Consider the following 57,671-nt stretch of genomic DNA (forward strand, 5'->3'; position numbering starts at 1 on the left):
AAAACTTTAGGAAATCCAATTATTTCCTAAAGTTATCATTTGTAATCTTATTATTTTGTTGGTTTTAATACAATCTCATCTTCATATACAAATCCAAATTTTTCCTTTGCCACATCTTCTACATAAGCGTCTGTGCCAACATACTCTTTGTACTTCTCAATTTCTTTTGTCCTGTCTTTTTCTTCTTTGATCTGTGTCTCCAGCTCTGCCTGTTGCTTTTTATATGCTTCATTCTTCGCCCGTAATGAGACCCCTCCGACAGACACAAGCACGATCAGCAACATGATTACGGAACTAATCAGCACCATACTTCTTCTATGTGCCCGCATTCTCTGCCGCTGTTGTCTTGTACGACTTTTTTCTTTGATATGCTTCATTACTGTTACCCACCTTTGTATGTGTGTATTTCCAGACTACTCTAAAGCCATTCTAATGGGTTTCCCTCTTTTTTTCAATACTTTTCTTGATTTTTTTATAGATTTTCCGCATCTGTGAAAATATCGCTGCAAACAGACTAATCCCTGCCAGTGTCCCTGTCACAAAGAACCACCGGATGCTTCCATCACTCGTAAGATAAATCTTTACAGACAGATACAGGCTGATTCCGATCCAATAAAACAGATCTTCCAGTGTCACCGCTGTCAGATTGTGGGGCAGAATCCTTCTAAAAATGCGGATCATATCATAAATTCCCATGACAACAAACCCTGATAAAACTGCCTGAATAAAAATATTTGCTTCCTCCCCGATTCCAGACATAGGATCACCTATTTAAACAGTTTGGAAAAGAAGTTTTCTCCCTGCTTTGCAGCACTCTGGCTGATATCCGAATAAGCGATGCTGTCGATATGTCCCGCCAGATCCACTTCTCCTTTTTCCACACTCAGCCGGTTCACATGGAGATCTTTTCCCTTCACCATAAGCATTCCTTGTTCTGTCTCAAGCAGTATCTCATTTAAATCAAAGGAAAGTACATCCAGTACACCTGTCACCGCACTTGTCTTTCGGTTATTGATAACTAATTTATGAGGTTTTTGTACCTGTCTTTCTTCCACTATACCCACAACCTTTCTATCTATGATCAGTACGTCTTCTTTCTCTCAATTATATGAAAGGTTGTTCATATTTATGATGATTTACAGATACCTCATTACAGATACCGGAATAAATCTTTTGCTTCTTCTTTCTTTGTCGTATCTTGAATTGCAAGCACTTCTACCTTCACGGTCTTTGTCCCGAACTGGATTTCAATGACATCCCCCGGTTTTACCTTTACAGAAGCTTTTGCCACAGTTCCGTTTACAAGGACACGCCCTGCATCACACGCCTCATTAGCAACCGTCCTTCTCTTGATCAATCTGGAAACTTTTAAAAATTTATCTAATCTCATTTTCTTTCCCTCATGTAACAAAGAACTGCCGCAATTCTCGCAGCAGTTCTTGTCTTCTATTTCTTATTGGATTGTCTATCTGAATTATGCATTTACAGCATCTTTTAATGCTTTACCAGCTTTGAATTTCGGAGCCTTGCATGCAGCGATCATCATTGTTTCTTTTGTATGAGGATTTCTTCCTTCTCTTGCTGCTCTTTCTGTCACTTCAAAAGTACCAAATCCTACTAACTGTACTTTCTCGCCTTTTTTCAATTCTTCTGTTACAACGTCTACAAAAGCTTTTAATACTTTCTCAGAGTCTTTCTTAGATACTTCTGCTGCTTCAGCAACTGCTGCGATTAATTCTGTTTTGTTCATGAATATGTTCCTCCTCTAATTTAGCTATAGAATATATGAAATATATAGATTCTATCCGTTTTGAAGGGCCGTTCCCTCCGCATTTGCAGGCTGTTTACCCTTATTGTACTGTTATAGTTATAACTGTTTCCCTATTGTTTGTCAAGGAATTTTTCGTGTTTTCCACGTCCCGGAACATGTTTCAGACACCCTCCGGTTCTTTTCCCTGAATACTTGTTGATAATTCGCCTTAACTATAACATTTTTTCAATCATTTCCAGCACAGATGCACCCATTTTTGCAGAAATCTCGTCCGCATTTTCCAGAGAATTTCCCTTAATTCCATAATAGAATTTCACTTTTGGCTCTGTACCGGAAGGACGTACACATACCCATGCATCATTTTCCAATTCATAATAAAGTACATTGGAAGCCGGAAGTCCTGTATCGCTTGTCTCTCCTGTCCGCAAGTCTTTGATCGTACCTGCCTTGTAATCTCTCGCTCTTTGTACGCCATATCCCCCGATCTCTGCCGGCGGCTCCTTGCGCAGCGTCTCAAGAATATTCTGGATCTTCTCAAGTCCTTCGATACCTTTAAGTGTGATAGACTGGATATCATCTTTGTAATATCCGTATTTCTCATACATGTCGATCATCGCATCCCAGAGCGTCTTTCCAAGCGTCTTATAGTATGCCGCCGCTTCACACAACGCCATTGTTGCAACGATTGCATCCTTGTCTCTCGCATAAGTACCAATCAGACATCCATAGCTTTCTTCAAATCCGAAGAGATACGTTCCTATTCCAGTCTTTTCAAATTCGAGGATCTGCTGTCCGATAAACTTAAATCCAGTCAGAACATCGATCAACTTCACTCCATAGCTCTCTGCGATCGCTTTTGCCATGTTGGATGTCACAATGGATTTGATCAGGCAACCGTCCTTTGGAAGACCTTTTACTGCCTTTGTCTGGCTGATCTCATAGTCTGCAAGAAGACATCCTGACATATTTCCTGTCAGAACTTTGTACTCTCCTGACTTTGTATCCTTTACATAAACTCCCAGACGGTCTGCATCTGGATCTGTTGCAAGAACAAGATCGGCATCTACATCTTTTGCAAGCTTTAAGCCAAGCTCAAAAGCTTCTTTTGCCTCCGGGTTCGGATAAGATACTGTTGGGAAGTTTCCATCTGGCAATTCTTGCTCTTTGACTACATAGACGTTCTCAAATCCAAGTTCTTTTAAAATGCGCCTTACCGGAATATTCCCCGTTCCGTGAAGCGGGCTGTATACGATCTTTAAATCTTTGTTCATCTGGTCGATGGCATCCTGGTGGATGACTTGCTTTTTGAGTTCCTCCATGTAGGCGTCATCAACAGCTTCTCCGATCACCTCATAAAGTCCCGCTTCTTTTGCCGCTTCAAGGCTCATCGTCTTGACTGTAGCATAATCTGTCACTGCCTCAACTTCTGCCATGATCCCGGTATCATGCGGCGGTGTGATCTGTGCGCCGTCTTCCCAGTATACCTTATATCCGTTATATTCCGGTGGATTGTGGCTTGCTGTAATATTGATTCCGGCAATGCAGTTTAACTTTCTTACTGCAAAAGAAAGTTCCGGTGTCGGGCGGAGTGACTCAAATACATATGCCTTGATCCCATTTGCTGCAAGGCAAAGCGCCGACTCGTCCGCAAATTCCGGTGACATTCGTCTGGAATCGTATGCAATCGCAACTCCTCTGCCTTCTGCCCCATTCTTCAGAATATAATTTGCCAATCCCTGTGTTGCTTTTCTGACTGTATAAATATTCATCCGGTTTGTACCTGCTCCGATTACTCCCCGAAGTCCTGCAGTTCCAAATTCCAGATCTTTATAAAATCGTTCTTTGATCTCATTATCGTTCTCTTTGATCGCTGTGAGTTCGGCTTTTGTGTCTGCATCAAAATAATCGTTCTCCAGCCATTCTCTGTATCTTTTCTGATAATCCATCCTGGTACCTCCTAATCTCACTTTTTATCTATTATACAACACGTTACTATAAATGAAAAGAAAATAAATCTTTCAAAAACTGATTCTTCTTTTCTGTCTGTGCAATAGATATCTGTAATTTTTCTACACTTTTTTCCGGGATCCACGCCTTGTTTGAGTGATAGTAACTATTCGCAACTTTCCAGAATTTCTCCGGATAAGCAAGCCGTACTGCCAGGTAATCCAGCTCCTCTCTGCTGATTGTCTTTCCCTTATCATATGTCTCTAAAAGCATGTTTCCAATCCGTTCATTCCATTGGCATTTCTCCATGACTTTTCTCAGAAAATAATAGAAATCTGCCATCTGTATATCCTCCCGGAAATGTTCAAAATTTGTCGTTGCCACTCCCCGATATGTCATGAGCACATTATGGTAATTATAATCCCCATGGATCCACGTGTGTTCTGTCTTACTTTTTTGTCTGAGCGTTTCATAATGATCTGTCTCCAGTTTTCTGACAACCGCTTCACCGAGTGCATGCTGCTCTTCAAATTCTTTTAAGTACAACAGCTCAAATTCACCTTTTCCGACTTTGTTTCGGATAAAGGTCCGAACCTTCCGCAGTTCCCTGTTATGTCTCTGATACTCCTCTTTCAGATCATGCTCTCTTACAACCGTTCCTTCCTCCAGAACATCCGCTCCAGCCATCAGGTTGTGAAGATATGCTAAATTAGCAGTAGCACTGCAAAGTTCCTCCTCATTTCTGACATCACACTCTCTGCCCCCATACCAGCGTTTCAATATATATTTTGTCTGGTCCGGAGCGCTTGTCACATATTCTCCCTCTTTGTTTGGAACAATCGTATCCACCAGTCCATGCCCTTTTTCCTCGAGCTGGTGACACAGTTTATATAAAAGAGGCACTCGTTTCTCTGAGAAAGTAAGTTCTTTCAGTAAGAGCATGCCTCTGTCTGTATCGCATAAAATGGCACCTCTTGTCTTTCGGGTGCCTTTTACTTCTATATGATACTGTTCCAATACATCTGTTTCAAAATCCTTCATAACTGCCCCCTATAATCATTTTTCCGCCACTGCCTTTTGCAGTAACTTTGATTTTCTCTCTAGCCTATGATTTTTTGGACAGAAGTATGATTCTTTTTCTGAAATTTATGCAACAAATTTTGTGATCGTTTCAATGGCCTCTCTCACCTTGAAAACAGAAACCTCCGCTAAATATCAAATCGATTTTGCACAAACCGAAGCAGATGCTCTTTATTATTGAACTCCGGATATTCAAGTACAATCCGCAGAAGCTCATTTAACACTTCTCCAATCTGCTTTCCCGGTTTCATACCGATTCCGATCAAGTCCGTTCCGGTCACTGCAAGCTGTTTTAAACTGACACACTCATGGTCTGCCACAATTTCCTCATAACATTTCTGAAGACCACTTAAATTTTCCAGTTCTTCTTCCCGTCGGTACATGCTGTGCGCCAAAATATCTGCTCTTTTTACGAGAAGATACATAGGAAACAGTTCCGCACTGATCTTGCTCATTGCCTTTCTGACATTCTTTTTCTCTGCCGGCATCCGGTAATCATGCCAGCGGACAAGTTTTGTCACCTTATGGATCGTATCATTGTCAAATTTTAACCGGCGAAGGATTTCTTTCGCTTTCTGCTCTCCCCTGATGTCATGTCCTTTAAAATGAGCCGTTCCATCTGCATCCACGGTCTTCATCTCTGGCTTTGCGACATCATGGAGCAGCATCGTAAGACGCAGCACCTTGTCCGGCGGCACATTGCAGACTGCCTGAACCGTATGCTCACCCACATCGTACCTGTGGTATTTTGTCTCCTGACCGGTCCGCATCATCTCATCAAACTCCGGCAAGATGACTGCGGTGACCCCCAGATGATATGCTTCCCTGATCAACTCCGGCGAATCTGACACAAGAAGTTTTACCAGCTCTGTCTGAATCCGCTCAGCGCTGATCTTCTCCAACGTCGGGGCAAGTTCTGTCATTGCCTCCTTCGTCTCTTTTTCCAGAGAAAATCCAAGCTGCGCAGCAAAACGCACTCCGCGCATAATGCGGAGCGCATCTTCTCCAAACCGTTCTCTGGCATTTCCCACACAGCGGATTATCTTTCGCTTCAAATCATCCATTCCGCCAAAAATATCGACGATCCCTTCTGTATCATTGTATGCCATTGCATTGATCGTGAAGTCCCTGCGGAGCAAATCTTCCCTTAAATTTCTTGTGAAGATCACTTCCGTCGGGTGTCTGCTGTCTTCATATTTCCCGTCAATCCGGTATGTCGTCACCTCAAATCCTTCTTTTCCGAGAAGGACAGTCACTGTCCCGTGCTCAATCCCGGTATCGACAGTTCTTGCAAATAGTTTCTTTGTCTCATCCGGGGATGCTGAAGTTGTGATATCCCAGTCTCCCGGCTCTCTTCCAAGCAGCGAATCTCTGACACATCCACCTACCGCATATGCCTCATATCCATGCTCCTGCAATGTCTGTATGATCGTATTTACTTTTTCCGGCAACTGTATCTTCATGATCTATCCCCCTGACTTCCCATGTACGGTCTAAAGTATTTATCTTCCATACATCGGTACAGTAAAAATTAGTATGCTTTTCCCCAGTAAACCATATGCTTTGCAGGTTTGCCGCAGTGTACACAGGTTCCGGTGATCTCTTCCTGCTCAAATGGGATACAGCGTGAAGTCACCCCTGCCTCTTCCTTCAGAGCATCCTCACATTCCTGACATCCACACCACATTGCTTTAATAAATCCCGGCTTCTCATCTGCCAGTTTCTTAAACTCTTCCATGCTGGAAGCAGTATATGTGTGTGCATCTCTATGCTCTCTTGCTCTCTCAAGCATCTCTTTCTGCATAGTATCCAGTACTTCTGCTACCTTCGTTTCTAACTCTTCGAATGGAACTATGATCTTCTCTCTTGTATCTCTTCTTACAACTACTGCATGTCCTGCCTCAATATCCTTTGGTCCTAATTCAATCCGAACCGGAATTCCTCGCATCTCCTGCTCAGAAAATTTCCATCCCGGACTCTTGTCGGAATCATCCACTTTGACACTCAGTCCTGCTTTTTTCAGCACTTCTTTCACTTCATATGCCTTGTCAAGCACACCGTCCTTTTTCTGTTGGATCGGGATGACCATCACCTGAACCGGTGCGATTCTTGGAGGAAGTACAAGACCACTGTTGTCTCCGTGCACCATGATGATAGCTCCGATCATACGAGTTGTCATTCCCCAGGATGTCTGGTGTACATACTGTAATTTATTTTCTTTATCTGTATATTGAATTCCGAATGCCTTTGCAAATCCATCTCCGAAGTTGTGACTTGTTCCTGACTGAAGTGCCTTTCCATCGTGCATCAAAGACTCGATCGTGTAAGTTGCCTCTGCCCCTGCAAATTTCTCCTTGTCTGTCTTTCTTCCCTTGATCACCGGGATCGCAAGTACTTCTTCACAGAAATCCGCATAGACATTTAACATCATAATTGTTCTTTCTTCTGCCTCTTCTGCTGTCGCGTGTGCTGTGTGACCTTCCTGCCATAAGAATTCTCTGGAACGAAGGAATGGTCTTGTTGTCTTCTCCCAACGCACAACCGAACACCATTGATTGTACACTTTCGGAAGATCTCTGTGTGACTGGATATCCTTTGCATAAAAATCACAGAATAATGTTTCTGAAGTCGGTCTCACACAAAGTCTTTCCTGAAGCGGCTCAAGTCCTCCGTGTGTCACCCACGCAACTTCCGGTGCAAACCCTTCCACATGATCCTTTTCTTTCTGCAGAAGACTCTCCGGAATAAACATCGGAAGGTATACATTCTCTACACCTGTCTCCTTAAATCTGCGGTCCAATTCATGCTGGATATTCTCCCAGATTGCATATCCTGCAGGTTTGATCACCATACACCCTTTTACACTTGTGTAATCGATCAGCTCCGCTTTCTTTACCACATCCGTGTACCATTGTGCAAAATCATCTTCCATGGAAGTGATCGCTTCTACGAGTTTTTTGTCTTTCGCCATACTTTTCTTCTCCTTTTCTTTGTTCCATGCAAAGCACATCCCACTAATAGACTGCGCTCTTTTTTCGTGCATGGATCTTTGCTTTTCTATATATTTGATCGGGAATGAAAAAAAGAGCCTTTCAATCCCTCTGCAAGGGACCGAAATGCTCGGCGGTACCACCCTTATTAATCATAACCGGCTCCGGCTACTGCCATCTCCAGCTAAAATTCTCTCTGTCCTCTTTAACGCAGATGTACGCTGTGCTTTCACACAGAAGCTCCAAGGCAGGTTCAATACATCTTCTGCAAGAATCTCTCACCATCCGATTCTCTCTCTGTGGCATATCCTATATTTACTAATCCTCTTCCTCGCTCTTGTTTCGTAAGCTCATTTTAAGAGAATTTCCTCCCTTTGTCAAGAAGTCCCTTCTCCTTTTTGCAGTAGCTCCCGGACGATCTCTTTCCCCGCAAGATATCCGAAAGGACCTGTGATCACACCACTTACACCAAACAGACGAATTCCCACATAGACCGTGACAAGTACCATAATCGCAGGGAGTCCCAAATGCTCCCCAATCAGCTTCGGCTCTAAAAATTCTCTCGTCAGATTGCAGATCACAGACAATCCCGCATAAACTGCTGCAAACAAAAAGCGTCCTTGAAATGCCTGCACAATTGCAAGTGGATATAATACAACTGCCGTTCCAAGTACCGGCAGCGCGTCAAGAAACCCGATCAATACTCCTAACAGCAATGCATACGGATTTTTCAAAAGCAGAAACGTCACCGTACAGAGTGCCGCGATCACAGACATAATGATCAGCTGTGCTTTCAGAAACATTCCTCCCATATGAAAAATCCGTTTCAAAATCTTCACAAAATGTCTGTACCCAATACTATGTGATGCTTTCTCTTTCAGCTTGTCAAAATCATTGACGAGCAGAATGATCGACACAAAAATAATAATCCCAACCCCTGCCACTTCGATGATCGTTCTGACATACCCCCATGAATTTGCCATCAGTTTCGGTACAAACTGCCTTTCGATATTTTCTGCAATGGTTGCCATCCGTGTCACAAAAAGTGACTCCAGTTCTCCCGCCTCCATTCCGAAAACTCCGCTCATGCTCCGACAACATTGATCTAAAAACAGCTCCATCTTTCCGGCATAAAATCCATAGTGTTCAATAAAGTAACAGAACTGCTGTACGAGTGTGCTCCCAAGAAACCACAATGCTGTGCCTACCACACCTAAGATGATCAAAAGCAGACCCCCGGCAACAGCTCCCTGATTCAGCTTTGTATGTGCATGGATGTTCCTGACAAGCGGTCTTAACAGATATGCTACCAGAAATGCACAGAAAAAGGGGAGCACAAGTGGCAGTATATACTTGATTCCAATATACATGCCCCCTGTGACTCCCACAACAACTATCACTGTCTTCCACTGTTCTCTCTGCATTCCCATCACCAGCCCCGTCTTTTCCACGCATGTCCTGAACAGTCAGCGACACACGGTAGTGATGTTAGTATTGCCGTCCCATCGTCCTTTATACAACTTTTTTAAATTTTTGAAGCAAAAAACAAATCAAACCCCGCTACTTGCGGCTGTATCTCAAACTGCATCTGCTTTTTTGTCTTTGGATGCACAAAAGTAAGACTGCTTGCACACAGAGCAATCTGCCCTCTTGCTTTTTCCTCTCCTCCGTATTTTACATCTCCGAGAATCGGACATCCCATCCCCGACATCTGCACACGGATCTGATGATGTCTTCCTGTGTCCAGATGAATGTTTGCCAGTGCCTTTCCCTCTGCCTCCCCTTGTATTTTATAGGAAAGCCTTGCTTCTTTCGCCCCGGCATCCGACTTTCTGCAAATTTTTGACAGATTTGTCCTGCCATCCTTGACAAGGTAATCTGTCAGCTGTCCTTGCGCCTTCTCTGGAACCTTGCACAGTACTGCCTGATAATATTTTCCAAAACCACCTGCCTGAAGCTGACGGTTCAGCTCTTTTGCAGCCTGCGGCGTCTTCGCAAATACGACAATCCCCTCCACCGGCTGATCCAGACGATGAATCACCCCAAGATATGGTTCTTCTTTTCCCCCTTCCTGTTGGTATCTATAGTTTTTCAGCAGACTGACCATATCTTTTGTCTGAATCTGCTTCGTCTGTACCGGAACACCTGCCGGCTTTCTGCACACAATAAGATCTCTGTCTTCATATAAAATATAACTCTGAATTTCCACGTTTTTCTGCCTTTCTTGATCTATAGCCTTACAGCTTTGCTGTTTTTTATCCCTGCTCTTGTCAAAGAGCCAAAGTTATTTTACCCCATTCCTTGACAAAGAGTCAAAAAAACCGCCGCAAAAATGTCATCTCAATCCATCTCTGCGGCGATCTCAATGCTTTTAATTCATCGCGTTCTCTACGCTTCCTCTACATCTCCCTCAAGAAGTGCCTGTTCATAGCGCTCCAAAATCGTTCTCTGAATCCTCTCTCTCGTATTTGAGTTGATCGGATGTGCGATATCACGGTATTCTCCATCAATTGCTTTCTTACTTGGCATTGCGATGAAGAGTCCCTTCTCTCCTTCGATTACCTTAATATCATGTACTACGAATTCGTCGTCCATTGTAATTGATACTACTGCCTTTAATTTTCCTTCTTTTGCTACTTTACGCACTCGTACATCTGTAATCTGCATACTTTTGTCCCCTTTCACCGCTTCTACATCGCGTATCTCTCATTTTTCTCTACAACTACTTTTATTCCATCTTCTCCTACATGGCGAGTGTTCGCACGAATTGTATCTCTACTCTCTACGATACAATTTTCAATATAGGTATTATCTCCTAAATAAACATCATTCAAGATGATGGAATTCTTAATTACACAATTATTCCCTACAAATACTTTCTTAAATAATACTGAATTTTCCACAGTACCATTGACGATACATCCACTTGCAATCAAACTGTTCTTTACGCATGCACCCGGATTATATTTTGCCGGTGGAAGATCGCTCACTTTTGAATAAACATTCGGATATTCCTTAAAGAAATATTTTCTCACTTCTTGCTTCAGGAAATCCATATTTGTTCTGTAATAATCATTAACTGTAGCAATATTACTCCAGTAATTGCTAATCTTATATCCATAAATTTTCTTTACATTCTTATACCGGATCAGAATGTCCTGCACAAAGTCAAATCTTCCCTCTTCTGCACATCGCTCAATCAGATCGATCAGCTGTCTTCTTCTGATGACATAAATTCCTGTTGAGATGATATTAGATCTGCTCAGTACCGGCTTCTCCTCAAACTCCTCAATCCTGCAGGAATCATTCATCTTAACCGTTCCGTAACGGCTGACATCTGCATCCTCATCCATCTCTTTGCAGACAACGGTAATATCTGCTTTTTTGGCAATATGATATTCGAGCACTTTATTATAATCCAGCTTGTACACTGCATCTCCAGATGTAATGATCACATATGGCTCATGGCATTTCTTAAGAAAGTCAAGATTCTGATAAATCGCATCCGCAGTTCCTCTGTACCAGTATCCATTCTCCATTGTAATCGTCGGTGTAAATACATACAGACCACCTTGTTTTCTTCCAAAGTCCCACCATTTGGAAGAATTCAGATGTTCATTCAATGATCTGGCATTGTACTGTGTCAGCACCGCGACTTTCTGAATATGTGAGTTTGACATATTGCTAAGTGCAAAGTCAATGCTCCTGTAACTTCCTGCTACCGGCATCGCTGCCACTGCACGTCTATGTGTCAGTTCCCGCATCCTGCTGCTATTTCCACCCGCTAAAATAATTCCTACTGCTTTCATCCCTATTCACCTACCTTAATTAATGTTTCACCACTTGCAAGCTCTCCGTTTATGTAATCCTCTTTTGATGTAACACCACTAATGGCGGTATTCTTGCCGATCTGTACATCGGATGGGATCACAGAATCTTCCCCAATGGTCACAAGTCCAAATCCATAGATATCCGGTCTCATCTTATTCGGTGTATCGCTTCCCGTTCCAAGTGTGACGTTATCTCCAATCTGTACATTCTCCGCAATGATCGCTTTGTCAATCACACAGTGATCTCCGATCACAGCATCCTTCATGATAATGGAGTCTCTCACAACGCTTCCTTTTCCAATCGTTACACCAGAACTAATGACAGAACTGTGGACTTCTCCATAGATATCACAACCATTTCCAATAATGCTCTTCTCCACAGCAGACTGATCTGAAATATAATGCGGCGGTAAAATACCACTGTTTGTATAAATTTTCCAATATTCCTCATATAAATTAAATTCCGGAATAATATCTATTAATTCCATATTTGCTTCCCAGTAAGATCCCAGTGTTCCGACATCTTTCCAGTAGCCATTGTACTCATATGCAAATAATCTTTGTTTCTTTTCATGACAATAAGGAATAATATGCTTTCCAAAATCACATGCCGGCTGTTCCGATAAAGCCTTGAGTGCTTCCTTTAATACCGGCCAGCTAAATATGTAGATACCCATAGAAGCCAGATTACTTCTCGGCTGTGCCGGCTTCTCTTCAAACTCCTGGATCCGGTTCTCTTCATCTGTAATGACAATACCAAACCTACTTGCCTCCTCCAGAGGTACCGGCATCGTAGCAATCGTGACGTCTGCATGATTCTCTTTATGGAAATCCAGCATCACTTCATAATCCATCTTATAAATATGATCCCCGGAAAGAATCAGTACATAATCCGGATTATACATCTCCATATAGTTCATATTCTGATAAATAGCGTTCGCCGTACCGGTATACCACTCACTGCTTGTGCTTTTCTCATACGGCGGAAGCACTGTAACTCCTCCAACATTACGGTCCAAATCCCACGGAATCCCGATTCCAATATGTGTATTCAGGCGTAATGGCTGATACTGCGTCAATACACCGACAGTATCGATTCCTGAATTAATACAGTTACTTAATGGAAAGTCTATGATTCTGTATTTCCCCCCGAATGCAACTGCCGGTTTTGCTACTTTTGATGTAAGAACACCTAATCTGCTGCCTTGTCCACCTGCCAACAACATTGCAATCATTTCTTTTTTTATCATGTCGTCACTCCTTCTAAGTAATTTAATAGTTGTATTATAGCATAAAAAGGTAATAAAATGAATGTTTTTTACATAAATAATTGTTTTTTTTAAAACTTTTTATGTATATTTTACAAAAAATTATAGTTTGGCTTTTTTTCCATATACCGTTATAATATAATGAAAGTGCGTAAAATATTACTATTAATTTAAATTTTTCTATGAACAGGGAGTGTATTTATGTATAAAATAGATTTTCAATGTCCGGTCCATGTCCATTTTATCGGTATCGGCGGTATCAGCATGAGTGGCCTTGCCGAAATTCTCTTAAAAGAACATTTCACAGTAACGGGATCGGATTCCAAAGAATCGCCCCTTACAAGACATTTAACAGATCTGGGAGCTGTCATCCATTACGGACAGAAAGCTGAAAATATAACTGATGATATTGATGTTGTCGTCTACACCGCTGCCGTGCACGCAGATAATCCTGAATTTATTGCAGCAAAAGAACATCAGCTTCCGATGCTTACCCGTGCAGAACTGCTCGGACAGCTGATGACGAACTATAAGACACCGATCGCAGTATCCGGAACTCACGGCAAGACAACAACGACTTCCATGATTTCCCATATCCTTCTTGCAGGAGATACGGATCCGACCATCTCTGTCGGAGGTATTTTAAAGATCATCGGCGGAAATATCCGCGTCGGTCACTCAGATGTTTTCATTACAGAAGCCTGTGAATATACGAACAGCTTCTTAGATTTTCTTCCAAAGATTGGAATCATCTTAAATGTAGAAGAAGATCATATGGATTTCTTCAAAGATCTTGATGATATCCGCCATTCTTTCCATCGGTTCGCCGCACTGCTTCCGAAAGATGGCACACTGATCATTAACAGTGAGATTTCACAGTACGAGCAGATTATTGCCGGCCTGAACTGCAATGTCATCACATATGGCATTCATCACGATGCAGATTACACTGCACAAAATATTCAATACGATAACATGGGGAATGTTTCGTTCGACCTGATCGATCACGGAACAAAGAAAGATCGTATTTTCCTCTCTGTCAACGGAGAACACAATGTATCCAATGCACTTTCCGCAATCATTACCGGAACACTGCTCGGCATCGACCTTGAGAAGATCAAAAAGGGACTCTTGTCCTTTACCGGTACTGACCGCCGCTTTGAATACAAAGGAACACTCGACGGTGTCACGATCATCGATGATTACGCACACCATCCGACAGAGATCGAGGCAACTCTTTCTGCCGCACAGCACTACCCGCACAGAGAAATCTGGTGCATTTTTCAACCTCACACATACACAAGGACAAAAGCTTTCTTTCACGAATTTGCGCAGGCGCTGACACTTGCAGATCATGTGATCCTCGCAGACATCTATGCTGCCAGAGAAACAGATACGCTTGGCATGTCCTCAGAGGCTCTTTCAGATGCAATTCGTGAACTAGGCGGAGATTCCTACTATTTTTCATCCTTTGATGAAATTAAAAATTTTGTAAAAGAAAAATGTATCCACGGTGATATGTTGATAACTATGGGAGCTGGAGACGTTGTAAACATAGGAGAATCATTGTTATCCATATAGTTATCCACATTATCCACATTATCCACATTGTTTCTTATCCACAAAGAATGATGATTTATCCAATAAAAAGTCCTTTTTAGAACTTCTTTCTGGTGCTATAATACCAGTACATTGAAGAGGATTTATTTAGAAAGGTACGGTGTAAGGATGAAGAGTTTAGTATTGAGCAGCCATGGTCAGAATCATACAACATTAGTCGACAATCATTTTATCGACTGCCATATGGTAAAAGCAAATGGAGAGTTTGTGAAAGTTTATCTATTCCTGCTCAGACATCTGAACTCTTCTCCTGTTGCCCTCACCATTTCTACGATTGCAGATTGTCTGGACAACACAGAGAAGGATATTTTGCGTGCACTGAATTACTGGGAGAAAGAGGGACTGCTTTCCCTCCAATATGAGGAAAGCGATCATTCTCTCTGTGGTATTGCGTTTTGCCCTGTTCCGCCATGTGAGGGATCCGGGAACTCTTGTGCAATTCCAGCTTATGAAGACACATCTGCATCAGAAACGCAAGCTCCTTCGACCGTTCAGATACCGGATGTGACTATGGGTGCGGATACGATCTCTGATTCACGCGGAACAGCCCCGACTTCTATCAAGGCTTTCCGTGACCGTAAGGAATTCCAGCAGCTTTTGTTTGTCGCAGAACAATATATCGGAAGACCTTTGACTAGAACAGATATCGATACGATTTCTTATTTCTTTGATCAGCTTCATTTTTCTGCGGATCTGATCGAATATTTGATTGAATATTGTGTCGAGAATCAACATACGAGTATGCATTACATAAAAAAAGTAGCTCTCGCATGGGCAGATGCTCATGTGACTACAGTCGAGGAAGCCCGGGCAACTTCCAGCATTTACAATAAGAATTGTTATACTGTACTCAATGCTTTTGGCATTCGCGGACGCGGACCTGCCGCTTCTGAGATTGCCTATATAAAAAAATGGACTGAACAATACGGCTTCACTTTAGATATTATCAAGGAAGCCTGTGACCGGACAATGAGCAGTATCCATCAGCCAAGTTTTGATTATACCGATAAGATTTTGTCCAAATGGCTGACACAGCATGTCCGTGTCCTGTCAGATATCGAACGAGTGGATACTGCTTTCCGTCAGGAAAGAGAGAATAAGCGCAGAACGGTAACTTCAAAGCCTGCAGCGAATATTAAGACAAAATTTAACAACTTTAACGGTCGTTCCTATGATATTGATTCTCTGGAAGAACGTCTGTTAAAGACCAGATAACAAAGGAGCAGAAGTTATGGCATTAAAAAATTCCCAATATGACACGATCATGCGGGAGTATGAGCAGAAGCAACTGCATAGTCAGGACGTATTAAACGCACACTATCAGAGAGTGTATGACTGCATCCCTGAGATCCGCGATCTCGAGAATGCGATCTCCCATCTCTCTGTCCAGAAAGCACGAAATCTTCTGGAGGGAGATGAGACTGCTCTCTCCTCTCTGAAAGAAGAGATTTCCATGCTCCGTCAAAAGAAGTCTGCCCTTCTGTCCTCGTATGGATTCCCGGAGGATTATCTGGAACCTTCTTATGAATGTGCAGACTGCAAAGATACCGGATATATTGGCAGTCAGAAGTGTCACTGCTTTAAAAAAGCGACCATCGATCTTTTATATACACAGTCTAATCTAAAAGAAATCCTTGCAAAAGAGAATTTTAATACATTTTCTCTTGCATATTATTCTGAAAATCACATAGATCCAAAGACTGGACGCTCTTCACTTTCCATCATGAGAGATGCATTGGTAGTCAGCAAAGAATTTGTCCGAACATTCGGACAGGAATTCCGCAATCTGTTTTTATATGGAGATACCGGAGTCGGAAAGACTTTTCTCTCAAACTGCATTGCAAAGGAACTAATAGACAGCGCTTATTCCGTTATCTACTTTACAGCATTTGAATTATTTGATATATTTGCTAAGAGCCGGTTTGATAAAGATACACTTGCCGACACAATGTACGGCTACATTTTTGACTGTGACCTGCTCATTATTGACGATCTGGGAACAGAACTGACGAATTCTTTCATCGCTTCCCAGTTGTTTTTGTGTCTAAATGAACGTCTTTTAAAGAAGCGCTCTACGATCATATCGACAAACTTGTCTTTGGAATCAATTGTTGAGATTTATTCTGAGAGAATTTTTTCAAGAATCACGAGCAACTATACTATGTTAAGACTAACTGGAGATGACATACGAATCAAAAAGAAACTTATGAATATGGAGGAACAAACATGTTACATCGAGAAGAACGAAATTTAGAAAACATCCCTGTGGGATCACTTGGAATCATCGCAGTAGACGGATGTCAGGAGCTTGGAAACAAGGTAAATGACTACCTTGTAAAATGGCGTAAGGAAAGCTCCCACGAACACAAAAATGACGTCGTGTTCACAGGATATGAGAAAGATAACTACTTAATCGACGCCAAAGTACCTCGTTTTGGTTCTGGGGAAGCAAAAGGAGTGATCAATGAATCTGTACGTGGTAAGGACTTATATCTGATGGTAGATGTCTGCAACTACAGCCTGACTTATTCCTTAAGTGGCCATGTAAATCACATGTCACCAGACGATCATTTCCAAAACCTGAAGCGTGTTATCGCTGCTGTCGGAGGAAAGGCTCGTAGATTAAATGTCATTATGCCATTCTTATACGAAAGCCGTCAGCACAAGAGAAGTTCCCGAGAGTCTTTAGACTGCGCACTTGCTCTTCAGGAACTTGTAAGCATGGGTGTTGACAATATTATCACATTTGATGCTCATGATCCTCGTGTACAGAACGCTATCCCGCTCAGCGGATTCGAGACAGTACGTCCAACTTACCAGTTTATCAAAGGACTTCTTCGCACTGTACCTGATCTCATCATTGACAGCGATCACATGATGGCAATCAGCCCGGACGAAGGTGGTACAAGCCGTGCCGTATATCTTGCTAATGTACTTGGGCTTGATATGGGTATGTTCTACAAACGCCGTGACTATACACAGATTGTAGACGGACGCAATCCGATCGTTGCACATGAATTCCTTGGTTCTTCTGTAGAAGGAAAAGACGTGATCATCATCGACGATATGATTTCTTCCGGTGACAGTATCATTGACGTTGCAACAGAGTTAAAGAGAAGAAAAGCAAAGAGAATCTTCGCTGCCGCTACTTTCGGTCTGTTTACAAACGGTCTTGATAAATTTGACAAGGCTTACGAAGAAGGTATTATCCACGGAATCCTAACAACAAACTTAATTTACCAGACACCTGAATTGCTGAGCAGACCTTACTACATTAACTGCGATCTCAGCAAATACATCGCTCTTCTGATTGATACTTTGAATCACGATGGTTCTATCAGCAGTATCCTCAGTCCGAACGAACGTATCCAGCATGTTGTTCAGAAATACAAAAATGGAGAACCTATTTAGTTTTTTACTTTTAATTTTAATTATCCTGAATCATTTATCATTGTAAAGAAATTTTAAAGATATTTCTTCATATTTCATACATTTTAATAATTCAGAAAAGAAGAACCCGGAGAGAAGACTTATATCTACAAGATACAACTTCTCTCCGGGTTCTTTTATTTTGATATTTGCAAAAAGAAACCATATTTTACCCATTCACATGATATGGGATACCGAGTTTCCTTAACATCTCTAACTCTCTTCTCTGACAGGTAAATAAAATAATCTGTCTCTTGTTTTCTGCAAGCCAGCGAAGTGTATTCTCAAGTCTTCTCTCATCATAGTATGCGAATGTCTCATCGAGAATTACCGGAAACTCTTCCTCGTACATCAACTCTGCCGCTGCCATACGGAGCGCAAAATAAATCTGTTCCATCGTTCCCCTGCTGACTTGTCCCACTGAAATTTTCTGTGCCCCTTGTAATAGATATATGTTCGTATTTTCATCTATAAAAATGCGATCATATTTTCCATCTGTAATTGCACACAATATCTCTGAAGACACCTCATTCAGCCTTGTTTCAAATTCCTTTCTCACATCTGTGGACAGATGCCGGATCGTGTCCTCCGCAAGCTGGATCGCTCTTCCTTTCTCTTCCAGAACAACATATTCTTCACTGACTTCCATGAGTTCTTCTCCTTGCTCACAGAGATTCTCGTACTGCATCTGTTTCTCTGCAATCTCTTCCCGGAGCAGCTCCCGTCTGACAACCATCCTTCGCAAAGCCTCTCGATGCCTCTCTTGCTCATGTTCGAGTGAAACTTCTCGTTTTTCTGCTTCCCGGGACTCCTCTGTCTCTTGCTGTACTTTTTCCTCCGCCTGTCGGAATGCTTCCATCAATTTCCACAGGAATACTATTTCCAGAATTATCGCTCCTGACAGCACACTCCATTTCAAAATCCCCTGAAATAGCAAGGAAATACCCGCAACGCCTGCCAGAAATACAACCGGCAATAACTTTATTTTGACCACATCCCATACATTCTGTTTTTCCGTGCTTTGCTCTTCTTCTGGAGTTCTGACAATTCTTTTTTCTTCCTGCTTTCCCTGTTCGATGTTTTTGCTGATTTGTTCTTCTTCCGCTTGTTTTCGCTCGATTTCTTCGCTGATGTATGCCGCCTGCTGTTCAACTTTCTCTCGCTTTTCCTGCTTCTTTTTGCGAATTTCTTTCTGACGGTTTTCCACTGTCTTTCGTCGCTCTTTTAAAATCGCAAGCGCGCGCTCCACATCCATCTCACTGTTCCCGGAACAGTAATAATTTGCAGCATAGTTTCGCAATTCTGCACCAAGATCGGCACTTGTCTCTGCTTTTGTCTGACCGATTGAGATGGTATTTTCAAATGCAGCTTCTGACATGCCATCCAGAAGCATATCCATATCTCCCTGTTCCACCGATAAGATCTCTCCGTCTGTCTGACAGACAAGACTTGCGCTCTTTCCATAGCGGTCAAACCGACGGCTGATGATAAAAGTTCTGTCGCCAGACTCAAATGTCATCTCTCCCGCATAGTAAGACGGCTGATCCCACGGCTCATATTTTGTAAACAGATCATTTTTTGCTGCCCTTCCGCGCCCTTTTGTCAGTCCAAATAGCATACTTCTGATAAAAGCATGCAGTGTACTTTTTCCGAACTCATTTTCTCCGTAAAAAATGTGGAAGCCTTCTTCCAGTTCTATCTTTGTCTCTGAAAATTTTCCAAAGCTTTTCAGATATAATTCTCTGATAATCACCTAACTTCTCTCCTCCATCGCTGCAAGAATTGCACTGACCCCCTCGCACATTGCCTGATACTCGATACTTTCCGGCTCGCATTCCATAAAATGTCCGATCAACCTTCCAAGCAGATTTTCTTTATTTCTCTCGTACAGCTGTTCATAGTGATATGCAGGAACGGTATGATCAAGAATCTCCACGATATTTCCATAATAGTCGAGATCTTCTATATCATAGACAATCTCCGGATCTCTCTGTCCTTCCAAAATAATTTTGTACAGCTCCGCAGTGCCATTTTGTTCGATCTCCTCTTTGATCTTTCCCCGCAGCGCCCCATGTGTCATTTCTATATCCACTGTGAGATGCAAGTGTATGTACTGCCTTTTTGCAAATGGAACAAAACGGATCTGCGTTCCTTTCTCGGTAATCTCTCCGAGAAGAAATCCATGTCTTCCTGTTTCATTTTGATCGAGCGGCTCAAGAGAACCAGAAAATGCCGCATAGTCTTTCAATAGCATCTGTGGTTTATGAATATGTCCCAGTGCAACATAATCATAGCCCAGTGCTTTTAACTTTGCTTTTTTGATCGGAATATGTGTCTCATCCCCCCCGTGAGCCAGAAGGATTTCATATTTCATGTCCCGCGGGGCATACGCCTCGTCGTACCTCGCCTCTCTGATTTCCCGTCTGTCATAGCTGAATCCATACACTGCAAGATCCAGCTCCTCGATCACTGCTCTGTGTAATGTAGTTTCAAACAGTGGATAGACATTTTCACTCCATGCTATCTGCAGATAACGCGAATCCTTTCGAATATAGTCATGATTTCCTGCAATCAAAACGACCTTTGTCCGAGATAATTTTCCAAAATGATAATTTATCTCTTTGAGTTCTCTCAACAGAGGCTGCCTGTGAAATAAATCCCCTGCGATCAGCAATAGGTCAATCTGTTTCTCCTCACAGATGTCAATGACTTTGTAAAAACTATCCCAGATCTCCTTTTCCCGCTGTCCGTCATCACGCCTTCCCGCCTCCGGCGCTGCCCCTAGATGGACATCTGCTATCTGTATAAAATTCATAAAATTATTCTCCTTCACTCATCGCCGGTAACGTCACGATAAACCGTGTTTCCCACTCGTCACTCTCCGCACGGATCGTTCCATGATGCAGTTCCACAATTTCTTTTGCAATGGCAAGTCCAAGTCCTGCTCCTCCTGTCTTGCTGGAGCGCGAACCATCCACTCGGTAAAACTTCTCAAAAATTGCACTCAGTTCCTCTTCCGGAATCTTCTCTCCTTCATTTGCCACAACAATCTCGATCTCCTGGTGCCGCTCCTTTGCCTGAATCCGTATCGCAGTTCCTTTGTCACAGTACGCAATCGCATTTCGCAAAAGATTATCAAATACTCTGGCAAGCTTATCCGCATCTCCGTAAATCATCAGTGTATCATCAATCTGCACGTCACATCTTAAGTTTTTCTCCTTCAAAACCGCATACAGTTCATCCGCAATCTGTTCCAACATCATAGACAAATCTAAATTTCCCGGCTCCAGAACAATATCCTGTAAATTAAACTTTGTAATCTCAAAAAATTCATTGATCAGCTCTCCCAGACGGATTGCCTTCTCCAGAGAAATATGCGTATATTTTTTCCGCTCCTCCTCCGGCATGTCCGGCTTTGTTTCAAGAATACTTAAATATGCCACAATGGAAGTCAAGGGCGTTTTCAAATCGTGTGCCAGAAAAACAACCAGATCATTTTTCTTTTTCTCACTCTCAATCGCCTCCTGTTCCTGCCTCCGGATCGTCATCTTAATCTCATTTAAGCTATCCTCAAGCGGCCGCAGCGCAGGTTTAAACCGCACAGGTTCATTAAAATCCGATAAAATATTTTCAATTCCCTGATTAATTTCCTTCAAGTACTGTGTGATTCTGCTCAGCACAAAATAGAAAAAAAAGGAAAACAATAAAAGGAATCCCGCACCCATAAAATAAATTTTATTGTTTCCAATCACTTTCCAGTAGAGATCGATCGCCTGTTGCTCCGGCATATGAAACCACATAAAAAAATGTACAAATCCATCTGCAAACTTATGATTATAAATCCCATCTATGACAAGATTTTTGAAAAGATAGCCGACAAGCGCCGTAAACAGTACGACAAGCATTGTCTGAAGCAGAATGTTAATCTTTAACCTTGTATAATTTTTACTCTTCAACTTTATATCCTACTCCCCAAACCGTCTTAATAAAATCGCTCTTTCCGGTCGGCCCGCTCATCTTCTCACGCAGATGCCGAATATGTACCATGACTGTATTGTTACTGTTTTTGTAATACTTTTCTTTCCATACATTTTCAAACAATTCTTCCGAGCTGATAACCTTTCCACGGTTCTCACACAGCATCCACAAAAGATCAAATTCAATCGGTGTCAGTGTCAGCTGTTTCTCGTTATAGACACACTCATGAGATTCTCTGTTTAGCTGAAGTCCTGCAAAATCAATGATATCTCCACTGTCAGTCCTTGTTCCTTCATTATACTGTGTATATCTCCGAAGCTGCGCTTTCACTCTTGCGATTAGTTCCAGAGGATTAAACGGCTTCAAAATATAATCATCTGCACCAAGCGTCAGCCCAGTGATCTTATCAATATACTCCGTTTTTGCGGTAAGCATAATAACCGGAAATGTATACCTCTCTCGAATCTTCTTTAAAATTTCAAATCCATCAATCCCCGGAAGCATGACATCGAGGATTGCAAGATCGATCTTTGTCGTCTTCATACATTCCAACGCTTCTTCGCCGGTATAAAATGGATACACGGTATACTGATCACTCTGTAAATAGAGCGCAATCACATCCGCGATCTCCTTCTCATCATCTACAACTAAAATATTCATATTTCCTCCTCAATTCCCCTTACAATTTTAAAATGGCGAGGCAAAGTATACAAATACCCGCCCCGCCTTGGTTTCTTTCATTCTTTACAGTTCACAGTTATTCACAGTTCTTGGGAACGGAATGACATCTCTGATATTTGACATACCAGTCAGATACATCACACATCTTTCAAATCCAAGTCCGAATCCTGCATGTCTTGTAGAGCCATATTTTCTCAGATCCAGATAGAACTGATACTCTTCCGGATCCAGGTTCATCTCCTGCATACGCTTCAGCAGTTTGTCATAATCATCCTCTCTCTGGCTTCCTCCAATGAGCTCTCCGATTCCAGGAACAAGACAGTCTACCGCTGCTACTGTCTTATTGTCATCATTCATCTTCATGTAGAATGCCTTAATATCCTTCGGATAATCTGTCACAAATACCGGACGTTTGAACACTTCCTCTGTAAGATAGCGCTCATGTTCTGTCTGCAAGTCAACTCCCCATGACACTTTGAAGTCAAATTTATCATTGTTCTTCTCTAAGATCTCAATTGCCTCTGTGTAAGTTACACGTGCAAATTCAGAGGACACAACATTGTGGAGACGATCAAGAAGTCCCTTATCTACGAAAGAGTTGAAGAAATTCATCTCTTCCGGTGCGTTCTCCAGTACATAGTTGATGATATGCTTTAACATTGCCTCAGCAAGGATCATATCATCATCCAGATCTGCAAATGCGATCTCCGGTTCTACCATCCAGAATTCCGCTGCATGACGAGTTGTATTAGAGTTCTCTGCACGGAATGTCGGTCCAAATGTATATACATTACGGAATGCCTGCGCATATGTCTCTGCATTGAGCTGTCCACTTACAGTAAGGCTTGTCTCCTTATTAAAGAAATCCTTCGTATAGTCCACACTTCCATCTGCATTCTTCGGGACATTCTCCATATCCAGTGTTGTGACACGGAACATCTCTCCTGCACCCTCGCAGTCACTTCCTGTGATCAGCGGTGTATGCACATACACAAACCCTCTCTCTTGGAAGAACTGGTGGATTGCATATGCGATCAAAGATCTTACACGAAATACTGCCTGGAATGTATTTGTTCTCGGACGAAGATGTGAAATTGTTCTCAAATATTCAAAGCTGTGACGCTTTTTCTGCAGCGGATAATCCGGTGCAGATGCCCCCTCTATGATCACTTCTTCTGCCTGGATCTCAAATGGCTGCTTTGCCTGAGGCGTAGCTACTAATGTTCCCTTTACAATAATAGCAGCACCTACATTTAGCTTGGAAATCTCCGCAAAATTGTCCATACTGTCGTGGTATACGACCTGAAGTGTCTCAAAAAATGAACCGTCATTGACAACGATAAACCCAAATGTCTTAGAATCACGAATACTGCGCACCCATCCACCGACAGTAACCTGATTATCTAAGTATGCCTCTCTGTTCTTGTAAAGTTCTTTCACAGTTACTAATTCCATCTCTCACTACTCCTTTTCTTATATTTATCTACAACCGATGCCTGCACGATTTATCTTCTTCCACTGATTTCAGATTTCACTGTGTTCCATCTTTATCATTCTGCTTGAAAATAAAAGATACAGTACACCGGACAGATATGGCTGATTTGATATTCATTGTTACAGTATAACGCATTTTCTATGTTCTAGCAATCAAAAGTATAGATTTCTCAGTGATTTTTGGTGATTTTTTAAAGTATTGATTTCAAAGAACGGTGAGACTATTCTTATCACTTTGAATCCAAGGAAAATGTCTTCTTAAACACCGAAGAACCTTGACTCCTCTTCATATTCCAGAATTTTTTGAGACAATGAACGATGAACTGTTCTATTCCGAAGAAGAAATGATAAAAAAGACAGAAAATCTGCTTTTGATAGAAGGGACAAACTTGCAGAATCTATTGCGATGTGCTATATTAAAGATACAAAAGGGGAAACCATAAACGGCTTACCCAATAATTAAATGCTTAATTTACTTAAGCCGTCATTATTGCGAGTAATGGCGGCTATTTTCGTTTATCCTTGAAAATCTCGTAACAAAGACCTACAAGGGCAACAATGAATATTAATAACTGAATCAAATCAGAATATGTAACATACATTAGCATCGCCCTCCTTTCTTTCGTCTGGAGGGTTGCCCCTCCGTAAAAGAGAGTAAGCCGCCCGGCTTTGGTTTCCCTGCCAGAATTATAACATATTCTTAACCCGCTCTCAATTACCTTCTGTGTTTTCTCTGCCCCCTGAATCATCAAAACACCGTATCAACGAAAAACTACTAAGCCAATACTTTTAAGATATGGATTAGATTCTAACACCACTTTTATTTTCATTTCGAGCAAATGGTAGAGACAGCTTGATTTTTCATTCTATTCTATGCTATACTATCAACCGCTGAATCCCTTATAAAATAAGGTCTAGACGGGTTTCAGCAAAGTGTGTTCGAGACCTTCCACACGTAAAACAAAACTAAAGGAGATTTGAATTATGAAAAACAAAGGTGTAGTATTTACCACGCAGGCAGCGATGATTGCTGCTATCTATGTCGTATTGACAGTTGTTTTTGCACCATTCAGCTTTGGATCGGTGCAGGTAAGAATTGCGGAAGCACTTACCATTCTGCCGGCATTTACCCCGGCTGCCATTCCGGGACTTTTTGTCGGATGTCTGATTGGAAATATTCTCGGAGGTGCAATGCTTCCGGATATTATCTTCGGAACACTTGCAACTTTAATCGGTGCTGTCTTCACTTATATTCTGCGCAATCAGAATAAATTTTTAGCACCGCTTCCACCAATTGTCGCAAATACAGTCATTATCCCATATGTACTGCGTTTTGCTTACGGGGAAGCAATCCCGATCCCGCTTCTTATGCTGAGCATCGGAATCGGTGAAGTGATTTCCTGCGGTGTACTCGGAATGATCCTTTATTTTACATTAAACAAATACAAACACCGTCTATTTGCTTTATAATATATCCTATAAAACTTTTTAGACACTGAGATTTTAAACGATTAATCTTGTTTGCAAAGAAAAAAACTGAGAATCTGCCTTAAGCGAAAGGCTATTCTCAGTTTTTTCATGTTTTCTTTCCGTTTTTATAATCCTGCTATTCTTTTTGCAGTCAAAACATATTTTCCTGCTAGTTAGTGATGGATACGATTTTGCTTTTACTTTAAATAGCCAAGATATGTGTTCCCGCTGGCCACAGTCAATGCCTCCAGTTCCTCATACGGAACTGAGACCTTCTCTCCGGTATCCGGTTTTACATAAGTGATCATACTATCGTTGTATCCAATCAGCAATACCGCATTATTTAAATCCGTCATAGCGATGATCGGAGTACCTTTTCCGAGGATATAACATAATTCTTCCGGACTGCATCCATGGAGATCAAGTACATTTCCTAGAAACTGTTCTTGGAGAATCTCAATCGGCTTTTTCCCCGCCGCCATTTCTCCGGCGGCATCTACTGTTTTTCCTTCATAAGCGAAAAGACGGTTCAGCGCCGCTGCCAATGTGTTCCCTTCTTGATATGGACTGAGATCCACTCCTGCGATATCATACACAAGACTTCTGTTTCCTCGTTCCCATACATACTTCTGACTTTCTGATACTACAAGCCCTTGATTTTCATTTGCCTGCCGAATCGCATCTGCTGCACTTGCATAGATTCCAAGTAACTTTCCTTTTCCATAGGTATAAAATACTTCGGCCTCTCCTTCTTCCTCAAATGGAATCAGAACCGGATTCTCAAACAACACTTGCTTTGGCTTCAAAAGTTTCGGCTTCTTATCGGAAATTCCTGACTCATATTTAATTCTTACCTGCCGTTCTTTTTCGTCAGAAGTATATGTTTCTACCGAAATATTACTCTTTTCTACTTCTTCATTACTTGTAATATAATCCTTTGCAACAGCTGTATACACAGACTCATTTTTCACAACACGGTCTAATATCAACATTTTCTCTTCTACGGTCACTCCTGTCACATAGACTTGATCCGCCTGATAGGTCTTTACAACTTCATTGTCTGTATCACGGATTTCCAGCTTATACATCGGGCAGACATGCTCTCCTGTAACAAAAGCTCCTGCATCTTCCTTGCGCCCAATCCCATAGACGAAGTCCTCCGAAATAAATCCAAGCGGTCGAATAAATTCTCCAGAACTGCAAGTAACCGTCCGCTCTTTTCCAGTGACAAAATCAAGTACTTTAACTTCCTCCGCATTTTCAAGCGAAGAAACGGTCTGATAGGCAAGAAGTCTTCCATCTTTTGAAGATACATACTGGTCTTTTTCAAGATTCTCTACCAAAGCTTCCTTTTTCCCTTTTTCCAGATCAACTTTATAAAGTGTTCCTTCTTTCATTGCGTAGAGCACTTCTTGCTGCTCGTTATAATAGACAAGCTGCTCCTGTTCTTTTAATAAAATTTCACTGGAAATATTATCGGGAATGAATGCTTTTTCTTCCACAAAATTTTTCTCAATATCAAAAAAGTAGATTGCCGTGCCGACTTCACCTTCATGTTCTCCTCGATTCATATACCCGATTACTTTAAATGTTGTGTCTCCCTGCTCATTGACCGATACAATCTGGATCTCATGTTCCTTGCATAAATTTCGAATGTCATATCCTTCGGAATCTGCAAAGCTAAATACAAGTGACAGTGCATCCTGGCTCTGATTATAATTCCACAATTCGCCTGCCTGTACAAAGGAAACGATCGTCCCTGCCTCATTTGCCATATAGGGAAGTTCTTCTTTCGCAATTCCCAGCAAAATTCCATTATTATCTAAAACATTCCCCGACGCATCTAATTCTTGTTCCATCGTCCGCTCATAATCAAGAAGGTATTCGGTTCCTTCTGCATATCTCACTTTCAGATACTCCCGTATCTGATAAACTTCCGTTTCATCCTGCTCTCCGGCACACTCCACTTCATAGTCATAGACAATGGTCATATAATTACCGCTAATTTCCTTAATACTTCTGCTGACTTCTCCTTTGATCTGCGGACGCAGTTCCCCCCAGGTCAAATGTTCTGCATCAGAATGGATTGTAACTTTCTGTAAATTCTCTGTCTCATCATCTTCCGTTCCATTCTCAAGATAGGCTGCGATCGACTCTGTATTTTCTTTTCCAAATGTCATATTGTGGAATCGTTCTGCAAATGCAAGACACGCATCGCTGTCTGTTCCTTCCTTTGTGCAGATCCTCGTGTAATAATAAATATCCTGTTTTTCCGTATGCAATGTCAGCTTTAAAATCGCTTCCCGATCTGCAAGCTCCAACCCTGGGAAAGTCAATGATGGTTCCTCACCGATTTCCTTTCTCTTTTCCTTATAAAGAATTTCTTTTCCATCTGACGAACATACTTCATAAGTCAGCGCTTTTATCGGCAACACTCCTTCTTCTATTCGGAGTGTGATTCCACTCTGAAAATCCACCGGTGTGATCGTGCTTCTCATTTTCCCTACATTCATCTCTGAAACATAACCTACCAACGGATTGATCTCATATTCTCCCGATACAATCTGTATCCTCGGCAGTGTCGCTCCCCCCATATCTGCTGTCATATCAGCATTTCCCTGATTGGTCAGAAAACTAAAAACGATGACAGCGATCAAAAATACAAACGTCAGAATTCCTGCTCGTTTTACCTTTTCTTTCATGCAAAACTCCCCTTTATTGCAACAGTTCCCCTAATGTCGGGTGAATCTGTAAAAACTCCCGGCATCTTTCTATCTGTTCTTTATTATTCTTTTTCTTTCCTGTTTTTATTGCTCTGATCAAAATATTCTTTGGCGTATGCTCCATATCGATAAACTCTAAGATCTGTGCATCATATCCTTCTCCCTCAAGATACTCCGCCCGCAGCGCGTCTGTAATCAATGCAGACATCCGCTCTTTGATCAGTCCATATTTCAGTACCGGTCTCAGAATCTCATTTTGAATCTGTCCATTGACTTCATGCTGACAGCATGGTACCGATAAAATTACTTTGGCATTCCACCCTACTGCTTTTGCAAGTGCAAAGTCTGTTGCAGTATCGCATGCATGCAATGTCACTACCATATCTACTTCCTCAACCCCGGTATAATCCGCAATATTTCCCTCGAGAAATTTTAACTTCTCATATCCATACTTTTCGCTAAGCTGATTGCAGTTTGCAATCACATCTTTTTTCAGATCTAGTCCGATGATCCGAATATCATAGTGCTTCAGTTCGTGCAGATAATAATACATCGCAAATGTCAGATAAGATTTGCCACATCCAAAATCAAGAATGGTTACCTCCCTGTCTTTTGCAAGTTGCGGCAGAATATCCTCAATAAATTCCAAAAAACGGTTGATCTGTCTGAACTTGTCAAACTTACTCCGGACAACCTTCCCATCTGCCGTCATAACTCCGAGATCTTGTAAAAACGGAACCTGAATCCCTTCCTTCAAAATATAGTTTTTCGTCCGGTTGTGGGATAATTCTGCCTGCCGCTTCTCTCCCTTTGTTCTTTTTTTCTGAATAGTTACCTTTCCCTTTTTGCTCACGAGCACTGTGTATTGAAACTCCTTTGTCTCAATCTGCATCTGACGAAACAGTTCCATATCCTGTGTAAGTATGTGCAGCGCCTGTTCATACTCATAATTCTCATGAAATACTTGACGGTTTTTATGTGTCTCACATTGAAAGAAAAGTACATCCTTTATCAGTACAGGACGTACTTTCACTTTTACGATTTCTTCTTTTTTTCTCGGATTACTGAGTGTAGCTCCGATCAGATCTATATTGAGGATTTCTTCCAGTATTTTTTTAATCTCTTCCATCTGCTCTTTACTCCTTTTTTTCTTTCGTAGTTGTATTGTAATGCCTGCCCCCTGCAAATGCAAGAAAGGACAGGGAAATTTCATAATTTCCCCATCCTTTTTAGAGATATCTATCTTCGGGTCTGACCTTTTTCATACTTGATCTTCATCTATTCCCTGCAATAAGCTCTCTTATTTGCTTTCTTCCGGCTGCGGTTGTGGATTTCCCTGCTGCTGATACAGTCTTGGGAATACGATCGTCACTTTAAAAAGATCTCCGTCCAGATACAGTAAGAATTTTCCTCCTTGAAGTTCTGTCAGGTTTTTCGCAATCGACAATCCCAGTCCACTTCCTTCCGTACTTCTTGATACATCTCCGCGGATAAAACGTTCTGTCAATTCATCTGCGGAAATATTTAACGGCTGTTCTGATACATTTTTGAGAGAAAATTGTACATAGCGGTCTGACATTCTCAAATCAGCATAAATTCTTGTACCTTCCATTGCATATTTGGCAGCATTATTATAAATATTTTCAATGACACGCCAAATTCTTCTGCTATCCACACGAATCATTGCCGGTTCCTTCGGAACATTAACAACAATGCTTAAATTTCTCTTCTCAAATTTCTCTGCAAATTCCCCTGTCGTCTGGTTGATCAATTCTACCAGATCAATATTCATATAGTGCAATGTAATATTTCCACTGCTGATCTTCGACGCCTCTACCACATCTTCCGTCAGTGTTTTCAGCCGCTGGGATTTTGCATCTAAAATTTGCAGATATCCCTGAATCTTCGGATCTTCAAATTTCTCCTGCTTCAGAAGACCGACATAATTGATAATGGATGTCAAAGGAGTCTTAATATCGTGTGAGACATTTGTAATCAAATCTGTCTTCAGGCGCTCATTTTTCATATTTGCCTCAACCGCATTGTGAATTCCTTCCCCAATGTGATTAATATTTTGTACAATCTCTGTATCCTCTTTCACCATATTTCCAATCGGAATTTTATAATTAACATCTCCAGATGCAATTCTCTGAATTCCAAACTTGATTCTCTGCTTCGCGATCGCGCTCTTTAACAGATATGCAAACACCGCTACATCCATTGCAAGAACAAACAAAACAAAGACTGGATATCCGGTCGCCAACAATAACTGCAGTAACATAAATCCCATGTATCCCAACGTGATTTTTGTCGTACTTCTCCGGTTCTCCCAAAACACCCTAAACAAGTGTCCCACCCACCGTAAAACGCTGTTTTTCCAAAGAGTTCTCGCCTTGATCCGTTTGACAAGACTCAAATACCCTAACATTCCTACTGCACAAGTGATAAGAGTCCCAATTCCTCCGATCAATACCATCTCAAAAAAGCGTTCCTCAAATCCATAAGCAGAGGATATATAAAGTCCTTCTTCAGTATAGCCATATGACAGATCTCCCGGAAGACTCAACCCCGAAATCGGCAGCATGATTGCAAGTAGCATTCCTCCAATGATCAATGCCGCTGCGATCTCCGTCTTAATCCGGTCAAAAAAGTTCAGTGTAATTCCTTCTTTTCCATTTACATGACCTGTCACTGCCGTCAGCCAGATAAAACTTATCAGGAAAAGAATTGCCGAAACCGCACTTCCCACTACAATTACTTTCACCCACGGACTATACTGTTCATACTCTTTATTTTTTATATAAAAACTGTCTTGGATTGGATAATTCGTATCTACGGAAACTGCAAAAAGAAACTCCTCTTTCTGATTTGCACTTCCTGTCACCATATTCTTCCATTCTTCCGCCGAAACATCCATATTTGACTGAAAATCTGCAAGTTTCGGAGCGACAACTACATATTTTCCCTGTGCAGTCATCTTTTTTATATTTTCTTCTACTTTATTGTAATCTTTGTATGCACTGCGGTTCGTGTATACTTTTTTCGCTTTCTGGTCCACATACATATATGCCAGATTCGTATTTCCTTCTTCCACAGTCTCCAGCCCATCTTTGTACTGGTAATAATAATGAGGAAGGATCACCAGTGTATTGTCAAGTATTCTGTAAACTTCCTCAAGTTTTCCATTCCATTCTGCATCTGTATTGACCAGTTCCAGAAGATTCTTAAATCCTTCCGGTGCATACTTTTCATTGATCACGCCGTCTGAAAATTCCCAGCAGTCTACATAGAGTACTTTTCCTTCTTTATCTCTAATCGTTTTCTCTGCCTCATCAGAATAATAGCTGTCATTCATATATTCTTCATATCCCAGTTGTGCCATATATCCTTCCAGACTCATTTCTTCTGTTTCTATGAACTGCAACGATTTTTCTTCGATCAACTTCTTAAATTCCGATTTATAATAATAATGGTATGTGCCATCTTCCTTTTTGCAGACAATGACTCCTTCTTCCTCCGTGTAGTCTATTCCATTGTAGGATTCTGCCCACTTGATCAGATCTCCAACTTGATATGCCATTCCCGATTTGTTTGTTCCATCTACCGCTCTTGCATTTTCATCAAATTTCTTCAAATCGATCAGTCTGTTTGTATCATATTTTCCTTCAGTCTCAAAAATCGGACGAAGTGTATTGTAGTCTAAAATGTTCGATACCGTTGTCTGTACTGTATCTTCAAACCCCTCACTGTCCTCATATGCAAGTGGTTTATCTTTCTGAAATGCACTCAGATATTCCTGCCCCGGATAAACAAGAATCCACGCAAGGCTGAGAACCATAATCACTGTAAGCACGTGCACCAGAACGAGCAGCAACCCTTTACACAATCTTGATTGATACCATTTATTCATACTTACTCCTTTCCAGAGCCTTACGGTCCGCCATCTTGCTAAATCAAAATGACATTCCCTGCTCTTTAAAGTTTCTCTATCTTATATCCGACCCCCCATACGACTTTCAAGTATCTCGGTTCCTTCGGATTGATTTCAATCTTTTCCCGTATATGGCGGATATGTACTGCGACCGTATTATCCGCGCCGATTGCGTCTTCGTTCCATATACTTTCATAGATTTGATTGATAGAAAAGACTTTTCCTTGATTTTTCACTAATAGTAATAAAATGTTATATTCGATAGGTGTCAGCCTGATAACATCTCCGTCAACTGTCACCTCTTTTAATTCATCATCAATTTTCAGCCCTCCCACAGTAAATACCGAACTTTTCTTCTCAACTACTGTGCTTCCAAGCTGTGTATATCTTCTAAGCTGGGATTTTACTCTTGCCACTAACTCCAGCGGATTAAATGGCTTTGTCAGATAATCATCTGCTCCTACATTCAATCCTAATATTTTGTCTGCATCTTCTGATTTTGCAGAGAGAATAATAATTGGCAGACTGTTTTTCTCTCTGATCTTTAACGTTGCCCTTATGCCGTCCAGTTTCGGCATCATCACATCAATAATAAGAAGGTCTACCTCCGTCGAATCAAGAACCTTGATCGCCTCCTGTCCATCGTAGGCTTTTAATACATTGTAACCTTCCTGCCGTAAATAAATTTCAATCGCTTCTACAATTTCTTTATCATCATCACATACTAATACATTAAACATATTTATCACCTCCTCTGTATTATACAAGGATAACAGTGATTTTTTAAGAGGGGATTACGGAAATTATTAAGAAATGTTTAATTTCATATCACGATTTTAGTGGGTTTTCAAGCATTTTTGTTACTAACGTGCGAGTCCAACCGATATTCTGAATATGTGCTCATATTTGTAGCCTCTTTCCTTCCTGCCCTTTTCAAAACAAAAAGAGGACTATTCCCCGCCCTCCAAAAAATCTATTTCCAACTGCTCTATAATACAATTAAAAGGAACAACCGCCCACAAGGGGCATATCACATTGATATAAGGATAGTTTTTCTATGTTGTTCAATCGCTATTTTAAGCCATTATTTAAAATATCATCCGCCTTAAGACTTACTTAATATTTTTTTGTTTTCTTTTAGAAATTACACATATTTTAGACACATTTATTCGTTATACTACGTTTAGATAGTTGATTAACACTCACTATCTCCCCCCCTCATAAAGTAACTGCACCTCGGGGATTCCGGGGTGTAGTACTTTAACTCTCATTCCTTTAATAACTATAAAACGGCAGAACCCGTCAGCTTCCACAGCTGACGGGTTTTTGCTGTACTCACTGTCATTCTATTGTTGCGCCACTTCTCCCAGCACTTCCGATCTCAAAGTCATACGGGTCAGGTTTCATCTGAAATGCAAATCCCTTTGCATCTGTTTTTTCTGTGATTGTTTTTGCAGCATCCTGCAAATCAGGCCATGTCCATTCATTCGTCGGCTCTTCCAGCCCCGCCTCTGTAAATAAATCTTTATTGTAATACAATACATGAGAAGTAAATCCAACCGGCACTCCATAAATTTCTTCTTCAAGAGAATTATAGTTCCACAACGTATCGCTGAATTTTTCCTTAAACTCAGCCCCACCTTCTTTTTCTATGTAAGACTCAAGCGGTTCCAGACCATCCGCATATGCAGGATAATTCCACATATACATAATATCCGGGGCATCGCTGGAACCCATCCCTGCGCTGATTTTTGTATCGTAATTACTTCCATATGCCTCTAATGTCACTTCGATATTTTCATGTGCTTTGTTAAACTCATCTACCAATTTCTGCTGACGATCCATATCTTCTGCAACATCCCATGTTGCAAAACGAAGCTGTACTTTCCCATCTTTAGAATCATTATCATTTTTGTCATCATTTCCACATCTTCATGTTCCTGCCTTTATGAAAATAAGATTACCCTCGCCTCATACGGCTTCAAAATACCTTTTTTATGATGTTTGTAATTGGAGATCAGTTCCTCTCCTTCTTCCGCATTGTCAAAAAGTGTACAATCCACTTTTTTGTCTGTAAAATTACATCCTACCACAAGTTTCTGATTCCCCAAAATCCGCTCGTATGCGTAAATCTTGTCATCATCTTCTAACAGTCCATAAAAGATACCATCAACGACAATATTATACTGTTTTCTGAGTGCAATTAGTTTCTGATAGTAGTAGAAAATACTGTCTGCATCCTGAAGTGCATCTTCTGCATTAATCTGAAGATAATTCTGATTGATGCCAATCCAAGGAGTCCCTGTCGTAAATCCCGCATGTCTGCTTCGATTCCATTGCATTGGTGTTCTTGCATTGTCACGACTGATTACTTTCAATGCACTGATCATATCCTCTTCTGCCATGATATTTCTCTCCATTGCATCTTCAAAGGCATGAATACTCTCGATATCCCGGTATTCTTCTATTTTCTCAAAATATGCATTGGTCATTCCAATTTCTTCCCCTTGATAAATATATGGAGTTCCTTTCATCATATGAAGACAAGTCGCAAGCATTTTTGCCGAAAGTTTTCGATACATCGGTCCGTCATTTCCAAAGCGGGAAACTGCTCTTGGCTGATCATGATTACTCCAGTAAAGGCTGTTCCATGCTTTTCCTTCTAATTCTGTCTGCCATTTGTTCAGAACTTCCCTCAAATCTTTCAAACAGAATCTCTCATCCGTCCACTTTCCAAATTCTCCGACAGTTAAATCTACATGTTCAAACTGAAATACCATTCCAAGCTCTGTTCCATCCAGATTTGCATATTTCTTTGCCTCTTCGATTGTCACTCCCGCTGTTTCCCCAACGGTCAGCAGATTGTATTTTGAGAGAACTTCCCTATTCATCTCCTGAAGATACTCATGTACTCTCGGTCCATTGCAGACAAATGGTCCGAAATCTGCGTAGCTACTACCACCGTGAATTTCCCCATTCGGATAACTTTGCTCCTTGGAAATCATACTGATCACATCCATACGGAATCCATCGATTCCTTTCTCACACCACCAGCACATCATCTCGTATATATTGTTCCGTACGGCTTTATTTTCCCAGTTGAGATCCGGCTGTTTCTTTGAAAAACAATGAAGATAGTACATATCTGTTTCTCTGTCGTACTCCCATGTAGAGCCTCCGAAACACGCCCCCCAGTTGTTCGGTTCTTTTCCGTCCTTTCCCTCTCGCCATATATAAAAGTCTCTATATGGATTTTCTTTTGACTTTTTACTTTCGATAAACCATGCATGTTCATCCGAAGTATGATTCACAACTAAGTCCATCACAAGCCGTATTCCTCTTTTGTGCATTTCTGCAAGCATCCGGTCAAACTCTTCCATAGTACCAAATTCCTGCATAATGTTCTGATAATCCGAAATATCATACCCATTGTCATCATTCGGTGACTGATAGACCGGTGAAAGCCATACGACATCTACTCCAAGTTTCTGCAAATAATCAAGATGTGCCGTAATCCCATTTAGATCCCCAATTCCGTCTCCATTACTGTCTGCAAAACTTCTTGGATAAATCTGATATACTACACTATTTTTCCACCACATTTTTTCTTCCTCCGATTTTAATTGTTAATGATAGTATAAACACTTTGTTTCGTATTTTCTTGCAATATGTTATTCTATATTTATGCTATATTCACTTTTTATCACTTAACAAACTAGGAGGTCCTCTTTCATGAACAAACAAACTCTTCAGGAAAAACCACACGGAACCCCTTATTTTCCGTTTGAATCATTCTCTCAAGCAGATCTTACCGGTTCCTACTTTGCCCCTTATCACTGGCACGACGAATTAGAATTCCTCTATATTACCAAAGGTTCTCTGACACTTCGTACAGAAAATTCTTCTTACGCATTGACAGAAGGGCATGTTTATTTTATCAATCCCGGAATCGTACATGGAATTTTCGGACACAGCAAAGTATCCCATCACTATGCACTCTTGTTTCCCATGTCTCTACTGAGCTTTACCCAGTACGACATCTGTCAGGATGCGCTGATCCTACCCCTTCTGTCTCAAAAATTACAATTTCCCTATGGGGAAACTCTGCCCAAAGAATGTACCGAAAAGCTCTGCTCTCTCATAGAATCTGCTGCCTTACTGTACGATTCTCCATCTCCCACGACTCCACTTTCCATCAAAATTCTTCTGCTGCAAATATTGGAAACTCTGTTTTTACACAATGCATTTCTCACAGTTTCTGAAGAAACCTTGTTCAAAAGAACTTCTAATTTCGATCCTCTAAAAGAAGTATTTACTTATATAGAAACAAACTATATGAGGAAAATTCATCTAGAAGAGCTGTCCAGCTGCGCACATATGAACAAAAATTATTTCTGTAAATTTTTTAAAAAGAAGATTGGCAAATCTCCTTTTACATACCTGAATGAATACCGTATCAATCAAGCTGCTTCCCTTCTTCTGAAAAGCAATGCTCCAATCACAGAAATCGCCCTCAATACTGGCTATGAAAATATGAGTTACTTCATCAGACAATTTAAATACTATAAGCACTGTACTCCTTCTGATTTCCGGCATTTTTCAAAACACAAAGAGCAGTCTTTTTAAAAAATCTGCTGGAAAATCCATCTTCTGTTTGCTATACTTTCTCCTGACAAAAGCAACTCATGTTCCACAAGCCCGTCTTGTGTTCATATAGATATTTGCATGATAAAGGAGATGATTTTTATGACAATAACATGTAAAAACAAAAATAGAAACCATAAACAATCAGGGAGGTCTGATCGATAGTTACCTCCCGGAATCAGGAGGCTATATGATTACTATTACATTAGATACAATTAAATTTCACCTAAAAGAAATCCATGATTTCTCATGGCTGCAAGCAATCGGAAATGTTTTTGCTGTCTTTGACCAGAATGATTCCGGAAATATCAGTTTCGGTGTCGCGCGAGGTTCAGAAAAATTTTTCATAAAAGTTGCCGGAATTGCCACTGCTGAATCTATCCGTACAAAGGAAGAGGCCATTGCGTCTCTCAAATCTGCGATGTCTGTTTACGAAACGATTACACACCCACATTTGATCGAACTTATAGATCACGGTTCTCTGGACGATTTATATATTTCTGTATTTAAATGGACATCCGGTGACTGTCTCTTCGATCATTGGAATTTTGAGAAATATGACAACAATCCTCAGCTGATCCCTCCTGCAAAGCGTTTTCGGCAATTACCTTTAAAGAAAAGAATCGCTGCCGCGGAAGTTCTGTTTTCCTTTTTGAATACTGTTTCTGAAAGCGGATATGTTGCGGTTGATTTTTATGCAGGAAGCATAATGTATGATTTTCAGACAGACAGAATAACAATCTGTGATATCGACTTATTCCGAAAAAAGCCGTCCATAAACGACATGGGCGAAGACTACTGGGGAACAAAGCGTTTAAAAGCACCGGAAGAATATTGTTACGGCGCTGCCATTGATGAAATTACAAATGTTTATACACTTGGTGCTCTTCTTTTTGACAGCTTTTTTGGTCATTACACGGAAGAAGAAATTCGTACTCGCTATGAACAAAATGCCTTTTCTCCTTGCTCCTTTGAACAATGGGAACTTAACAGAGCATGCTACGATGTCGCATGCAAAGCTGTCTCGCCTGAAAGATTGAAGAGATATTCTTCCATCGACAGCTTTTACAAAGACTGGAAACAAGCTTTGTGTAAGACAACACTCAATATCTAAACACTTATCGACATATTTTTTATCAAGAAAAGAGCCCTATATCCTCTCATCAAATGACAGTCATACTTTTTACTGTCATACAGAAGTATATGGGCTCTTTTTCTATCGCAAAGCTTCTGTTTCGGTGAAGCTTTTATTTATCTTCACAATGGCAGAAACGGCTTTCCATCCAAGAATACAAATCTGTATATACCGTTTCCCGGTCCGTTTCATTCAGAATTTCATGTCTGTCATTTTCATATAACTTGATCTGCACATCTTTACATCCACAGTCTTTGTATTTTTGAAAGACTTTTTCCACACCATCCCCAAAGTTTCCCACAGGATCCTCCTTTCCAGCTACAAAAAATATCGGAAGATCTTTTGGTATTTTTTCAATGGCTCCTTTTTTCTGTAACTGTTTCATTCCTCCGAACATCTGATAGTAAGCGCTCACAGTAAAAATAAAGGTACACATCGGATTTTTTAAATAAGCATCTACCATTTTTTCATCCTTTGTCAACCAGTCCATCTCAGTCCTTGTAGGGTGAAACTTCTTGTTATATCCTCCGAATGCCATCGAATTTACAAACTTACTTCGGTAACGCCACCCCTTGACTCCGGCAATGAACTTGCAAACTCCTCTGCCGAGCATCAGTATCGGTAATGGCTGATATCCTGTTCCCATAATGACTGCGCCTGACAGCCCTTCCGCATAGAATAGCAGATATTGTCTCAGCAAAAAAGAACCCATACTATGTCCCAGCATAAAATATGGAATCCCCGGATATTTCTTCTCCGTTTTTCTGCGAAGGGTATGGATATCTCCCACTACATATTCGTTGCCGCTCTCTTTTGGGAAATATCCATAATCTTCCTCATCTGCCACTGATTTTCCATGTCCCAGATGATCATGACCAACTACTACGAATCCTCTGTCAGTAAGATAAGAGGCAAATGCTTCGTACCGTTCAATATATTCTACCATTCCATGACAGACTTGAAGGACAGCTTTAATCTGTCCCTCTCCTCTCCACTCAATTGCGTGGATCTCTGTATGTCCATCACCGGAAGGATAGTAAAATTCTGTCTTTTCCATCGTTTCTCTTCCTTCCTACTTTTTTATTTACCTGTCTTCCATCTCAACATATGCTCTGTGCGGAGCCAGCGATTTATATGCCGGACGGATAATCTTATCAACATTTTTCAACTCTTCTAATCGATGTGCACTCCATCCGACAATACGTGCCGTTGCAAAGATCGGTGTATACAGTTCCTTTGGCAGCCCGAGCATGCTATATACGAGACCGCTGTAAAAATCTACGTTGGCATTGACTCCTTTGTAAATTTTTCTCTTCTCACCGATTACTTTTGGTGCCAGTTCTTCCACCAGTGCATAAAGAGCATACTCCTTCTCACAATGCTTTTCTCTTGCCAGCTGTGCAACAAATGCGCGGAAGATATCTGCCCTTGGATCGGAAATAGAATAGACCGCATGTCCCATTCCATAAATCAAACCTTTCTGATCGAATGCTTTCTTATCCAGGAGTGCTTCCAGATATGCCTTCACTTCATCTCTATCTTCCCAGTCTGTAAGATGCTGCTTCATATCTTCAAACATCTGTGTCACTTTGATATTAGCGCCTCCATGCTTTGGCCCTTTCAGCGATGCCATAGCAGCTGCCATCGTTGAATAGGTATCTGTTCCAGAAGAAGTAACTACATGCGTCGTAAATGTTGAATTATTTCCTCCGCCATGATCCATATGGAGCACAAGTGCCATATCCAGTATCTTCGCCTCCAGCTTCGTATACTTCTTATCCTTCCTTAGCATCATTAAAATATTTTCTGCTGTGGAGAGTGCCGGATCCGGAGCATAGATAAATAAATCCTCTCCCATCCGATAATGATATGCATGATATCCATATACCATCAGCATCGGGAACTGGCTGATCAGATTCAGACACTGCCGGAGTACATTCGGGATAGACGTATCGTCTGCCTTTTCATCATAAGAATATAGATTTAAAATCGAGCGTGAGAGACTGTTCATCATATCCTTGCTAGGTGCTTTCATGATCACATCTCGCACAAATGTCGGCGGAAGCGTTCTGCGCTCTACAAGAACATCGTGAAACTCTCTTAACTCGCTCTCATTTGGCAGTTCTCCGAATAAGAGGAGATACGCAATTTCTTCAAATCCATAATGTTCCTTTTTTAGAAATCCATTGACAAGATCCTTTACGTTATATCCACGATAATACAAATTTCCTTCACATGGAACTTCCTCTCCATTGACAATCTTCTTCGCGCGAACATCTGATACATTCGTCAGCCCTGCCAGAACACCTTTTCCGTTCAGATCGCGCAGTCCTCTCTTTACTTCATACTTTATATATAATTCTTTCTCAATCTCATTATTCTCTTCACACTTCTTTGCTAATGCTTCGATCTGAGGTGTCACATCAAACAATGCTTCTGAAACTGATTTTCCCATAGGCTTCTCCTTTCCGAATGCTGAAATCTGTTTGTAATTTAGCACTTATTATACTAAAACACATTCATTTTTGCAATATTCAAAAATATTAAATAATTATTAATCAAAAACAGACTTTTTGTTTCTTCTTCGCAAAAAGTCTGTTTTAGTTTGTTCTATATTAGTTTCCGGTCGGAAAATATGGACGAAGTGCTCCAGCCACATTGCTGATTGGCATGGTCTGCAGCCAGACATGTCCTGGTCCTGTAATTACTGTGTTAAAAAAGCCTTCTCCCCCGAAAAATTTGTTTTTTAACCCCGGAACAGTCTGGATATCCATCTGGCATGACGCTGTCATCGCCGCAAGATGTCCGGTATCAATTACAATCTGCTGCCCTGGCTGAAGTTCATACTCAATCACATGTCCGTCAAACTCGGCAAACATGACTCCTTCGCCGGAAATCCTCTGTAGTATAAATCCCTCTCCGCCAAAAAAGCCGGATGCAAGTTTTTTATGAAAATGAACGGACAGCTGTATTCCTGCCTCAGCTGCAAGAAAGCCACCTTTCTGTACGACTATTTCTTCTCCCGGACGAATATGAAATGCCCGGATAGAACCAGGAAAGCTGGATGCGAATGCAATCTCTCCCGATCCTCCCTGCGCTGTATAAATGTTTTGGAAAATTGCTTCCCCGGAAAACATTCTTCCGAATGCCTTTCCAAGTCCTCCATTTGTAGAAGTATCCATCCGCATATTTGGTGACATCCATGCCATAGATCCCTTCTCTGTGATCATGCTTTCCCCTACGTCCAGTCTGCAGATAACTACCGGAAGTGTGTCTCCTAAAATCTGATATCTCATAGTTGTTTCCCCCTTCTCTAACTCAAATGATAAACGCTACGCCTTCGTTCCATTCTCCTCTTGCTGCAACCGTCCGACAATATTGCTTAAAATTGCAAACTCTTCCAGATTAAGGGCTTCTCCTCGTACGCTCGTCCCTTTTCCTAATTCCGCAATTGCCTGCTCAATTCCCTCTCTGGATAAGGAAATTTCAGGTGAATTTTTCAGTCCGTTTGCCAGTGTCTTCCGTCTCTGATTGAAAGATGCTCTGATAATACGGAACATCAATTTTTCATCTTTCACCTGCACCGGAGGCTCTTCATGGCATTCTAACCGTATCACTGCAGACCCTACTTTCGGTCGCGGCATAAAACAATTCGGTGGAACATTTGCTGCAATATATGGCTTTGCATAATATTGCACTGCGAGCGACAGTGCCCCATAGTCTTTCGTTCCAGGTCCAACCTGCATGCGGTCTGCGACCTCTTTTTGCACCATAACTGTAATGCTCTGCACCGGGACATGACTCTCAAAAAGTCCCATAATGATCGGTGTCGTAATATAGTACGGAAGGTTTGCCACCACTTTGATTGGTTTCCCTCCATTTCTCTCCTGAGCCAGTTTTACAATATCCAGCTTTAACACATCTTCATTGATGACAGTCACATTGTCATAACTGCTCAAAGTATCCTCCAGAATTGGAATCAATGCTTTATCAATCTCAACCGCCACGACTTCTCTCGCCGCGCATGCGAGATATTGTGTCATCGTACCGATTCCCGGTCCAATCTCCAGAACAAAATCATCTTTCGTAATCTCTGCCGAACGGATAATTTTGTCCAACACATGCGTGTCAATCAGAAAGTTCTGACCAAATTTCTTCTGAAATGAAAAATTGTATTTTTGCAATACCGCAATGGTATTCTGTGGATTGCCTAATGTTGGCTGATTCATATATTTTCTCCTATACTCCAAATAATTTCCTTGCATTTTCTCTCGTCTGTGTAATCACCTCTTCACAGCTGATCTGTTTGATCGCCGCAATTTCTTCCGCGATCAAAGGAAGATTCAGGGAAGAATTTCTCTTTCCTCTGTTCGGAACCGGTGCAAGATACGGACAATCCGTTTCCAAAACAAGCGCTTCCAGTGGAATCTCTTCCACAACCTCCTTGAGTTTTCTGGCATTTTTAAATGTGACAACCCCACCGATTCCTAGCAGATATCCCATCTTTACATACTCTCTTGCATGCTCGACAGAATACGAATAACAGTGGATAATCCCCTTAAGATCCTGCCCATATTCTTTCATCATCTCCAAGGTATCGGCTGCGGCTTCCCTGCTGTGGATGATCACCGGAAGTCCCGCCTCCCTTGCAGCCTCCAGCTGACGGAGAAACCATTTTTTCTGAACTTCATGTGATTCCTGATCCCAGTAATAATCAAGACCAATCTCACCGACAGCCACAACCTTCTCATGAGACAGCTTTTCTTTCAGCCATGAAAATTTTTCCTCATCCAATGTGCCGACTTCGTCAGGATGTACACCGACTGCCGCATAGATAAATGGATATTGCTCTGCAAGTCTGATCGTCGAAAGGCATCCCTCCAATGTTGCACCGACATTTACAACTGTCTCTATTCCTGCCTCCTGCAGACCGGCAAGAAGCTGTTCTCTGTCCTCATCAAACTGCTCATCATCATAATGTGCATGTGTCTCAAAAATCATCTATACTAACCCCTTTCGGATTTTGCTTCTGTCCTTGTATTATAAGTGAAAATCCTTGTAAATTCAACTTTTCCGATCCTTTCTTCTATAAAAGGTTTGAATTTATCTATAAAAAAGATTATACTTGTCTATATATCAAAAAAGAGGAGGAACTTCAAAATGAAAGTTTACGACACAGTAAATAAAGTAGAACTGGAAGCTACTGAAAAAGAACTTGTTGACATTATGGTAAATGGACGTCAGGTAGATCTGATCTTAAATGAAAAGAAGACAGATGCAGACGGATATCTGACATGGGACGTAGAACACTGGTCAAGCATCGATAATAAGAGATTCATCCGCTGCTATTCTTTAGAAGGACGCGTATTGAGTGAATCTACTGGTCACAATATCTACGATCTTGCAAACGACTTCAAACCTGAAGAAGCAAAAGAAGTACAGTTAAGTTAATCGAAACTGTTCGTTTCTTCCTGTTGAAAACAAAATCGAGAAGACTTTTATAAAAAGCAGGTACTGCCAAGAGGTAATATGACACGGACCCTCTTGCAATACCTGCTTTTCTCGTTCTCACTACGCTTGAACTCTTATCTTTTTTCTTTTTACAGAATTTCTTTTCTCAGCTGTTCTGCTGATTTCATAGACAATAAGCCTGGTGCAATATCAAATACTGTCTTTGCACCGCAGTCACCGTTGTTTGCAAGTCTGTATGCAGCACGGGCATATGCAACTAAGACACTAGAAGTAAATTCCGGATTAGAGTCCAGTTTTAAAGAGTATTCAATTACATGCTTGTTTCCTTCTCTTCCAGTCTCTCCAGTGCGGATCACAAAACCGCCGTGCGGCATTTTGCTGTGTTCTGCTTTTAATTCCTCTTCCGATACAAAAGTAACGGTTGTATCATAATCTGCAAAATAATTCGGCATTTCTTTGATGGTCTTCTCAATCAGTGCCTTATCTGCACCTTCCTCTGCCACGACATAGCACTCACGAAGATGTTTTTCTCTTGTGGAAAGTTCTGGCTCACTTCCACTTCTGACTCTCTCCACTGCCTCCTCAATTGGAACAGTATACTGGATTGCATTCTTCACCCCTTCGATACGGCGGATCGCATCAGAGTGTCCCTGGCTGACTCCCTTTCCCCAGAAGGTATAAGTGCTTCCTTGTACGAGGATCGATTCTGCATAAATACGGTTCAGGGAGAACATTCCCGGATCCCAGCCCACAGAGATGATTCCTACTTTTTTCCCTTCGTTTGCCGCTGTATCTACATCTGCAAAATACTCTGGAATCTTTGCATGTGTATCAAAACTGTCGATCATATTGAAGTGTTTTGCAATTTCTGGTCCCATCACTGGAAGATCTGTCGCAGAACCTCCGCAGAGGATCATCACATCGACTTCATCTTTCAGTGTAAGAATATCATCAAAATGTACTTTCTTTACACCTTCCGTCAGAATCTGAACGCTTTTTGGATCACGGCGTGTCACTACCGCAACAAGTTCCATATCTTCATTTCTCTCGACTGCAAGTTCTACACCGCGTCCAATGTTTCCATATCCAACAATACCAATTCTGATTTTACTCATTGTGTTCTCCTTCTTTCTCGTAATAATCTGTTTGTTACTTTATTGCAGGCTGTAGGGCAGAGTCTTAACAGATTTCTGCCCCCGCCGGCATCTCTTTTTCCGGTGTCATTAATGCAAGATTTCCTTCTGCATCTTCTGCACAGAGAAGCATTCCCTCTGATAAAACACCTGCCAGTTTCGCCGGTTTTAAGTTCACAAGCACCATTACTTTTTTCCCTACCATCTCTTCCGGTGTGTAATGTGCCTTAATTCCTGATACGATCTGTTTTACCTGACTTCCCACCTTTACTTGTGAACAAAGCAGTTTCTTTGATTTTTTTACCGCTTCGCAGGCAATAATCTCACCGACTTGGAACTGCATCTTTCCAAATTCTTCAAATGTGATTTCTTCTTTCGGTTCAATGTCAATTACAGACTCTTCCTCTGCTTTTTCTTCTACTGGTGGATGTAATTCTTCTACCTTCTTCATGACCTCTTCCATATCAAGTCTCTGGAATAGAATCTCCGGCTTGTCTGTTACATGACCTCCATTTAGTTGAGCAAGAATCTTTTCAGATGTCTCCGGCATAAATGAGCTTAATAATTCTGCCCCCTTTGAGATACTTGTAATCAGATTGTAAAGCACTGTTTCCAGACGGTCCTTTTTGTCCTCTTCTTTTGCAAGCGCCCAAGGCATTGTCTCATCAATATACTTATTGCAGCGTTTGAACAGGTTGAATATCTCTGTGATTGCATCTGCTACCCGGAGTTTGTCCATCTTCTCATCTACTGCTCCCGGTGTGCGCTCTACAACTGCTTTTAACTCTGCATCTACCTCTTCTGCAATTCCCTTATCTGTAACGATTCCCCCGAAATATTTATTTGTCATGGAGATCGTACGATTCACAAGATTTCCAAGTGTATTTGCAAGGTCAGAATTCATACGCTCTACCATCAGTTCCCATGTGATGACACCGTCATTGTCAAATGGCATCTCGTGCAGAACAAAATAGCGGACTGCATCAACTCCGAACATATTTACAAGCTCATCTGCATAGATGACATTTCCTTTTGATTTACTCATCTTTCCATCGCCCTGAAGCAGCCACGGATGTCCAAACACTTGCTTCGGAAGTGGAAGATCCAGCGCCATCAAAAAGATTGGCCAGTAAATTGTATGGAAGCGGATAATATCCTTTCCGATCAAGTGAAGATCTGCCGGCCAGTCTTTCTTAAACTGCTCACTGTTCTCTCCATCACAGTCATACCCAATTCCTGTGATGTAGTTTGTAAGCGCATCTAACCATACATAGACAACATGCTTTGGATCAAAATCTACCGGTATTCCCCATGTAAAAGAAGTTCTTGAAACACAGAGATCTTGAAGTCCCGGAAGCAAGAAGTTATTCATCATCTCATTTTTACGGGACACCGGCTGAATAAATTCCGGATGTGTATTGATATGTTCAATCAGCCTGTCCGCATATTTACTCATCTTGAAGAAATATGCCTCTTCCTTTGCTGGCTGTACTTCACGCCCACAGTCCGGACATTTTCCATCAACCAGTTGTGATTCTGTAAAGAATGCCTCACACGGTGTACAGTACATTCCTTCATAATATCCTTTGTAAATATCTCCCTGCTCATACAGCTTTTTAAAGATTTTCTGAACTTGTTTCTCATGATATTCATCTGTCGTACGAATAAATTTATCATAAGATGTATTCATCAGATCTGCAATCTCTTTTACCTGTGCAGCCACACCGTCTACAAATTCTTTCGGTGTCACTCCAGCTTCCTGAGCCTTCAGTTCAATCTTCTGTCCATGTTCGTCAGTTCCTGTCTGGAAAAATACATCATACCCCTGACTTCTTTTGTATCTTGCGATTGCATCAGCAAGTACAAACTCATAAGTATTTCCAATGTGTGGTTTGCCTGATGTATAAGCAATCGCTGTTGTCATATAAAATTTTTTCTTATCCATTTTGTATCCTCCTCTTTTTTTGAATATACGCATTTAGATTTTCCACTCAAAAGCAGCATCTTCAAAAAGGATCTCACCCGGAGAGTTTTTTATTTCATCATTTTTCTTGAAACAAAAAACTCGCCTCCTCAAAAGAGAAGACGAGAGATTCCCGTGGTACCACTTCTATTTATCCGCTCTTCACAGCGCGAACCTTACCGAGTGCCCTGCACTCCTCGCTGTAAAGGGCGAATCCCTTTGTATCACACTTTTCTTTCGTATTCTCTTCTAGATTAGACCGAATAGACAACAGAAAGTATCATACACCGCTCGGAAGCCATCTTCAGTCAGATTCCACTTGTTCCTCTCAGCATCTCATATCTCTTTGTATCTGTCTGTGTCCAAGTCACATTCCACACATTTCCATATGAATCAGAACTTCTCTGTAAAGTTTCCCCCAACTTACTCTTTTCGTCAACGCGTTTTCTTTTTCAAATTAAAAATATGTAGAAATCGTAACATACGGATTTTGGAATGTCAAGTTTGGGAACTTCCTCTTTCCGAATTTTTCTGATCTGCTTTAAAATCTTTTCTTCTTGTCTGCTTTCTTCTCTGCTTTCTGATGAAAAAGATTACTCCGCAGAGCAATGGATGCATCATCAAAGCAACTCCCACAATGGATGGAAGATTATAGAAAAACTGAATCTTTCTATCCGGTGTGACCAGAATTTGAAACACTTTTTCCTCCGATCGGTTTCCTGCCGCATCCACACCGGATACGCGAACCGTTTTCCACCTATTCTCCTGTCTAAGGACAACTTCTGCCCTTCCTCCCTGCCGTTTCAATCTCTCGGCATCGTATCTTTTTTTTATTTTTCTCTCACCATGAACAGACACTTCCACTGCCTCTGCCGCAAAATTATCTTCCATATAAATCGTCATTTTTTTCGAGGACTCTTTATACTTCCCATAATTCTCTATTCCGGTAACAACCACTGTCGGCGCTGTCTGATCTACAACAAAATTGATTTCTTCTCCCTTGATCTTATTGTTCCCTCTATTTTCTGCCCGGTCTTTTGAGGAAAGTGTTACCGTATAATTTCCTTCTTTCTGAAAATTGTGTCTGCCAATCTTATAAGTGTATGTTTTCCATCCCTGCTCGGGTTCGTTTTTTTCCACCGCATAGTCTTTCCCCTTTTGCAGTCTGACAACTTCTCCATCTCTTCCATAACTGATCTCCTTCATCTGCAATGTATCTATATTGATTTCCGTCACTTCAATTTCCTGCGGCTGTTTTGTATAATGCTTTTGCAGAAGTTTTCTTGTCTTGTCACTTAATGTATAGACAGAGCCAAATCGATTTACCGAAAATGTAATTGACTTTTTTGTCACATTGCCTGCCCGATCCGTCACTTGAACTGTCAGTGTATACAAGTCGTCCTTCTCCTTCGTCCGTTCAAAATCCGGTAGTTTTATATACTGCCCGTTTACGATTTCCGTCTTCTGTCCCTCTATCGGAAGTTTCCCGCGATGGTATCCCGTCAATTCGATTTTGACATCCTTCTCTTCGTAGTTTCTGTCCTGATAACGAATCTGAGGTGCAACTATATCATTATTTGCAGACTTGTTCTCCACTCCAAAGATTTCTACAGACGGACTTGTCCGATCAATGGTAAATCGATCTTCCGGATACTCTTTTGCCATATTTCCCGCAAGATCTGTGTAAGAAACATTAAATGTATATGTCCCATCTTTGTCATATAAAATGGTTGCACGGTGTACTGCTTCTCTTTCTCTATTTTGGGAAGATGTTTCACTGTCTACTCCCTCTGATGTAAACATCCCTATTTCCGGCGCCTTTTGCTCCTCCCCATCAAGAACTGCTGTGATTTTGATTGCTACATCTTCCGGTCGGAAATTTTTCTCCTGAATCGAGATCACTGCAGTCCGAGGTTTATGATAATATCCCTTTGTCCTTTCCGTCTGTTCCTGATACGAAACCCGGATAACAGGAGCAGTCTGATCAATCACAAACACATCATCATTTTCATATATAGTCTGGTTTCCCGCCTTGTCTGTGCAATTAAGCGAAAGCTTGTATACCCCATCTTCCTGAAATAGCATTGTACATACATATGTATCCTGATCCGTATTTTTTCCGCCTTCCTGCCTGGTCCATTCCCCACTGATCGGTTGCCTTCCTTCCGAACTGCCTGCCTGAATTTTCAAAGTCTTTTCATCAAAATTTCTCTCGTGAACAGTGATGGTCGCTTTCCGTGCCTTCCTGTAATAGTTTCCGTTTACAGGCATCTGATCATCATATTGAACGTGAAGGATCGGCGGTGTGATGTCTATTGCTATCTTTTCTTTGTTCTCTGTCTTCTCGTTTCCGGCAGAATCCTTTACCGTTACTTGAACCCTCACATCATTGCTGTTGAACACCTCCGCCGGAATGACAACTGCTCCTTCCCATCTTGCCTTTCCTCGTGTCTGATGATCTTCTTTTTGAAATAAAATTTCCTCCTTATCTGCCTGTACATTTTCTTCTGCTGCCACATGGTAGAAAACTTGTTGAATTCCTGAATATGTATCCCCTGCCTGTAGATCTTCCGCTTCTATCTTTACTGTCACATCTCCTCGATAAACCCCACCGGATTTTTCCCCTTCCAATGTCATTTTGATCTTTGGCTCTGAGCATTCCGTAATCATTCCACTTACCGGGTATAAAAAACAGATATTTCCTGCCAGATCTTCCACTTTTCCATACACGATACACTGTTGGTCCGGATTTACTGCAAATGCATCTCCTTTCACCCATTCTTTTGATGGTAAATTCTTTACATCTTCTTCCGAAAGCGGACGTTTCGAACAGTAATATTTTACGGAAGCCACCCCGGCTGTAACATCTTCTCCCGTAATCTGAATCTGATAAGCATCTCTTTGGAACAAACTAAAAGAAACAGTTCTCCATGATTCTGCTGAATTTTTCTGCCCATCCACAACAATTTCTCCTTTCGGAGCCGTCTGATCCACTGTGAATCTTCTCGGAGCAATGCTGACTTTCCTTCCTGCCAGATCCATATACGTAAACTCTGCGATATAATTTGCATCTTTTTCAAACAAAAATGTTGCAGTGTATGTATCTGTATCTATCTTTTTCCAATTTTTCCTCTTTGCTGCCTGCTGGAAGTATCCGCCCTCTACTTCCTGAGGATATTCCCCTTCCTGCATTCCTTCTGCTTTTACAGAAAGCTCCATTTGACTCTGTTCTTCTGAAAATGTTTCCGGAAAAGAAAAATTCTGCTCACAAATTACAATCTTCGCCTCAATCGCTTTGTCTGTAAAGCTTCTCCGACCAACTTCCTCTGATAAAAGAATCTCCTCTCCATCGCAGTAATATCGAATTTCTGCCACAGGATCCGTCGTGTCGATTACAAACTGCTCTGGAGCCTCAGAATCCCCATAGTCCACTCTCTGCTCCACATTTCCTGCGCGGTCTTTGCAATGCGGTCTGATTTTGTATTCCTGCTCTTTTTGAAACTTCAAATATAGGCATTCTCCCTCTTTGCCCTCTTGTCTTCTCCACTCTGCCAGGATCCCAAACTCTTTTTCCAAATCTTGTACCCTTACATTTTTCTGTTGTTTTTTGCCGACACCTACATCAAATGTGACATTTTTCTGTTCAAAATTTTTATCCTGATATAAAATTTGTGCTGTTCTTTCTTCTTGAAAATAATTTCCATTTTTTTTGTCATTATTATCGTAAGCCACTATAATTTGCGGCGCGACTGTATCAATTTTCAGCCTTTCTTCTGCCACAGTCTGATTTCCCGCATGGTCGGACACCGTCACAGAAAGTTTTACATCATTACTGTTATGCCTGGAAGCTTGTATTATTTTTTCTCTGGAAACCTTTGCCTCTGTCTGCAATTCCTGTAATGTCTTCTCCACCTCAGTGCCGGATTTCGGAAAATTCTCCCGAATCTGTTCTGTCTCGCAAAAGCATTCCGTCCCATCACACAACAATGCGACACAGATTTCTTTAATTCCGGAAGTAATTTTTTGATTTTTCAAATGAAAATCTTCTACGGTAATCGAAAATGGAATATCTTCTGTATAATATTTCTCTGAGTCGATTCCCCTAAGAGTCACTTTTGGTTGTTTCAGATCCACAACTATTCCGTCCGACAAAAACACCGCTTGATTCTGCACTTGATCTTCCACCCGCACAAGTAGGACATAATTTCCTTCTTTTACTTTTCCTTGGTTTTCTATACCGATAAGAATCTCACATGTCTCTTCTTCTACTGGATTCCACTGAAGCTCCCCTGATATGGTTAGCTTCTCCACAAGATTTTTTGTAAGTTTCTGATCTTTTTTCACATTCCAGACCGCATAAGACCATCTGTCAACTCCGCTTCCTCTCTCATCCAGACTGTTCTGATCTTCGACAGAAACTTTCTCTGCATAAGAAGTATTTTGATATGTGCCAAAGTTCAATCCCCGTTCTTCCCCACCAATCTTGTTCTTTTCCAAGGATAATCTATGAAAAATAACCTCCGGTGCTTCGCTGTCAATGACAAATACAAGACCATCCGCCACTTCTGTGACTGTCTTCCCTGAACCGTCTCTGCTATCCTTTAAATACCATTCTCCAGTCCTTCGCTGCACTCCCTCCTGCTGCTCTTCAAAAACAATACCTTCTTTCGTGGCATTTACAAACACTCCTCCCTCTTCTTTGATCCTCACCCACACTTCGTCATATCTCTGTGCAAAAGATGACTCTTCCCGGATATGCAATTTTACTTTCACCGGTTCTCCGGTATCCCCTCTAGTTCCTCTGACATATATATTCTTCCCTTCTTCCTTCTGAAATATCCCCGCTCTATGCTCCACTGAAATCACATCTTCTGCCTCTTCCAATTTCTGAGGAAGAACCTCCAGTGTTCCATAATCTTCTTCCTGCGCCACTTTCATACAGTAATTTCCCTGCACAACCCCTTCGAAAGGATTTGCAAGTTTCCCATCTTCCCTTTTTAGTTCCGGAATCAGACAATTATCATAAGATCCAATTTTTAATTCCGGATACGGATCCCGCAAAATTACTTCTGGAAGCATTACTTTCTCTAAATCTTCTTGTAAGATACCTTCCTTGATAAATACTTTCCCATGTTTTCTCAGATCTGCTTCCAAGGTTTCCATTGTCACTCCATAATCCACAGAATGATCTTCTACCTGCAAATACAAATTTTTAGGAATGACTTTCATATGAATACCGGATATTTTCTTTTGCTCACACTCTGCCAGCTCATAATTTTGAGGCTGTTTGATCACTTTCTGAATAACCGCTTCCGTGTAAGTTTTTACATTGCTTCCCTCTAATTGCACCTCGACCGTTACTCTATTTTCTTCTTTTTTCTCCTGATAATATCCTGTGAGCACCGCTTCCCTTTTCCCATCATAGACCTTCTCTGCCTTTTCCCACTGAATTTTTTCAAGCGCGACTGCCCTTCTGACTGAATTTTCGCCATTTAATCCCTTCTCCTTTTTTATCTGCTGCACTTCTTCCGCCCTCGCCTGCCAAAGTTTCTCGGAGGTAACATTACACAGGGCTATCGCCAACACAACCGGACCTGTAAGCATCATGATAATCTGTACCCATTTTCTGACTCTTCCCCAAGATTCTCTCAACTTCTTCCACCGTCCTTTTCTATCACTTCATTCGTATGAACCATCATCACATTCTTTTTCAACACAAACACATCACTTGTTTTTGTTTCTTTTTTACGATTTTCTTCTTCGATCCTTCTGATTTCTTTCCTCGCCTCATATCCTGTGCGTACTGCGATGATTCTCCGAATCCCAAATTTCAAAAAAAATATCGTTGTCATGATTCCTCCAACTACAGATAAACCTGCACAGATGAAAAAGCCCTGACGGTATATCTGAATTATCTGTTCCTGATCGTACATATTGTCTTCACCTCTTCTTCTGCCCATGAAATATTTTTTACCAGTTCCTCCTTTTTCTTCTCTATTTTCTTTTGCGCTCCTCTATTCTGTATCGTCAGATCTGTCCGCAGCCTCTCTTTTACTTTTTCAAGCTGTTCGCTCATTTCTTCTCTTTTAACTCCTTCTGCATAAAATTTATCTGCATTCTGACCAATTTGATACACCAATTCCTGGTACATCACAAGCGCAGTTTTTTCATTATCAATCGCCACGATATTTCCTTTTGTCAATTCTGTAAGATCTTCCCAGTATTCCCGGTAAGTAACCTTGCTGTCCCCCGCCCGATCATTTCGATTTAATTGTGCATAATATCCTGCAATTTTCCCCAGCATCTTTGCACGCATTCTCTGATGTTCTTCCAGCGTCTCTGACTTGGCGGCATCCACAAACCACCTCCCGGATAACTGTTTATTTCCCTCTCCTTCGTAATAGTAGAAATAGGCTATCCCAATCCGAAAAGCTACTTTCCCATATGCATTCTGCTCCGACTCCAGAACACTTAAATAGTCCTTTTTATTCATTCCTCTTTGCTGCAAAATTTCCAGCATCATCGCCGCTTCCTCCTGAGAGAAATTGTCATCAGTCAGGAATACCTTTTCCAATAACAACTCATATGCATCTGCCTTTCTCGGATTCAATGCGATTGCTTTTCGATAATTCGCAATCTGTTTTTCTCTTGTCACTGAAGACGATGCTTCTTTCATCACTCGCTCATAACTGTTCCTGACTGTCTTCTCTTCTGCGCAGCGAAACCCCACAGCCCCCGCTGCAAATGCCAATGTACAAACTGCTGAACAGACAAAAATCCGCCACTTCTTCTGCTGCTGTCTCTTGCATTCAACATCAAATTCCCTATAATGTTCCAATGCATACAATAATTCTGCGCAGGACTGGTACCGTTCCTGCGGATCATTTTGTACACACTTCCAGATAATTTCTTCTAATCCAGAAGACAACTGTGGATTCCAATGCCGGATCGGATATATCTCATAGGGTGGCATACATGGGTTATGACCAGTTAAAAGATGATACAAGGTCCTTCCCAGACAAAAAATGTCTGTTCTTGCATCTGTCTGCCCATTTCCCCCAAACTGTTCCGGCGCCGCATATCCAACCGTTCCAAGGCAGATTGTATCCTCCACATGTTCTTCCTTATATTCCCTCGCAGTTCCAAAATCAATCAGCATCACTCTTCCATCTGGCCGCAGCATAATATTTGCAGGCTTCATATCTCGATAAATAATCGGTGGTTTTCGGGAATGCAGATATTCCAGTACATCACAGAGTTGTTTTGCCCATGCAACTACCACTTCCTGAGATTGTGCCCCTTGCTCCTGCAATGTCAGGCTGAGCGGTCTTCCTTCGATGTAGTCCATCACGATCAGAAATATATCTTTGTATTCCAGAACATCTGCAATCTTAGGAAGATTGGGATGATCCAGTCTTTTGAGAATATCCGTCTCTGCCAGAAGTTCCTCCCGCATCGTCCGATAATATCGATTCCCTTTCTTTTGAATTTCCTTGATCGCCCACTGTCGATTTGCTCTCTCATTCATTGCAAGGTAAACTGTGCTCATCCCTCCCCTGCCGATTTTATTTAAAATTTTGTATTTTCCATCTACAATCATACCGTTCTCAAGCATCTGCCTCCTCCTTTCCATTTCTTTCTTACCTTTGCTGCTCCCTCTCCTATTACCGATGCCCTATTGAACAGAAATCCAAATCGCGGAAAGATTATCCGTCTCCATCCGTCTTTTATTCTGTTCCATAACTTCTTTCAAGTTTTCTTCCATCTCCCATTCTGCTCTCAAGTAATTCCTGCAAAATCTTTCCTCAAGCTCTCCATCCAGCAATTGATTGCAAAATCCATCCGAGCAAATTAAAAATCCCATTCCCGGATAATATACTCCCGACTTCCATTCCGGAGTAATTTTCTCCTGCACTCCAACGCACTGCAACAGTACATTTCTCCGGGGATGTTGTCTTGCCTGCTCTTTTGTCAGTCTTCCTGCATCAATTTCTCTCTGCACATAAGTCTGGTCTTTTGTCAGCTGCTGCACGTCTTCTGTAAGCCCATAAACACGAGAATCTCCAACATGTACGATCAAATACCATCCGGCAATCAACAGGACTGCCGAAACTGTCGTCCCAAGCAGAAGATTCTTTTCTTTTCCGTAGACAGAAATCATCTGGTTTTCCTCCTGTATCAAGCTTTCCAGACTTTTCGCAATCGCTCTTTTTCTCCTTTCTCCCACTCCCTTTTTCTCCTGCTCCCCAGAAAGAAGTAATGGAAGTGTTTCTTCAAACCATCTTTCAAGCGCCCGGATCACTTCTCCGCTTGCCACTTCCCCTTTTTCCAGTCCGCCCATTCCATCACAGACCGCCGCCAATAAGATTTCTCCTTCTTTTGTCATTGCTGACCGAACTAGCAAGGAATCCTGATTGATCTTCTTTTTAATTCCTCTATCGCTGCACACCGCACTCAACAATTTCATAAACCCTTCTCCTCTCTATTTTTACATGAAATGAAATTCAAACACCTCATCCGACAGACGGATTGTCACATTGTCTGACAGAGCAGTTTCCTGGTATGGGTGTAATGCCTTTCCCTCTACATAAGTTCCATTTGTCGAATTTTGATCCTCGATATAATACTGCCACCCTTGCTTGCTGATTTTTGCGTGACATCTGCTGACCGATGTATTATCCCGGATACAGTAATTGACTTTCCTCTGCTCCTTTCCAATCAAAAATGGCTGCGTATTGATCAGGATTCTCTCTCCTGTATCCTTTCGAAGCAAATATGCAAACTCTGCATTGTGAAGTACTGTTGTTTCTCCTCCCGCTGCATTTAGCAATGTTGTTTCTCCCACGCCTTCACTTGCCATCATATATTCCTCCATATTCCATTCTCTCTCTTCTTCTCTTTTCCTTCTTCCAGGCGAATATCTGCTTTCTGTCCTTCCATCCACTTGTCGTACCTGCCTTTTTGATGTCTGCATCTGTTGGTATGTATGTTGCATTCTTGCTCCGTTCTTCTCTGCATGTTTTTTCTGATTTGTATGCACTGACATCCAAATCATGGCTGCCATTCCTCCGAAAACAGCCAGTATCACCCCTGTTCTCCCGGTTTCTCCTCCGTTTTGGTTCTCTCTATTTTCCAGTGAATCTATTTTTTTACTAAATCTTTTTCGCTCTTTTTCTGCCTGCTCTGTATGCTTCTCTGTTTGCTTTTCTCCCTCCGCCATTGTTTCCGGCTTTTTATAAGGAATTTCAAATGTATCCAATGCCTTTCTGATATGATAGATCTGCACTGCATATGGCACCATCCCCTCCTGGAACACATTAATTCCCACAACTTCCCTGTTGGCATTTAGAAGCGGGCTTCCAGCCCCTGCTCCATATAGTGGAATATTATGTTCGATGACTTTATCATTCTCTCCATCTGGTACCTCCTCCGATTCACTAAGACGGATAACCTCTCCTCGCTCTGATATCTGTGGAATTTTCTCCAAAATTTTTTCCCGGTATCCCTCCCCAGAACAGCCGACAAACGTAATAGGGTTTCCTTCTTCCGGCGGCACTCCTTCCCCTAATGTCAAACTCTCTCTGTCGTATAACTTCGACGACAACTGCAAAACTGCAAAATCCATCCGATCACTCTGCACACTTGCATGAATCTTTGCAGGAACAAACATATTTTTTCCTGTCATTACGTAGATTCCCAACCTTTCATCTTTCTCCGGCAATTCGTTCAGCGCATGCTCTTCCATAATTTTTTCCAAAAGTATCTCATCTGGAACCGCCACATGCTTATTCGTAAGAACTGCTTGCTCGTTGATCAGAAAAGAAGTCCCATTGAGATAATAGGACACTTCCCCACTGTCGTTTCGATAACCAACTGCTACCGGAAGAACGGCATCCGAAATCATTTCCTCTCTTTCATCTGATTTTGCTGCTCCCTCTTCTGCCACAGTTATCGTCGGAAGACAGCACACTGCCACAACTGTCATCCAGATTACAAGCAACAGCTTTTTCACTTCTTTTGTCATATACACCATCTCCTCTGAATCCATGTCTTTTTCCCGCTTCTTTCTCATAAACTGTTAAAAATGTCTTTGGAGTATCTATGAAAAACAAATATCTTACTTCATTTACTGCACTGCTCTTATCGTCCTCTTTACTCTTCTCCGGCTGCTCTTCTATTCGAGCATCTTCCGACACTAACACCGCTTTCCGTCAATTTACTCTTGAACTATTCCGGCAGGATGTGGCTGCAAATACTATTGGACTACATTACACATTGAAAGATCCATCTGCCTACGATATCGTCCAGGCTCCGGTTACATACGGATCTTTTTCCACAAATACGACCGGAATGATGGCATCTCTAGAAAACAGTCTTTCTGCTTTGTCCCATTATCACTATGAAGATCTCACAGACGAAAATAAACTCACCTACGATATTCTCGAATCTTATTTGCAGACTGCCCAAAAAGGCGCTCCCTATCTCTTATACGAGGAACCATTAGGAGAGATTACCGGAATTCAGGCACAGCTCCCGGTGCTATTAGCGGAATATCCATTTCATGATATAAAAGATGTCGATACATATCTCTCACTCTTATCCTGTACCCCGGATTACTTCAACTCTCTGATCTCCTTCGAAAAGGAGAAGGCAGATAGTGGTCTATTCATCCCGGACAGCACCGTAGATGCTGTGGTCGACCAATGTAGTTCCTTTGTCGACATGAAAGATTCCAATTATCTGCTCACAACTTTTGATGAACGGCTTTCCAAGATACCTGGACTTTCTTCTACTGTAAAAAGGAATTATCAAAAGAAAAATCAAGAAATGATTGCAAATGCTGTCGTTCCAGCTTATGAGTCACTGATCGATGCCCTTCTAGAACTGCGCGGCAGTGGAAAAAATAAAAAGGGAGTCTGTTATTTTCCGAATGGAAAAGAATACTATAGCTATGTCGTAGAAAGAGATACCGGCTCACCTCGCTCGGTATCGGAAATAAAAAAATTAATCCATGACCAGATTTCCTCTGATCTTTTGTCTATTCAGACATTGTTGTCCAAAGATCCTGAACTTGCCTCGCGTCCTGTCTCTGCCGAAGCACCTCCAGACAAG

45 protein-coding genes, 1 pseudogene and 1 other annotated feature (1 of these 47 only partly in view) are annotated in these 57,671 nt (G+C 41.4%); of the genes and pseudogenes, 9 read left to right on the top strand and 37 right to left on the bottom strand.

Going from position 1 to position 57,671, the window contains the following annotated elements:
* Positions 1-50 precede the first annotated feature (50 nt).
* The 14 genes from EDD74_RS03385 to EDD74_RS03450 all read right to left on the bottom strand — a co-directional run bounded on the left by EDD74_RS03385 (position 51) and on the right by EDD74_RS03450 (position 12,868).
* Positions 51-377: a septum formation initiator family protein gene (locus EDD74_RS03385; protein WP_116440920.1), complete on the bottom strand. Its 327-nt coding sequence runs from the start codon at positions 375-377 to the stop codon at positions 51-53.
* A 52-nt stretch (positions 378-429) separates the two neighbouring features.
* The gene (yabQ, locus tag EDD74_RS03390; RefSeq protein WP_116440921.1) at positions 430-759 is read right to left on the bottom strand and encodes a spore cortex biosynthesis protein YabQ; all 330 of its coding nucleotides are present in this window, start codon (positions 757-759) and stop codon (positions 430-432) included.
* Between the two features lie 8 nt (positions 760-767).
* On the bottom strand, positions 768-1,055 hold the full coding sequence (yabP, locus tag EDD74_RS03395) for a sporulation protein YabP (RefSeq protein WP_008977589.1): 288 nt from the start codon (positions 1,053-1,055) through the stop codon (positions 768-770).
* A 95-nt stretch (positions 1,056-1,150) separates the two neighbouring features.
* On the bottom strand, positions 1,151-1,390 hold the full coding sequence (locus tag EDD74_RS03400; RefSeq protein WP_008977590.1) for an RNA-binding S4 domain-containing protein: 240 nt from the start codon (positions 1,388-1,390) through the stop codon (positions 1,151-1,153).
* Positions 1,391-1,474: 84 nt separating this feature from the next.
* A complete protein-coding gene (locus EDD74_RS03405) occupies positions 1,475-1,750 on the bottom strand; it encodes an HU family DNA-binding protein (RefSeq protein WP_008977591.1) in 276 nt (91 codons plus the stop codon).
* A 233-nt stretch (positions 1,751-1,983) separates the two neighbouring features.
* On the bottom strand, positions 1,984-3,717 hold the full coding sequence (locus EDD74_RS03410; protein ID WP_116440922.1) for a phospho-sugar mutase: 1,734 nt from the start codon (positions 3,715-3,717) through the stop codon (positions 1,984-1,986).
* 46 nt (positions 3,718-3,763) lie between these two features.
* Positions 3,764-4,759 (bottom strand): CotS family spore coat protein, encoded by a 996-nt coding sequence (locus tag EDD74_RS03415; protein WP_116440923.1) that lies wholly within the window; start codon positions 4,757-4,759, stop codon positions 3,764-3,766.
* 167 nt (positions 4,760-4,926) lie between these two features.
* Positions 4,927-6,261: a CCA tRNA nucleotidyltransferase gene (locus tag EDD74_RS03420; RefSeq protein ID WP_016439902.1), complete on the bottom strand. Its 1,335-nt coding sequence runs from the start codon at positions 6,259-6,261 to the stop codon at positions 4,927-4,929.
* 68 nt (positions 6,262-6,329) lie between these two features.
* A complete protein-coding gene (proS, locus tag EDD74_RS03425) occupies positions 6,330-7,769 on the bottom strand; it encodes a proline--tRNA ligase (protein ID WP_009263767.1) in 1,440 nt (479 codons plus the stop codon).
* A 132-nt stretch (positions 7,770-7,901) separates the two neighbouring features.
* Positions 7,902-8,129, bottom strand: a binding site (T-box leader).
* 36 nt (positions 8,130-8,165) lie between these two features.
* Positions 8,166-9,218 (bottom strand): AI-2E family transporter, encoded by a 1,053-nt coding sequence (locus EDD74_RS03430; RefSeq protein WP_242990024.1) that lies wholly within the window; start codon positions 9,216-9,218, stop codon positions 8,166-8,168.
* 95 nt (positions 9,219-9,313) lie between these two features.
* Entirely contained in the window at positions 9,314-9,997 is a 684-nt protein-coding gene (locus tag EDD74_RS03435; protein ID WP_009263769.1) for an RluA family pseudouridine synthase, read from the bottom strand.
* A gap of 179 nt (positions 9,998-10,176) precedes the next feature.
* On the bottom strand, positions 10,177-10,455 hold the full coding sequence (gene spoVG / locus EDD74_RS03440) for a septation regulator SpoVG (RefSeq protein ID WP_008977598.1): 279 nt from the start codon (positions 10,453-10,455) through the stop codon (positions 10,177-10,179).
* A 23-nt stretch (positions 10,456-10,478) separates the two neighbouring features.
* Entirely contained in the window at positions 10,479-11,597 is a 1,119-nt protein-coding gene (gene glgD / locus EDD74_RS03445) for a glucose-1-phosphate adenylyltransferase subunit GlgD (protein WP_009263770.1), read from the bottom strand.
* 2 nt (positions 11,598-11,599) lie between these two features.
* Positions 11,600-12,868 (bottom strand): glucose-1-phosphate adenylyltransferase, encoded by a 1,269-nt coding sequence (locus EDD74_RS03450; protein WP_008977600.1) that lies wholly within the window; start codon positions 12,866-12,868, stop codon positions 11,600-11,602.
* 219 nt (positions 12,869-13,087) lie between these two features.
* On the opposite strand from EDD74_RS03450, the gene murC reads away from it, so the two are divergent.
* The 4 genes from murC to EDD74_RS03470 all read left to right on the top strand — a co-directional run bounded on the left by murC (position 13,088) and on the right by EDD74_RS03470 (position 17,917).
* On the top strand, positions 13,088-14,467 hold the full coding sequence (murC, locus tag EDD74_RS03455; RefSeq protein WP_009263771.1) for a UDP-N-acetylmuramate--L-alanine ligase: 1,380 nt from the start codon (positions 13,088-13,090) through the stop codon (positions 14,465-14,467).
* 147 nt (positions 14,468-14,614) lie between these two features.
* Positions 14,615-15,721: a DnaD domain protein gene (locus EDD74_RS03460; RefSeq protein ID WP_009263772.1), complete on the top strand. Its 1,107-nt coding sequence runs from the start codon at positions 14,615-14,617 to the stop codon at positions 15,719-15,721.
* A gap of 16 nt (positions 15,722-15,737) precedes the next feature.
* Entirely contained in the window at positions 15,738-16,760 is a 1,023-nt protein-coding gene (locus EDD74_RS03465) for an ATP-binding protein (protein WP_009263773.1), read from the top strand.
* On the top strand, positions 16,733-17,917 hold the full coding sequence (locus EDD74_RS03470; RefSeq protein ID WP_008977604.1) for a ribose-phosphate pyrophosphokinase: 1,185 nt from the start codon (positions 16,733-16,735) through the stop codon (positions 17,915-17,917). The genes EDD74_RS03465 and EDD74_RS03470 overlap by 28 nt, the downstream gene beginning before the upstream one ends.
* Positions 17,918-18,104: 187 nt before the next feature.
* On the opposite strand, the gene EDD74_RS03475 is transcribed toward EDD74_RS03470, so the two are convergent.
* The 5 genes from EDD74_RS03475 to asnS form a co-directional block, all read right to left on the bottom strand.
* Positions 18,105-19,688 carry an ATP-binding protein gene (locus EDD74_RS03475; RefSeq protein ID WP_009263774.1) on the bottom strand — a complete coding sequence of 528 codons (1,584 nt, stop codon included), beginning with the start codon at positions 19,686-19,688 and terminating at the stop codon, positions 18,105-18,107.
* Positions 19,689-20,750 carry a metallophosphoesterase family protein gene (locus EDD74_RS03480; protein WP_116440924.1) on the bottom strand — a complete coding sequence of 354 codons (1,062 nt, stop codon included), beginning with the start codon at positions 20,748-20,750 and terminating at the stop codon, positions 19,689-19,691.
* Between the two features lie 4 nt (positions 20,751-20,754).
* On the bottom strand, positions 20,755-21,891 hold the full coding sequence (locus EDD74_RS03485; RefSeq protein ID WP_009263776.1) for a sensor histidine kinase: 1,137 nt from the start codon (positions 21,889-21,891) through the stop codon (positions 20,755-20,757).
* The gene (gene vanR, locus EDD74_RS03490) at positions 21,881-22,573 is read right to left on the bottom strand and encodes a VanR-ABDEGLN family response regulator transcription factor (RefSeq protein WP_008977609.1); all 693 of its coding nucleotides are present in this window, start codon (positions 22,571-22,573) and stop codon (positions 21,881-21,883) included. The genes EDD74_RS03485 and vanR overlap by 11 nt, the downstream gene beginning before the upstream one ends.
* Positions 22,574-22,657: 84 nt before the next feature.
* The gene (gene asnS / locus EDD74_RS03495) at positions 22,658-24,049 is read right to left on the bottom strand and encodes an asparagine--tRNA ligase (RefSeq protein WP_116440925.1); all 1,392 of its coding nucleotides are present in this window, start codon (positions 24,047-24,049) and stop codon (positions 22,658-22,660) included.
* 1,023 nt (positions 24,050-25,072) lie between these two features.
* Between asnS and EDD74_RS03505 the strand changes: the two genes are divergently transcribed.
* Positions 25,073-25,558, top strand: a complete 486-nt coding sequence (locus EDD74_RS03505) for a QueT transporter family protein (protein ID WP_008977612.1) — start codon at positions 25,073-25,075, stop codon at positions 25,556-25,558.
* 197 nt (positions 25,559-25,755) lie between these two features.
* Here the strand turns inward: EDD74_RS03505 and EDD74_RS03510 are convergent, their stop codons facing one another.
* The 6 genes and pseudogenes from EDD74_RS03510 to EDD74_RS03535 form a co-directional block, all read right to left on the bottom strand.
* Positions 25,756-28,260 (bottom strand): hypothetical protein, encoded by a 2,505-nt coding sequence (locus tag EDD74_RS03510; protein WP_009263778.1) that lies wholly within the window; start codon positions 28,258-28,260, stop codon positions 25,756-25,758.
* A gap of 13 nt (positions 28,261-28,273) precedes the next feature.
* On the bottom strand, positions 28,274-29,410 hold the full coding sequence (locus EDD74_RS03515; protein ID WP_009263779.1) for a class I SAM-dependent methyltransferase: 1,137 nt from the start codon (positions 29,408-29,410) through the stop codon (positions 28,274-28,276).
* A 171-nt stretch (positions 29,411-29,581) separates the two neighbouring features.
* Complete coding sequence (locus tag EDD74_RS03520) at positions 29,582-32,191, bottom strand: sensor histidine kinase (RefSeq protein WP_009263780.1); 2,610 nt, start codon at positions 32,189-32,191, stop codon at positions 29,582-29,584.
* Between the two features lie 65 nt (positions 32,192-32,256).
* Positions 32,257-32,952: a response regulator transcription factor gene (locus EDD74_RS03525; protein ID WP_009263781.1), complete on the bottom strand. Its 696-nt coding sequence runs from the start codon at positions 32,950-32,952 to the stop codon at positions 32,257-32,259.
* 637 nt (positions 32,953-33,589) lie between these two features.
* Positions 33,590-34,123: pseudogene (locus EDD74_RS03530) on the bottom strand (ABC transporter substrate-binding protein); the annotation flags it as partial.
* Between the two features lie 35 nt (positions 34,124-34,158).
* On the bottom strand, positions 34,159-35,814 hold the full coding sequence (locus tag EDD74_RS03535) for a glycoside hydrolase family 13 protein (RefSeq protein WP_116440927.1): 1,656 nt from the start codon (positions 35,812-35,814) through the stop codon (positions 34,159-34,161).
* Positions 35,815-35,944: 130 nt separating this feature from the next.
* Between EDD74_RS03535 and EDD74_RS03540 the strand changes: the two genes are divergently transcribed.
* The gene (locus EDD74_RS03540) at positions 35,945-36,838 is read left to right on the top strand and encodes an AraC family transcriptional regulator (RefSeq protein WP_016439916.1); all 894 of its coding nucleotides are present in this window, start codon (positions 35,945-35,947) and stop codon (positions 36,836-36,838) included.
* Between the two features lie 208 nt (positions 36,839-37,046).
* Entirely contained in the window at positions 37,047-37,970 is a 924-nt protein-coding gene (locus EDD74_RS03545; RefSeq protein ID WP_116440928.1) for a hypothetical protein, read from the top strand.
* Between the two features lie 133 nt (positions 37,971-38,103).
* Here EDD74_RS03545 and EDD74_RS03550 read toward each other — a convergent pair whose 3' ends face one another.
* From EDD74_RS03550 to EDD74_RS03570, 5 genes are all read right to left on the bottom strand, one after another.
* A complete protein-coding gene (locus EDD74_RS03550; RefSeq protein WP_116440929.1) occupies positions 38,104-39,048 on the bottom strand; it encodes an alpha/beta fold hydrolase in 945 nt (314 codons plus the stop codon).
* A 27-nt stretch (positions 39,049-39,075) separates the two neighbouring features.
* Positions 39,076-40,446 carry a citrate/2-methylcitrate synthase gene (locus EDD74_RS03555; RefSeq protein ID WP_009263787.1) on the bottom strand — a complete coding sequence of 457 codons (1,371 nt, stop codon included), beginning with the start codon at positions 40,444-40,446 and terminating at the stop codon, positions 39,076-39,078.
* Between the two features lie 160 nt (positions 40,447-40,606).
* Positions 40,607-41,287: a TIGR00266 family protein gene (locus tag EDD74_RS03560; protein WP_116440930.1), complete on the bottom strand. Its 681-nt coding sequence runs from the start codon at positions 41,285-41,287 to the stop codon at positions 40,607-40,609.
* Positions 41,288-41,323: 36 nt separating this feature from the next.
* Positions 41,324-42,220, bottom strand: coding sequence for a 16S rRNA (adenine(1518)-N(6)/adenine(1519)-N(6))-dimethyltransferase RsmA (rsmA, locus tag EDD74_RS03565; RefSeq protein ID WP_116440931.1), 897 nt, complete (start codon positions 42,218-42,220; stop codon positions 41,324-41,326).
* A 10-nt stretch (positions 42,221-42,230) separates the two neighbouring features.
* A complete protein-coding gene (locus EDD74_RS03570) occupies positions 42,231-42,992 on the bottom strand; it encodes a TatD family hydrolase (RefSeq protein WP_008977622.1) in 762 nt (253 codons plus the stop codon).
* Between the two features lie 159 nt (positions 42,993-43,151).
* On the opposite strand from EDD74_RS03570, the gene EDD74_RS03575 reads away from it, so the two are divergent.
* Positions 43,152-43,442 carry a hypothetical protein gene (locus EDD74_RS03575; RefSeq protein ID WP_008977623.1) on the top strand — a complete coding sequence of 97 codons (291 nt, stop codon included), beginning with the start codon at positions 43,152-43,154 and terminating at the stop codon, positions 43,440-43,442.
* 149 nt (positions 43,443-43,591) lie between these two features.
* Here EDD74_RS03575 and EDD74_RS03580 read toward each other — a convergent pair whose 3' ends face one another.
* The 7 genes from EDD74_RS03580 to EDD74_RS03610 form a co-directional block, all read right to left on the bottom strand.
* Positions 43,592-44,578: a diaminopimelate dehydrogenase gene (locus tag EDD74_RS03580; protein ID WP_009263792.1), complete on the bottom strand. Its 987-nt coding sequence runs from the start codon at positions 44,576-44,578 to the stop codon at positions 43,592-43,594.
* Positions 44,579-44,642: 64 nt separating this feature from the next.
* Positions 44,643-46,574: a methionine--tRNA ligase gene (metG, locus tag EDD74_RS03585; RefSeq protein WP_081636862.1), complete on the bottom strand. Its 1,932-nt coding sequence runs from the start codon at positions 46,572-46,574 to the stop codon at positions 44,643-44,645.
* Positions 46,575-47,057: 483 nt separating this feature from the next.
* Positions 47,058-52,211: an Ig-like domain repeat protein gene (locus EDD74_RS03590; RefSeq protein ID WP_116440932.1), complete on the bottom strand. Its 5,154-nt coding sequence runs from the start codon at positions 52,209-52,211 to the stop codon at positions 47,058-47,060.
* Complete coding sequence (locus EDD74_RS03595; RefSeq protein WP_009263796.1) at positions 52,208-52,492, bottom strand: hypothetical protein; 285 nt, start codon at positions 52,490-52,492, stop codon at positions 52,208-52,210. Before EDD74_RS03595 ends, EDD74_RS03590 begins: the two co-directional genes overlap by 4 nt.
* Positions 52,471-54,174 carry a serine/threonine protein kinase gene (locus tag EDD74_RS03600; RefSeq protein ID WP_116440933.1) on the bottom strand — a complete coding sequence of 568 codons (1,704 nt, stop codon included), beginning with the start codon at positions 54,172-54,174 and terminating at the stop codon, positions 52,471-52,473. The genes EDD74_RS03595 and EDD74_RS03600 overlap by 22 nt, the downstream gene beginning before the upstream one ends.
* Before the next feature lie 60 nt (positions 54,175-54,234).
* The gene (locus tag EDD74_RS03605) at positions 54,235-55,026 is read right to left on the bottom strand and encodes a PP2C family protein-serine/threonine phosphatase (RefSeq protein ID WP_116440934.1); all 792 of its coding nucleotides are present in this window, start codon (positions 55,024-55,026) and stop codon (positions 54,235-54,237) included.
* Positions 55,027-55,047: 21 nt separating this feature from the next.
* A complete protein-coding gene (locus tag EDD74_RS03610) occupies positions 55,048-56,583 on the bottom strand; it encodes a trypsin-like peptidase domain-containing protein (RefSeq protein WP_116441381.1) in 1,536 nt (511 codons plus the stop codon).
* A gap of 77 nt (positions 56,584-56,660) precedes the next feature.
* Between EDD74_RS03610 and EDD74_RS03615 the strand changes: the two genes are divergently transcribed.
* Positions 56,661-57,671: the 5' portion of a DUF885 domain-containing protein gene (locus EDD74_RS03615; protein WP_009263800.1), read on the top strand. Its footprint extends 759 nt past the window's final position; only the first 1,011 of its 1,770 coding nucleotides appear in the window; the start codon lies at positions 56,661-56,663; the stop codon falls past the right edge of the window.

This window comes from Faecalimonas umbilicata (assembly GCF_004346095.1).
Lineage (GTDB): Bacteria > Bacillota > Clostridia > Lachnospirales > Lachnospiraceae > Faecalimonas > Faecalimonas umbilicata.

Excerpts from the sequence above, each read along its gene's own strand:
- EDD74_RS03525 (WP_009263781.1), bottom strand. The coding sequence starts at position 32,952 with ATGTTTAATGTATTAGTATGTGATGATGATAAAGAAATTGTAGAAGCG.
- vanR (WP_008977609.1), bottom strand. The coding sequence starts at position 22,573 with ATGAATATTTTAGTTGTAGATGATGAGAAGGAGATCGCGGATGTGATT.
- EDD74_RS03570 (WP_008977622.1), bottom strand. The coding sequence starts at position 42,992 with ATGATTTTTGAGACACATGCACATTATGATGATGAGCAGTTTGATGAG.
- EDD74_RS03555 (WP_009263787.1), bottom strand. The coding sequence starts at position 40,446 with ATGGGAAAATCAGTTTCAGAAGCATTGTTTGATGTGACACCTCAGATC.
- EDD74_RS03400 (WP_008977590.1), bottom strand. The coding sequence starts at position 1,390 with ATGAGATTAGATAAATTTTTAAAAGTTTCCAGATTGATCAAGAGAAGG.
- EDD74_RS03450 (WP_008977600.1), bottom strand. The coding sequence starts at position 12,868 with ATGATAAAAAAAGAAATGATTGCAATGTTGTTGGCAGGTGGACAAGGC.
- asnS (WP_116440925.1), bottom strand. The coding sequence starts at position 24,049 with ATGGAATTAGTAACTGTGAAAGAACTTTACAAGAACAGAGAGGCATAC.
- EDD74_RS03405 (WP_008977591.1), bottom strand. The coding sequence starts at position 1,750 with ATGAACAAAACAGAATTAATCGCAGCAGTTGCTGAAGCAGCAGAAGTA.
- EDD74_RS03430 (WP_242990024.1), bottom strand. The coding sequence starts at position 9,218 with ATGGGAATGCAGAGAGAACAGTGGAAGACAGTGATAGTTGTTGTGGGA.
- EDD74_RS03580 (WP_009263792.1), bottom strand. The coding sequence starts at position 44,578 with ATGAGTAAAATCAGAATTGGTATTGTTGGATATGGAAACATTGGACGC.
- EDD74_RS03515 (WP_009263779.1), bottom strand. The coding sequence starts at position 29,410 with ATGGAAGAGATTAAAAAAATACTGGAAGAAATCCTCAATATAGATCTG.
- EDD74_RS03505 (WP_008977612.1), top strand. The coding sequence starts at position 25,073 with ATGAAAAACAAAGGTGTAGTATTTACCACGCAGGCAGCGATGATTGCT.
- EDD74_RS03520 (WP_009263780.1), bottom strand. The coding sequence starts at position 32,191 with ATGAATAAATGGTATCAATCAAGATTGTGTAAAGGGTTGCTGCTCGTT.
- EDD74_RS03575 (WP_008977623.1), top strand. The coding sequence starts at position 43,152 with ATGAAAGTTTACGACACAGTAAATAAAGTAGAACTGGAAGCTACTGAA.
- EDD74_RS03605 (WP_116440934.1), bottom strand. The coding sequence starts at position 55,026 with ATGAAATTGTTGAGTGCGGTGTGCAGCGATAGAGGAATTAAAAAGAAG.
- EDD74_RS03610 (WP_116441381.1), bottom strand. The coding sequence starts at position 56,583 with ATGACAAAAGAAGTGAAAAAGCTGTTGCTTGTAATCTGGATGACAGTT.
- EDD74_RS03595 (WP_009263796.1), bottom strand. The coding sequence starts at position 52,492 with ATGTACGATCAGGAACAGATAATTCAGATATACCGTCAGGGCTTTTTC.
- yabQ (WP_116440921.1), bottom strand. The coding sequence starts at position 759 with ATGTCTGGAATCGGGGAGGAAGCAAATATTTTTATTCAGGCAGTTTTA.
- EDD74_RS03550 (WP_116440929.1), bottom strand. The coding sequence starts at position 39,048 with ATGGAAAAGACAGAATTTTACTATCCTTCCGGTGATGGACATACAGAG.
- EDD74_RS03410 (WP_116440922.1), bottom strand. The coding sequence starts at position 3,717 with ATGGATTATCAGAAAAGATACAGAGAATGGCTGGAGAACGATTATTTT.
- EDD74_RS03470 (WP_008977604.1), top strand. The coding sequence starts at position 16,733 with ATGTTACATCGAGAAGAACGAAATTTAGAAAACATCCCTGTGGGATCA.
- EDD74_RS03560 (WP_116440930.1), bottom strand. The coding sequence starts at position 41,287 with ATGAGATATCAGATTTTAGGAGACACACTTCCGGTAGTTATCTGCAGA.
- metG (WP_081636862.1), bottom strand. The coding sequence starts at position 46,574 with ATGCGTATATTCAAAAAAAGAGGAGGATACAAAATGGATAAGAAAAAA.
- murC (WP_009263771.1), top strand. The coding sequence starts at position 13,088 with ATGTATAAAATAGATTTTCAATGTCCGGTCCATGTCCATTTTATCGGT.
- EDD74_RS03465 (WP_009263773.1), top strand. The coding sequence starts at position 15,738 with ATGGCATTAAAAAATTCCCAATATGACACGATCATGCGGGAGTATGAG.
- EDD74_RS03540 (WP_016439916.1), top strand. The coding sequence starts at position 35,945 with ATGAACAAACAAACTCTTCAGGAAAAACCACACGGAACCCCTTATTTT.
- rsmA (WP_116440931.1), bottom strand. The coding sequence starts at position 42,220 with ATGAATCAGCCAACATTAGGCAATCCACAGAATACCATTGCGGTATTG.
- EDD74_RS03480 (WP_116440924.1), bottom strand. The coding sequence starts at position 20,750 with ATGAATTTTATACAGATAGCAGATGTCCATCTAGGGGCAGCGCCGGAG.
- EDD74_RS03600 (WP_116440933.1), bottom strand. The coding sequence starts at position 54,174 with ATGCTTGAGAACGGTATGATTGTAGATGGAAAATACAAAATTTTAAAT.
- EDD74_RS03535 (WP_116440927.1), bottom strand. The coding sequence starts at position 35,814 with ATGTGGTGGAAAAATAGTGTAGTATATCAGATTTATCCAAGAAGTTTT.
- proS (WP_009263767.1), bottom strand. The coding sequence starts at position 7,769 with ATGGCGAAAGACAAAAAACTCGTAGAAGCGATCACTTCCATGGAAGAT.
- EDD74_RS03545 (WP_116440928.1), top strand. The coding sequence starts at position 37,047 with ATGATTACTATTACATTAGATACAATTAAATTTCACCTAAAAGAAATC.
- EDD74_RS03510 (WP_009263778.1), bottom strand. The coding sequence starts at position 28,260 with ATGAAAGAAAAGGTAAAACGAGCAGGAATTCTGACGTTTGTATTTTTG.
- EDD74_RS03385 (WP_116440920.1), bottom strand. The coding sequence starts at position 377 with ATGAAGCATATCAAAGAAAAAAGTCGTACAAGACAACAGCGGCAGAGA.
- spoVG (WP_008977598.1), bottom strand. The coding sequence starts at position 10,455 with ATGCAGATTACAGATGTACGAGTGCGTAAAGTAGCAAAAGAAGGAAAA.
- EDD74_RS03420 (WP_016439902.1), bottom strand. The coding sequence starts at position 6,261 with ATGAAGATACAGTTGCCGGAAAAAGTAAATACGATCATACAGACATTG.
- glgD (WP_009263770.1), bottom strand. The coding sequence starts at position 11,597 with ATGAAAGCAGTAGGAATTATTTTAGCGGGTGGAAATAGCAGCAGGATG.
- EDD74_RS03415 (WP_116440923.1), bottom strand. The coding sequence starts at position 4,759 with ATGAAGGATTTTGAAACAGATGTATTGGAACAGTATCATATAGAAGTA.
- EDD74_RS03460 (WP_009263772.1), top strand. The coding sequence starts at position 14,615 with ATGAAGAGTTTAGTATTGAGCAGCCATGGTCAGAATCATACAACATTA.